This is a genomic window from Thioclava sp. F36-7 (genome assembly GCF_002020075.1).
Taxonomy (GTDB): Bacteria; Pseudomonadota; Alphaproteobacteria; order Rhodobacterales; family Rhodobacteraceae; genus Thioclava; species Thioclava sediminum.
Map to the genome: position 1 here is coordinate 115,344 of NZ_MPZR01000001.1, position 57,164 is coordinate 172,507.

A 57,164-nucleotide genomic window follows, 5' to 3' on the forward strand; every position below is an offset into this window, starting at 1 on the left:
AGGCCGTGGCGCTTCTGCAGGTCGCGCAGCAGGTCCACGATCTGCACCTGCACCGTCATGTCGAGCGCGGAGGTCGGCTCGTCCAGCACCACCACCTTGGGGCGCAGGATCATCGCGCGGGCGATGGCGATCCGCTGGCGCTGACCACCCGAGAATTCATGCGGGTAACGCTCCATCATCGACGGATCGAGCCCGGTTTCCTCCATGATCTCGGCGACCATCTCGCGGCGGTTGCGGCCCGGATCGACACCGTGGACGGTCAGGCCTTCACCGATGATCTGCTCCACCGTCATGCGCGGCGAGAGCGAGCCGAACGGGTCCTGGAACACGATCTGCATGTCGCGGCGCAGCGCGCGCAGCTTGTTCGCCTGCCAGCTGGAGATGTCCTGGTTCTCGTAGATGATCGGCCCTTCGGAGGCGATGAGCCGCATGATCGCGAGCGCGAGCGTGGTCTTGCCCGAGCCGGATTCGCCGACGATGCCCAGCGTCTCCCCTGCCCTCACCGACAGCGAGGCGTCGTTGACCGCCTTCACATGGCCGATGGTCTTGCGCAGCAGACCGCGCTGGATCGGGAACCAGATTTTCAGATGCTCGGTGCGCACCAGTTCGGGCGCATTCTCGGGCACCGGTTCGGCGCGGCCGGTGGGTTCGGCCTCGAGCAGTTTCTTCGTATAGGGGTGCTTGGGGTTGGCGAAGATGTCTTCGGTCTTCCCCTGCTCCACGATCTCGCCATGCTGCATGACGCAGACCCGGTCCGCGATGCGCCGCACCACGCCGAGGTCGTGGCTGATGAACAGCAGGCTCATCCCCATGTCGCGTTTCAGATCGGCCAGCAGCTCGAGAATCTGCGCCTGAATCGTCACGTCGAGCGCGGTCGTCGGTTCGTCCGCGATCAGCAGGTCCGGCCCGTTCGCGAGCGCCATCGCAATCATCACGCGCTGACGTTGCCCGCCCGAGAGCTGGTGCGGATAGTCCTGCAGCCGGTCCGCCGGGTTCTGGATGCCGACCTTGTCGAGCAGGTCGATGATACGTTTCTTGGCCTGCTCGCCGGTGACGCCCTGGTGCAGCGCGAGGCTTTCGCCGATCTGCTTTTCCAGCGTGTGCAGCGGGTTCAGCGAGGTCATCGGCTCCTGAAAGATGAAGCTGATATCGTTGCCGCGCACCTGCATCAGCTCGCGCTCGGTCGCGCCGACCATCTCGCGGCCCTCGTAGCGGATCGAGCCTTCGACTTTTGAATTGCCCCCGACCAGCGCCACGGTCGACAGCGCGGTCACCGATTTGCCCGAACCGGACTCGCCCACCAGCGCGACGGTCTCGCCTGCGTTCACGGTGAAGCTCACGCCCTTCACGGCCGGGGTAAATTTGCCCTCGGAGCTGAAGGCGACCTTCAGGTTTTCGACCTCAAGAACCGGTTTCATCGGAACACCTTTCTGGGATCGAACGCGTCACGGATACCCTCGAAGACGAAGACCAGAAGCGAGAGCATGATGGCGAAGGTGAAGAAGGCCGAGAAGGCCAGCCACGGTGCCTGCAGGTGTTGCTTGCCCTGCAGCGCAAGCTCCCCAAGCGAGGGCGCGGAAGACGGCAACCCGTAGCCCAGATAATCGAGCGAGGCGAGCGCGCCGATCGCGCCGGTGATCACGAAGGGCAGCATGGTCAGCGTGGCCACCATCGCATTGGGCAGGATGTGGCGGAACATGATCACCCGGTCCGACACACCAAGCGCACGGGCGGCGCGGACGTACTCGAAATTGCGCGCGCGCAGGAACTCGGCCCGGACGACGCCCACCAGCGCGGGCCAGCCGAAGAGGATCGAGACCATGACAAGCAGCCAGAAGCTTCGGCCCAGGATCGCGAAGAGGATAATGATGACATAGAGCGCGGGCGTGGAAGACCAGATCTCCAGAATGCGCTGGAAGAACAGGTCCACCTTGCCGCCGAAATAACCCTGTACGGCGCCTGCAGCGATCCCGATGATCGAGCCGATCCCGGTCACGATCAGCGCGAACAGCACCGAGGTGCGGAAGCCGTAGATCACCCGCGCCAGCACGTCGCGCGCGGTGTCATCCGTGCCCAGCCAGTGATCGGCATCGGGGGCCGAGGGCGCGGTGCCCACATCGTTGATCGTGTTGAAGCTGTAGGGGATCGGCGGCCAGAGAAGCCAGCCCTTCTCGATCTTCTCGCCATCGACCTCGCCCGCCTGCAGCGCCTCGTTCGCGAAGGCCTTCGGGTCGTCCGCGTCGAAGCAGCCCTCGGTGCCGCCGGTCTCGATCAGGCATTGCACGGTCGGGTCGCGATAGATCGCCTCGGTGCGGAAATCGCCGCCGAAGGCGGTCTCGGGGTAGAAGTTGTAGATCGGGAAATACAGCTCGCCGCGATAGCTCACCACGATGGGTTTGTCGTTCGCGATGAACTCCGCGAACATCGCGAGGACGAAGAGCACGGCGAAGATGATCGCGGACCAGAAGGCGCGGCGATTGGCCTTGAAGTTGCGCCAGCGGCGTTGGTTGAGAGGAGACAATGCCATCAGCCGGACCTCTTCTCGAAATCGATCCGCGGGTCAACGAAGACATACATCATGTCGGAGATGATGTTCACGACGAGCGAAATCAGCCCGAACATGTAGAGCGTGCCGAAGATCACCGGGTAGTCGCGCTCCACCGCCGCCTGGAAGCCCAGCAGGCCCAGACCGTCGAGCGAGAAGATCGTCTCCACGATGATCGACGCGCCGAAGAAGATACCGAGGAACTGCGCCGGGAAGCCCGCGATCACGATCAGCATCGCGTTGCGGAAGACGTGACCGTAGAGGACCTTCTTCTCGGACAGGCCCTTGGCGCGGGCGGTCATCACGTATTGCTTGTTGATCTCGTCGAGGAAGGAGTTCTTCGTCAGCAGCGTCATGGTGGCGAAGCTCGCGATGGTCGTCGCCGTCACCGGCAGCGCGATGTGCCACAGGTAATCGAGCGCCTTGCCGATCATCGTCAGCTGGTCGAAATTATCCGATGTCAGGCCGCGTAGCGGGAATATCTTGAAATAGCTACCGCCTGCGAACAGCACCATAAGCATCACCGCGAACAGGAAGCCCGGGATCGCGTAGCCCACGATGATCGCGCCGGAGGTCCAGGTGTCGAAGGGCGTGCCGTCGCGCACCGCTTTGCGGATGCCCAGCGGGATCGAGATGATATAGGCGAGGATCGTCGACCACAGGCCCAGCGTGATCGAGACCGGCATCTTGTCGATCACGAGGTTCACGACGCTCTCGTTGCGGAAGAAGCTGTTGCCGAAATCGAAGGTCAGATAGCCCTTCATCATGATCGCGAAGCGCTGCCAGGCGGGGATCTTCTCCTTGTGGCAGGCCGGGTCCGCGAGATCAGGCGTGCCGGTGAACCCGTCATCGCAGACGATCCGCGCGAAGCCCATCTGCACCTCGAGCTGATTGAGCAGCTCGGGAGAGATGCCGCGCGCGCCCTGATAGCCGCTATCCTCGACGCCGCCCTGGTTCTGCGTGCCCGCATCCCCGCCGCCCGAGATATTGCGCATCGAATCCGCCTCGCCCTGCACGCGGGCGATGACCTGTTCGATCGGCCCGCCGGGGACGAATTGCGTCAGCGTGAAGTTGATGATCATGATTCCCAACAAAGTGGGGATCACCATCAGCAATCGCCGCAGGATATAGGCGCCCATGTCCGGCCCTCTGCTCGTTTATCGGCGGTCGCTCAGAGTGCGCCGCTCGCTTTCAGTTTCTTGGCCTTGTCGGCGTCATACCACCAGAAATCCAACTCTCCCAGAGCGTAGGGCGGCAAGTTTTCCGGGTGATCGTACATATCGTAATAGGCGACCGTATAGGTGGGCTTGAACCATTGCGGCACCCAGAAGCGCAGGGCGCGCAGGCTGCGGTCCAGCGCATGGACGCGCGGCAGCAGTTCTTCTTCGGTATTCGCCTCTTCGACCATCCGGATCATCTTGTCGATCGCCGGGTTCTTCAGCCCCATCGCGTTGAACACGTCATCGGTCGAGCCCGAACCGAAATACTGCTGCAGGTTCGAGCCGGGGATTTCGTCCTGACCCAGATGGGTGGTGATCATGTCGAAGTCGTGGCTGCGACGGCGGTTCTCATATTCGCTGTCATCGACGCGATCCATTCTGGCGTCGATGCCGAGCGCGCGCAGGTTCTGGACGTAAGGGTTGATGACACGGTCGAAGGTCTGGCTGTCGTTGAGGATCGCCACGGTCAGCTTCTCGCCCTCGGCGTTGCGGCGCATGCCGTCATCGCCGACCACCCACCCCGCATCTTCAAGCAGCTTCGCCGCCTTGCGCATGTTCTTGCGGTCCAGCTGGCGCTTGCCCGAGACCGGCTGGATCACCGCGTCGTCGGTCAGGATGCCGTCGGGCAGGTCCTTGGCGAGCGGTTCGAGGATTTTCTTCTCCGCGTCCGAGGGCTTGCCCTGCGCCTGCAGCTTGGAATTTTCCCAGAAGCTCTCGACCCGGTCATAGAGCCCGTAGAACAGCGTGTCGTTCGACCACTCGAAATTGAAAGCCAGATCGAGCGCCTCGCGCACGCGGACGTCGTCGAATTTCGGCTCGCGCAGATTGATCGCGAAGCCCTGCCCCGAGGCGATATTGCCGTTGGGCAGCTCCGCCTTCACGACCTCGCCCGACTGCATCGCCGGGAAGTCGTAAGCGGTGGCCCAGATGATCGAACTGGCCTCGTTGCGGAAGGTGTAGGTGCCCGATTTGAAGCCCTCGAAAGCCGATTGGTAATCACCGAAATACTCGACGCGGATCTTGTCGAAATTCGAGCGACCCTTGTTGATCGGAAGGTCCTTGCCCCAATAGTCGGGATTGCGCTTCCAGGTGATCGCGCGATTGCTTTTGACGCTGTCGAACACGTACGGCCCCGAGCCGATGAAGGGCACCGGCGAGGTCTGCGACAGGTCGATGTTCTCCTTTTCGAACTGCACCTTGGAGAAGATCGGCAGCGACGCCACCGATTGGATGATATCGCGGCGCGGGTAATCGGGCTGGAACTCGAAACGGATGTGCGTGTCGTCGATCGCCTCGGCCGATTTGACCTGCTGGGCGATCACCGCGCGGAAGGAGCTCAGCCCTTTGTCGCGCAACTGTTCATAGGAGAAGACCACATCCTGCGCGGTCAGCGGCGTGCCGTCGGAGAATTTGATCCCGTCGCGCAGCGTGAAGACGACCCAATCCTTGCTCGGGGGATATTCGAGGCTCTTGCAGAGCAGGCAATACAGCTCCCCCACCGTGTCGGCGGTGCCCTCCATCAGCGATTCCAGCGGAACCGAGGACAGCGCGGCGGCCCGGCCCTGAATCGAATAGGGATTGTAGTTGTCGAACCCGCCCGGCGCCCATTCCGAGATTTCTCCGCCCTTCGGCGCGTCCGGATTGACGTAATCGAGATGGGTGTAATCGGCGGGATATTTCAGATGTCCGAGCGTCGCGATCCCGTAGGATGTGATCGTGTCGCCGCTTTGCGTGCTGTCTTGTGCATGTGCGCCGAAGGCCAGTCCCGCCCAGATCAGACCCGCTGCAACCAGCCCGCTCAGCGCGCGCGGCGCCACCTGCGTCCAATCCGTATCGATCGCTTTACTCGCCACTCGCGCTTTTGCCATGCACACCTGCTCCCTGCTCCAAAGCGTTTTCGCGTCTGCCTAGCTAAAAGCCTAAGTGCGCAGGGAGCAAGTTACGAATCTGTAAAGCAGGACGGGAAATGCAAAAGGCCGCCCAAAGAGGCGGCCTTGAGAAGATTCGAGAGAGGTTTGCCTCAGTTCGAATTCTCTTGCAGATAGGCGATCACGTCGTTGCGGTCTTCGGGTTTCTTCAGACCGGCAAAGGACATCTTGTTGCCCGGGATGTAGTCTTTCGGGTTCTCCAGCCACGAGTTGAGCGCTTCGAGCGTCCATTCGCCACCGTGGCTCTTGAGGGCGTCCGAATAGGAGAAGTCCCCGACCGAGGCGACCGCGCGACCGACCACACCATCGAGATGCGGGCCAACGCCGTTCTTGCCTTCCATCGAGTGGCAGGCCTTGCACTTGCCGAAGATCTTCTCGCCCTTGGCCGCGTCGCCGGTGCCAAGCTCGATCTGGGCGACTTCCTCTTCCTGAGCCGCGCCATCGCCTGCGTCCTCAGTCGCCAGCAGATCACCGGGGGCTGCGGACATCATGTCCTTCATTTCGTGCTCGCTGCCGCCCGAAGCGTCGTGGCTCTCGCCAACGGTGTAGAGCGCGCTCGAGGCCCAGGCCGTGAGCAGGAAGAACAGCAACGCGCCCAGAAACGCGCCCGCCGCCTTGGTAAAGGTCATGGTATTGAACATGTCTCGTCCCTGATATGCGTCGTCGTCCCGCGCATCTATCCGCACAGGGCCTTTCAGATCAAGGGAACTTTACCAGATGTGATCGGATTTTCAGAGGGTGGATAATGAATGACGCAGCGTGAGCCTCCCGCGCCCCGGCCCTTCCCTTCCGCGCGGGCACGGGCTAGGCAGGGCGCAAGACAAGATCAGTGCGGGGGATTGCACATGAGCCGCCAAGGACAATCGCCGAAAACCGGTCGGATCGCCTTTCAGGGCGAGCTGGGCGCCTATTCGCATCAGGCTTGCCGCGACGCGCGCCCGGACCTCGAGCCTGTCCCCTGCCGCACCTTCGAGGACGTGATCGCCGCCGTGAAGAAAGGCGATGCCGATCTCGCGATGCTGCCGGTGGAGAATTCGACCTACGGGCGGGTGGCCGACATTCACCGCCTGTTGCCGGAATCGGGGCTGCATATTCTCGATGAGGCCTTCGTGCGTGTGCATATCAGCCTGATGGCCCTGCCCGGCGTCGAGATCGAAGAGCTGGAAAAGGTCCGCGCGCATCTGGTGCTTCTGCCGCAGGCGGCGAGCTTCCTCGCGCGCTACGGCATTCGCGGCGAAGCCGCCGCCGACAGCGCGGGCGCCGCCGCCGAGCTCGTGCAGGCGCAGACCCGCAGCGTCGGCGTGCTGGCCTCCGACATGGCCGCCGAGACCTATGGCCTCAACATCCTCGCGCGCCATATCGAGGATCACGCGCATAACACCACGCGCTTCCTGATCATGGGCACCGAGCCCGACCGCCGCCCGCGCGGCGAGAAAATGATGACCACCTTCGTCTTCCGGGTGCGCAACATTCCGGCCGCGCTCTACAAGGCGATGGGTGGCTTCGCGACCAATGGCGTGAACATGACCAAGCTGGAAAGCTACATGGTCGGCGGGCATTTCACCGCGACCCAGTTCTATGCCGATGTCGAAGGTCACCCGGACGATCCGGCGCTGGCGCGTGCGCTCGAAGAACTCGACTACTTCACCAGCTATCTGGAAATTCTGGGCGTTTATCCGGCCGCCCCAGAACGCGACGGCTGAGGATCAGGGCGTCAGGCGCTTTTCTCGTGCTGACGCTCGATATCCTGCGCGAACTGGTCGATCCGCTCCTTGAAGCGGCGTTCCAGATTGCCTTTGCCAAGCTTGGCCGACTGGATCATCAGCCGCGCGCCGAGGCTGCGCGGCCGCAGGTCCAGCCCGACCTGCAGACGCGTGCGGGTCTTCGACAGATCGGTCAGATCGAAATCCATCACCGCCTCGAAACTGTTCGACACGCCCTCGTAGACGATCAGCTCCGGCACCTCGAAATGCTTCACATCGGTGATCATCTGGCGCTGCTTGCCGCGAAAGCGAAAGCCGATATCCCAGGACATGCCGGCGCCGGGTTCGCTCAGCGTGTCGAGCCGTTTCAGCGTGATCCCGCGCCGCATCGCCACCCGCTCGAAGCTGCCGAAATCCGCGAGCCGCTCGAAGACGAAACCGGCGGGGGCAGATATATCGGTGCGGGTCGACAATTTCATAAGGCCAGGTCCTCAGGGCAGATCGGAGGCCGGGGAGTGGCCTACCGTGCGGGGCAAACTGGCCTCATTCCAGCCGATCTGCAAGCCACTCGCGCATCAGCCAGCCGGCAATCGCGCCCTGACGTGGCGCAGATATCTCAGGATCGCGCCCCGCCACCACCTGCAGCAGCCGCTCACGGCTGATCCAGCGCGCATCGGCGATCTCGACCGGGTCGATGGTGATCTCTGTGGTGGTCGCCACCCCGCGACAGCCCAGCATCAGAGAAGCCGGAAACGGCCAGGGCTGCGAGGCCACGAGAGAGACCTCGCCCACCTCGACGCCGCTTTCCTCGAAGACTTCGCGGCGCACGGCGGCCTCCACCGTCTCACCCGGCTCCATGAAACCCGCGAGGCAGGAATACATCGTCTCGGGCCAATGCGGGCCGCGTCCCAGCAACAACCGGTTACCGTGGGTGATCAGCATGATGACCACCGGATCGGTGCGCGGGAAATGGTGCCGCTCGCAGACCGGGCAGCGCCGGTGCCAGCCCGCCTGTTCGGGCTCGCTCTCGGCGCCGCAGGTGGAGCAGAAGCGATGGGTCCGGTGCCATTCGACGAGCCCGCGCGCGGTGGCGGCGATCTCCGCCTCGACCGGGCTCAGAAACCCCATCCGACCGCGCAGCTCGGCGAAGACGATATCGTCGGGCAGATCGGGATGGCGCTGCTCGGAGGCGTCGAAGAACGCTGCCCCATCGGGTCGTTCGCCATCAGGCTCGAACGCCGACACATCGCGGGAAAACAGCTCAAGCCCGCCGTGACAGCCAAGGAAAATCTCCGATCCCGGCATCGCCTCTAGCGCCGCTTCGCCCGCGCGCAGAAGGTGCAGCCCTTCGGGCCCGAACAGCGGACGCCCACGCCAAAGCGCAACCACCCGCGCAGTCTCGCCTGCGCGTATCTCCGCGAGCCGCTCTGCATCCCCCCGCAGATGGGCCGTCCGCTCCAACGCGCCCGGCGCTTCGGCAAAGGCCAATCCCCGCGGGTCGAGCGCGCGCCCCTGAGACAGTCGGGCGGGCTGCGAAATCGGTTGCTGGGTCTCGGCGAGGGAATCGGGCGGCATGAAACTCTCCTGCGGAACGCCCTACCCATGCCACGAGCCGCCGACCGGAGACCAGTGCCGATCAGGTGACGCGCATCGGCCACATTCACCACTCGCCTTACCTCGCGACTACGTTACGTCAATTTAAAACTTGGCAAATGACCGACCTCTACTCTAGGTTGCGTATGGGGACACGCGACCGCCAAAAGGCGGCATTACAACGATAAAAGGTCAATTTCGGGCCAAGGGGATCATATGGGAAAACTGTCTGACCGGGATTGGCCCGGCCAGTTTTCGGATCAGCGCGTCACGCTCGCGCTGAGGGTTCTTGAGACGACCGATTTGCATGGTCAAGCTCGGGGCTACGATTACTTCAATGACCGCCCCGCCCCGCGCAGAGGCTTGGCAGCGCTGGCGTCGGAAATTGCGCAAGCGCGCAGCGAAGCCCCGAACTGCCTTCTGTTCGATTGCGGCGATTTCCTTCAGGGCACGCCGTTGACGCAGCTCTGGAGCGAGCCATGCAAGACCGCAGGCTGCCACGATGGCGAAAATCCGATGATCGCGGCGATGAACGCTTTGGGCTACGACGCGGCGGCGCTTGGCAATCATGAGTTCGATTTCGGGATCGGGCCGCTCGCTCAAGCGTTGGAAGCGGCGAAATTTCCCACGCTCTGCGCCAATCTGCGCGCCTCCATCGGCACACCGATCCGCCCCTGGGCGATGCTCGAACGCAGCCTGCTCGACAGTCACGGCATTGAGCGGACCCTGCGCATCGCGGTGATCGGCGTGCTGCCGCCCCCCAGCCTCGCTTGGCTCGAGACCCGACCCGGGGCCGAGCTTTCGACCTCTTCGCTCCTGGAGGCGACGGAGGCTCAGCTGCAACTGATCCGCGCCTCGGGCGCCGATCTTGTGATCGCCCTCGCCCATACCGGGATTTCGCCCCTGCCGCCGGGGGACGAGGCGTCGCAAGACCCCGAGCACTCTGCCGAACGGGCGGCGCTTGCGGTCGCGCGGCTCGACGGGATCGACGTCGTGCTGGCCGGGCATGACCATCATGGCTTTCCCGATGCCACACGGCCGGCCTTCGCAGGGATCGACCCCGTTCTCGGCACGCTTCACGGCAAGCCCGCACTCAATGCGGGCGCGCGCGGGACTCATCTGGGGGTGCTCGACCTCGTGCTGGAGCAGACGCAGGACGGCTGGAGACTCGCGGCGCATCGGGCGGAACTGCGCCCGGCGCAGCAGGAGACCGGGCCGGACAGCGCGGCGGTGCTTGCCGCCTCCGACCGTGCCCATCGCCGCACGCTCGATCACATCCGCCGTCCCATCGGCACCACTGCGGACCCGCTGCACAGCTATTTCACACAGATCGCACCGGACCGGACGCTTGCGCTGATCAGCGCGGCGAAACGGCGCTTCGCCCGCGAACGGCTCGCCGGTCGCCCCGAGGCGGATTTGCCCCTCCTCGGGGCCGCGTCGAGCTTCAAATCGGGCGGCGCGGCGGGCTCGGCCCATTTCATCGACATCCCCCCCGGCCCGCTGCGGATGAGCCATGTCGACGATATCTACCTGTTCAACAATACGGTCGGCGCGGTGGAGCTGAACGGCGCGGAGCTACGCGACTGGCTCGAACAGGCGGCCTCGATCTACAACCAACAGCATCCCGATGGGCAGTTGCGGATGCTCTGCGACCTCACCTTCGCGAGCTACCATTTCGACGTGATCTCGGGGATCACCTACGAGATCGACCTCTCTCAACCCCCGCGCTTCCGCCCCGATGGCAGCCTGCGCCCCGCCGCGCCCGGGCGCATCCGCGACCTGCGCCATGAGGGCGCTCGGATCAGCAACAGCGACCGCTTCATCGTCGTCAGCAATGATTTCCGCCTGTCGGGCGGCGGCGGCTTCAAGCGGCGGGGCCGCCCCGTTCCAATCGATCCGGAGCCGGTGCTGGTGCGCGACCTGCTGCTCGAAGAGATCGACGCGCAGGAGGGACCGCTCCATCTCGACGCCCCACCGATCTGGCGGTTCTCTCCCCTGCCCGGCGCGCGTGCGCTCTACCATACGGGTCCCGGTGCCGCGGCCTATCTCTCCGAACTGGAACAGGCGGGGCTGCGCGCGTCTTCCGGACCGGTCGACGCGAATGGGTTTCTGCCCCTGGAGATTTCGCTCTGAGCGCCCGCCGATGCCGCGCCTAATTTTCTTGCATTCTTACAGCACCCCGCCCAAAACTTAATCACGGAACCGTGAGCGCCCCGCCTGTTCGCATGGCGCGCGCGGTTTGAGTTTACCCCCGCGCGCCGCCGGTCAGGATCGGTGCGAAAACGGATTAACGAAGTGAGGGATATCATGCTGCACATCAAACCGGGGCTTTTCGCGGCGCTCGCGCTCGGCCTCTCGGCCACGCTGGCTCAGGCCGAAACCAAGATGCCTTTCGCGCTGGACTGGAAATTCGAAGGCCCCTCGGCGCCCTATTTCCTCGCCGTGGACGAAGGCTATTACGGCGAGGCCGGGCTCGACGTCGAGATCGCAGAGGGCAAGGGCTCGCTCGACGCGATTCCGAAAGTGGCGACCGGCGCCTACCCGGTGGGCTTCGCCGATATCAACTCGCTGATGAAATTCCTCGATCAGAACCCCGGCGCACCCGTCACCGCCGTGATGATGGTCTATGACAAGCCGCCCTTCGCCGTGGTCGGCCGCAAGTCGCAGGGCGTGAACGAGCCCAAAGACCTCGAAGGCAAGGTGCTGGGCGCGCCGCCGCCGGACGGCGCATGGGCGCAATTCCCGATCTTCGCCAAGGAGACCGGCCTCGACATGGACAAGATCAAGGTCGAACCCGTCGGCTTCCCCACGCGCGAGCCGATGCTGGCCGAGGGCAAGGTCGATGCGGTCACCGGCTTCTCCTTCTCCTCGACGCTCAACCTCAAGCGCCTCGGCGTCGGCATGGATGACCAGTCGATTCTGCTGATGGCCGATTACGGCGTGGCGCTTTACGGCAACGCGATCATCGTGAACACCGATTACGCGAAGGCGCATCCCGAAGAGATCACGGGCTTTATCAAAGCGACCGCCGAGGGCTGGAAAGCCGCCGTCGCCGATCCGGGCAAGGCCGTGGACGCGCTTCTCAAGCGCAACCCCGCCGCCGACAAGGATCTGGAGACCGAGCGCCTGCAGATGGCGATCGATGCCAACGTCCTGACCGATTACGTCAAGGAAAACGGCATGGGCGGCATCGACGCGGACCGTATGGCCACCGCGATCGAGCAGACGAAAACCGTCTACGAGTTCCAGAACACGCCTGACGCGGCGCTCTATTTCGACAGCGAATACCTGCCCGACGCGGCAGAGCTGAAGATCGACTGATCCGTCACCGTCTCGGGGGCGGGCGCCGCAGACGCGCCCGCCCCTTTTCTCTGCCTTCTCGCGCCGGACCCTCATGGAAAACCTCATCGACATTCGCGGCGTGACTCACGCCTATCAAACCAAGCATGGCCCCCTGCCCGTGCTCGACCATCTCGACATCCGCGTGCCGCAGGGCGAGTTCTGCGCCGTGGTCGGCCCGTCGGGCTGCGGGAAATCCACCCTCACCCGTCTGGTGGCGGGCTTGATGAAGCCCGATCAGGGCGAGGTCTGGCTGCATGGCGAGAAGGTCACCAGCCCGCGCAAGACCGTCGGCATGGCCTTCCAGAACCCGGTGATGCTGGAATGGCGCTCGATCATCGAGAACGTGATGCTGCCTCTGGAGATCGTGGCTCCGGGCATGGCGAAATCCGAGAAGGTCGCGCGCGCCGAGCATCTGCTGGAGATGGTGGGCCTGAAGGGGTTCGAGACCAAGCGCCCCTCCGAGCTGTCCGGCGGGATGCGCCAGCGCGCCTCGCTCTGCCGCGCCATCGTGCATAAGCCGGATGTCCTGATCATGGACGAACCCTTCGGCGCGCTCGACAATTTCACCCGCGAGGATCTGTGGCAGACGATGCGCGACCTGCGCGCCGCCGAGCCCTTCACCGCCGTTCTGATCACCCATGACCTGCGCGAGAGCGTCTTCCTCGGCGATCAGGTCATCGTGCTCTCGGGCCGCCCGGCACATACGCAATATGTGCTGGATGTCGACCTGCCGAAGGATCGCACGATCGACATTCTCTACGAGCCGAAAGCCGTCGACATGCTGCATTTGCTGCGCGACCAGATCCGTATCGCTCAGGGCCGCGACGAGGAGATGCACTGATGGACTTCAAGAAAATCCTCACCCCGATCCTGTCGATCATCGCCTTCCTCGCGATCTGGGAATTCATCGTCTGGGCGAATGGCTGGCCGAATTACGTCATGGCCTCGCCCTCTGACCTGCCCGCCGCCTATATGCGCTACTGGAACCTGTTCCTGATCGATAGCTGGCAGACGCTGTGGCGCACCGTGGCGGGGCTTGCGATTTCGATCGTGTTCGGGACGTTCCTCGGGATGGTGATGGGCTTTTCGCGCACCGCCCGCGATGCGCTCTATCCGCTGCTAGTGGGCTTCAACGCGGTGCCGAAAGCGACCGTGGTGCCAGTGCTGGCGCTGCTGTTCATCGGCGCGCATGATTTCAACACCGTGCTGATGGCCTTCATGATCTCCTTCTTCCCGATCGCGGTGTCGGTGGGGATCGGCCTGTCGACGCTCGAGCCCGAATATCGCGATATCCTCGGGGCACTCGGGGCCTCGAAATTCACCATCTTCCGCAAGATCGCCCTGCCGAAAACGCTGCCCGAATTCTTCGGCGCGCTGAAAGTCTCGGTCACGCTGGCCTTCATCGGCACCAACCTCGTCGAGATCATCTCGCCGCACGGCAAGGGCCTCGGCGCGCTGTTCCTGTCGGGTCAGACCAACGGGGATTACCCGCTGATGTTCGCGGTGCTCATCGCCCTGGCCTTCCTGGGTATCCTTCTTTATTACGCCGTCGTCGCGCTGGAGAAGATCTTCGCAGGCTGGGCTGAGCGGCAACCGGGCTGAGGGGGCTCTGCCCCCGTCGCCGGAGGGCGACAAAACTTAACAGGGAGGGGGCTCTGCCCCCTCGGGCTTCGCCCTCACCCCCGGGATATTTTCGCCAAGGCGAAGGGGGGGCCGCTCCGCGATCCGATAAAGAAAAACCGCCCGCACGAGAGAGACGTGCGGGCGGTTTTCCGTTGCAGGTCGGTGACCGGATCAGGTCTTGAAGATCCGGTAGATCGCCGGGATCACGAGCACCGTCAGCAGGGTCGAGCTGAGCAGACCGAACAGCAGCGAGATCGCGAGACCCTGGAAGATCGGGTCGGCCAGGATCACCACCGCACCGATCATCGCTGCGATCGCGGTCAGCAGGATCGGCTTGAAGCGGATGGCCCCTGCCTCGATCAGCACCTCGGTCGGCGATTTGCCCTCGTGGCTGCCGTGGCGGATGAAGTCCACCAGCAGGATCGAGTTGCGCACGATGATCCCCGCCAGCGCGATGAAACCGATCATCGACGTGGCCGAGAACGGCGCGTGGAAGATCCAGTGGCCGAGCATGATCCCGAGGAAGGTCAGCGGCACCGGGGTCAGGATCACCAGCGGCAGGCGGAACGAGCCGAACTGCGCGACGACGAGGATGTAAATCCCCAGAAGCGCCACGGCGAAGGCCGCGCCCATGTCGCGGAAGGTCACCCAGGTCACCTCCCATTCGCCGTCCCACAGAAGCGTCACATGGCTCTCGTCCTGCGGCTGGCCATGCAGCGACACGACCGGTTTCTCGCCCTTGGGCCAGTCCATGTTGTTGATCGCATCGTCGACGGCGAGCATCCCGTAAAGCGGCGCCTCGAACTTGCCGGCGAGCTCTGCGGTGACCATCTCGGCCTCGCGCCCGTTATGGCGGAAGATCGGATAGGACGCCTTCTCCTTGTCGACGCTGACCACGTCGCCAAGTTCCACCACGCCGCGCGCGCCGGGCAGGACATTGGCCGGGATCGGCGTCGAAAGCGTTTCCTCGTTCATCACCTTGTTCGACTTCGAGCGCTCCATCACGATCGGGATCGGCTGGCGCTCCTGCCCGCGATGGGAATAGCCCACCGTGGTCGAACCGTTCAGCATCCCGAGCGTATCCCAGACATCGCCTTCGGAGACCGAGTAGAACTCCAGATCGTCGGAATTGACCGTGGCGCGCAGCTTGTCGGGCTGGATGCCGAAGCTGTTATCCACGTCGACGATATAGGGCACCTGCTTGAAGGCGTCCTCGATCCGGCGGGCCGCGTCGCGGCGCATCTCGGGCGTCGGGCCATAGACCTCGGCCAGAAGCGTCGCGATCACCGGCGGACCCGGCGGCGGTTCGACCGTCTTCAGGCTCGCGCCTTCGGGCAGCTTGATCGCCTTGATCTTGTCGCGGATCTCCAGCGCAATCTCGTGGCTGGTGCGATCCCGTTCCCCTTTCGGCGCAAGCTGAAGCTCAACATCGCCCTGATTGGGCTGCGCGCGCAGGTAGTAGTGGCGCACGAGCCCGTTGAAGTTGAACGGCGCGGAGGTGCCCGCATGGGTCTGCACCGAGAGCACCTCGGGCAGCTTAGTCACGATCTCGGCCACCTGCTGAGCGACCGCATCCGTGCCCTCGACCGAGGTGCCCGCAGGCATATCGACCACGACCGAGAGTTCGGATTTGTTGTCGAAGGGCAGCAGCTTCACGGTGACATGCTTGGTATAAAGCAGCCCCAGCGAGCCGAAGGACAGCACCGACACGACCAGCAGGAACAGACCCGAGCGGCCCTTGGTCTTCAGGATCGGACGCGCCACAGCGCTGTACATCCGCCCGAGCTTGCCGCCCGCATGTTCGCCGCCATAGGCGTCGTCATCGCCGTGATGGCCATGCAGTTGCGCCTTGCCCGCGACCTTCACCATCAGCCACGGGGTGATGATCACCGCCACGAAGAAGGAGAAGATCATAGCCGCCGAGGCCACCGCCGGAATGGGCGACATGTAAGGCCCCATCAGCCCCGACACGAAGAGCATCGGCAGCAGCGCGGCGACCACGGTCAGGGTGGCCACGATGGTGGGGTTGCCCACTTCGGCCACGGCTTCGATCGCCTTGGTCACACGACTTCCGGGCGTCTTCATCGCCCAGTGTCGCGCGATATTCTCGATCACCACGATGGCGTCATCGACGAGAATACCGATCGCGAAGATCAGCGCGAAAAGTGACACGCGGTTCAGCGTGAAGCCCATGATATAGGCCGCAAACAGCGTCAGCAGGATCGTCACTGGAATGACGACTGCGACCACGATGGATTCGCGCCAGCCGATCGCGACCAGCACGAGGCCCACGATCGAGACCGTCGCGAGGCCAAGGTGGAACAGCAGCTCGTTGGCCTTCTCGTTCGCGGTCTCGCCATAGTCGCGGGTGACCTTCACCTCGACATTGTCGGGGATCAGCTGGCCGTGCAGTTCGTGCACGCGGTCTAGGATATGCTCGGCCACGACCACGGCGTTGGAGCCTGCGCGCTTGGCGATGGCGAGGGTCACGGCAGGTGAGCGCTCGATCTTGCCATTGGCGTCGCGCTGCACGTTGGAGACGATATGGTCCGAGGCGTCCGGCACATAGGAGACCTTCGCGACATCGGCCACATAGACGGGGCGGTTGTCGCGCGTGGTCAGCAGCAGGCCCGCGATCTCGGAAGGCGCGGTCAGCGTCTCCCCTGCCGAGAGGCTGATCTGCTTGCCCTCATGGCGGATATTGCCGGTGTTGAAGGCGCGGTTCGCCTGCGTGACCTTGTTCGAGAGTTGCTGCAGCGTCACGCCGTAGAGCGCGAGCTTGTCGGGCTCGGGCTCGATGCGAATTTCGCTCGTGGCGTCGCCCACCAGATAGGTCAGGCCAACGTTCTGGATCTTCGTGACCTCGGTCTGCAGTTCGCGCGCGACACGGGTCAGCTCGTCGCTGTCCACCTGCGCGCCGTCCTTGCCGGTCAGCGTCAGCGAGACGATCGCCACATCGTCGATCCCGCGGCCCACGATCACCGGATCGGGGATGCCTTTCGGAATCTTGTCCATATTCGCGCGAACTTTTTCGTGCACGCGCAGGATCGCGGCATCCGAAGAGGTACCGACCTTGAAGCGCGCCATCACCAGCGAATAATCGTCCTGCGTGTGCGAATAGACGTGCTCGACCTCGTTGATGCCCTGCACGATGGTTTCCATCGGCTCGGTCACCAGCTTCATCGCGTCCTGCGCCTTCAGACCCGGCGCCTGCAGGTGGATATCCACCATCGGCACGGAAATCTGCGGCTCTTCTTCGCGCGGCAGCGAGATCAGCGCGACCAGACCCACCGCGATCGCGGCGAGGATCATCAGCGGCGTCAGCGCAGAGCGGATGAAGGACTTCGTGAGTCCCCCCGCGATCCCCAGTTTGACGTGGATTTCGTCGTCTTCGGGCGTCTCGGGCCCGGTGCCTTGGTTATTGCTCATCGTTCGGCACCACCGTGTCGCCGGCGTTCAGGCCGGTGAGAACTTCGACCATGTCCTGGCCGTCGATATTGACCTTAACGCCCGGCACGACCGTGCGCAGATAGGTTCCGTCCGTTTCCTTCACGCGGACGAAATCGAGCCCGGTGCGGTTGAAGACATAGTCCTGCGGGATGACAATCGCGTCACGCTCGCCCATCGGCAGCTTCACCAGAAGCCGCGCGCCGACAAAGCGCGAATCCAGATCGGGCACTTCGACATCGGCCTGCACGCGGCCGCCCTCGATCTCGGGGTAGATCTTGGCGAGCTTGCCGTCGATCTCCTTGCCGTCGGGATCGGTGATCATGATCGTGTCGCCCATGTGCAGCGTGTCGGCGTGACGCTCGGGGATCGACAGACGCAGGAAGAACCCGCCGCCGCCAATCGTCGCGATGGTCTCACCGCCCATGATGACGGCATCCTTGGTGACCGGAACCGTCACGACCTTGCCGTCGATCGGCGCGGTCACGGTGCCGAATTCCTGCTGCTGTTCATAGACCTTGCGCTGCGCTTTCTGCGCCGCGATCTGGCCCTCGTAGACATTCACCTGCGTCTGAAGCTGATCGACATTCTGCGAGGTCGAGACGCCGCGCGCCTGCAATTCCTGCCCGCGCTTGAGCTCGGTATTCGCGTTTTCCAGCTGCGCTTCGAGCGCGTTGATCTGCGCATCGACCGCGCCGATCTGATAATCGAGCGTCTGGTCGGTGATCTTGCCGATCTCCTGACCGGCTTTGACCTCGTCGCCCTCGGTCACGTCAAGCGCGGTGATCGTGCCGGAAATCCGTGCACGCGCCGCAATCGTGTTCTTTGCCTCGACCTGCCCGTAGACAGACTTCCAATCGGTCACGACCTGCGGTTCGACCGTAATCGCCCCGTCCTGCGCCAACGCGATTCCCGGCAGGATCAACGCGGCGAATGCCAACGGCAGAAGCTTCAACGTCATCTCGGGTTCCCTTCCCTTACCGGCGCGCCCCTGCGCCTGCAATTTATATTCCGGTTATTGAATATGTATTCGCCCGAGAGAATACAACCACTCCAGAGGCCCGAATTCATTGACCTGTGTCATGGCCGCATCGCCGGGGGTTTTCGCTTTCACTTTCATGCGCTAAAGCCTTTCCCGCAACAGTCTTGGAGATGGTGAGATGCACGATATCCGCGCAATCCGCGAAAACCCCGAAGAATTCGACGCGCAGCTGGCGCGGCGGGGGCTCTCGCCGCTCTCGCCCGAGATTCTCGCGATGGACGAGGCGCGCCGCACGGCAATCCACGCCGCCGAGACCGCGAAAGCCGATCAGAACGCTGCGTCGAAGCAAGTCGGCGCCGCGAAGGCGAAAGGCGACGAGGCCGAATTCGAGCGCCTGCGCGCGCTGGTGACCGAGAAGAAAGCCGAGGTCGCACAGATGCAGACCGAGGCGGGCGAACTCGACGGCAAGCTGCGCGATCTGCTGATGACGATCCCGAACCTGCCGCTGGCCGATGTGCCCGACGGCGCGGATGAGGACGAGAATGTCGAAGTGAGCCGCTGGGGCACGCCGCGCGAGTTCGCCTTTGATCCGAAAGAGCATTTCGAGCTGTCCGCCGTGGGTGGCGAGATGGATTTCGAGACGGCGGCAAAGCTGTCGGGCTCGCGTTTCGTGGTGCTCAAGGGCGGGGTCGCCCGCGTCCACCGGGCGCTCGCGCAATTCATGCTCGACCTGCATGTCGACAAACACGATCTGTCCGAGAACATCACCCCCGTGCTGGTGCGCGACGAGGCGATGATGGGCACCGGGCAACTGCCGAAATTCGCCGAGGACAGCTATCAGACCACCAATGGCTGGTGGCTGATCCCCACCGCCGAGGTGACGCTGACCAACTACGCCAATGGCGAGGTCATGGACGCCGCCGCCCTGCCCCAGCGCATGTGCGCCCATACCAACTGCTTCCGCTCGGAAGCGGGCTCGGCGGGCAAGGACACGTCGGGGATGCTGCGTCAGCACCAGTTCGAGAAGGTCGAGATGGTGACGCTCTGCACGCCCGAGACCGCCAACGACGAGCATGAGCGCATGACCAAATGCGCCGAGGCCGTGCTGGAAGCGCTGGAGCTGCCCTATCGTCGCATCGTGCTCTGCACCGGCGACATGGGCTTCGGCGCGCAGAAGACCTACGATCTCGAGGTCTGGCTGCCCGGCCAGAACACCTATCGCGAGATTTCCTCGGTCTCCACCTGCGGCACCTTCCAGGCGCGACGGATGAACGGGCGCTACAAGCCCGAAAGCGGCGGCAAGCCCGAATTCATCGCGACGCTCAACGGCTCGGGCCTCGCGGTCGGGCGCTGCCTGATCGCGGTGCTGGAGAACGGTCAGGAAGAGGACGGCTCGGTCACCCTGCCCGCCTGCCTGCACCCCTATCTCGGCGGCAAGACCCGGCTGGTCGACGGCAAACTGACCTGACACTGCGACCCGGCGACGCAAGACTCCGGCCGGGAACGTTGTTAACGTTTCTGTGTTCTAAGTGAGTCGCCGGGAGAGCTGCACATGTCCGTAACAGTCACGCACAAGCGGGATAGCGTCTTGATGAGGCGCATTCTCGAGATCGGTGAGGACCAGATCCCCGCGCAGATCATCGCGATGCGCCGGGAAAAGACGCTGTCGAAACTGATGGCGGAGATCAATGCGAGCGTGCTTTCGGACTCGACCGAAGAGCGCGCACGCGCCCAAGCGGCACTCGATCGGCTAGGCTTTCTGTAAAGCGCGCCGACATCGCCGAAACGAAAAACGCCCGCCGGAGATTTCGACATCCTCCGGCGGGCGTTTTCTTTTAGGATTAGAGCCTTACTCGCCCTTCTTCGCCTCGCGCGCTTTACGCGCCGATTCCTTGTGGGCCGAGCGCTTCTTCGCATCGACGTGCTTTTTCAGGCGCGACGGGATCGACTTCTTGCGATCCTTATAGGGGTTCGTCTTGCCCTGATCGCGCATGTAAAGACGGATCGGCGTGCCCGGCATGTCGAAGCTCTCGCGCAGACCGTTAACCAGATAGCGCTCGTAGCTTTCGGGGATCTTGTCGGTGTGAGTCGATTTCACCACGAAGCCCGGCGGACGGGTCTTCGCCTGCGTGATGTAGCGCAGCTTGATCCGGCGGCCGCCGGGCGCAGGCGGCGGGTGCGCCTCGGTCATCGCGGTCAGCCAGTTGTTCAGCTTCGCGGTCGGCACGCGGCGATTCCAGACCTCATGGGCCTTCAGGATCGCATTGTGCAGCCGATCGAGCCCCTTCCCGGTCTTGGCCGAGACGGTCACCAGCGGCGCGCCTTTCAGCTGCGGCAGCAGGCGCTCGAACGCCTCGCGCAGCTCTTTCAGCTTCTCGGGCTTGTCTTCTTCGAGATCCCATTTATTCGCGGCAACCACGACTGCGCGCCCCTCGGTCTCGGCGAAATCGGCGATCCGCAAGTCCTGGGTCTCGAAGGGAATATTCACGTCGAGCAGCACCACGACCACTTCGGCGAAGCGCACAGCGCGCAGACCGTCGGCCACACTCAGCTTCTCGACCTTGTCGGTGACGCGGGCCTTTTTACGCATCCCCGCCGTGTCCCAGATCCGCATCGGCGTGCCCATGAAATCGGCAGTGACCGAGATCGCATCGCGGGTGATGCCGGCCTCGGGGCCGGTCAGCAGGCGGTCTTCGTTGAGGATCTTGTTGATCAGCGTCGACTTGCCCGCATTCGGGCGCCCGATCACGGCAAGCTGCAGCGGCTTCGTGGCGGAGGGCGGCTGGTAGGCGGGGATGTCGCCTTCCTCGAGCTCGTCCTCGATCACGATATCGGTGACGGGGGCGTTCGCGGCGTTGCGCTCGGCGAATTCATCGGCCAGCGGCACCAGCGCGGTGTAGAGATCGTCGAGACCTTCGCCATGCTCGGCCGAGATCCGCAGCGGCTCGCCCAGACCAAGGCTCCAGGCCTCCATCGCGCCCGCATCGCCTGCCGCTCCTTCGGCCTTGTTGGCCGCGAGGATCACGTTGGCGTTCTTCTTGCGCAGGATATCGGCGAAAATCTCGTCGGCGGGCGTCACGCCCACGCGCGCGTCGATCATGAAGAGGCAGATATCGGCCTCTTCCACGGCGCGCTCGGTCAGGCGGCGCATCCGGCCCTGAAGGCTGTCGTCTTCGGCCAGTTCCAGACCGGCCGAGTCGATCACGATGAAACGTAGATCGCCCAGACGCGCATCGCCCTCGCGCAGGTCGCGCGTGACGCCGGGCATGTTATCGACAAGCGCGAGTCGCTTGCCGACAAGCCGGTTGAACAGCGTCGATTTTCCGACATTCGGGCGGCCCACGATGGCCAGGGTAAAGCTCATGATGCCCTCCTTGGGCGGTCGTAAGCGGCCCCCTTACACCCTAAAGGGCTCACTGAAAAGCGTGCAGTTTCCCATCGCCGCCGACGACGTAGAGGGTGCGCCCCGCCACGACCGGATCGGTCGCAGCCCCGCCCGGGATCTTCGCCTGGCCGATCAGGCTGCCGTCGATCGGGCTGAACACGCGCAGCACGCCGTCGGAAGACGCGACGAACAGCTTGTTGCCAGCGAGAACCGGGCCGTAGCTCGCGACGATATCGCGCTGACGCTTCGGCTTGTCCTTGGTGTAATAGGGCAGATCCTTGGACCAGATCTGATCGCCGGTCGTGGCATCGAGACGCACGATCTTGCCCTGATCCGAGACCAGGAAGATCGAGCCGCCCGCAACCTGCACAGGGCTGTTGGCCCCTTCAGTCGCGGTCCAGACCCGCTCGCCGGAATTCACATCGAACGCTGCCAGCTTACCCGCCGAGGAGCCCGCATAGACGGTATCGCCCACCACGACAGGATCGCCGGTCAGGTCAACGATATTGGCGTAGCCCACGCCCGGACGTGCGCCCGGCACTTTGGAGTTCCACATCTGCATCCCGCTTTGCGGCAGGACGCCGCTCAGGAAGCCAGAGGAGAACGGGAAGATCACCATGCGATCGGTGACGGCAGGCGAGGATACGCCGGTCATGCCCGAAGCCGACGGCGCACCCGGCACTTGCCAGATTTCCTTGCCGTCGCTGGCGCGGATCGCCCAGGCCGAGGAATCGCGTGCGACCACATAGACCACACCGTTCTTCACGGTCGGCGCACCGCCGATGCCAGCGTCGAAATACTGCCGCCACTTGATGCCGCCGGTGGTCGCGTCGATCGCGACGAGCTCGGCGAAATCGGAAGTTACGTAGACGGTGCCGTTGGCATAGGCCACGCCGCCACCCGAAGCATCGCCCTCGCGGTCGCCCGGAGGCGTGATGTCGGTCTGCCAGACGCGCCCGCCATTCGTCGCGGTCGCGGTCACGCGGGCCTGACTGTCAAGAGTGTAAATCTTGCCGCCACCCACGATCGGATCGGCGGTGATGCGATAGCGGCGCGCATTGCCCGAACCGATATCGGCGGACCAGACCGGCGTCGTGCCGTTGCCGAGCGCCGCATTGAACAGACTATGGGTCGCCGAGCCCGCACGCTGCGGCCATTCGGCATTGCCCACCTGACGCGGCAGCGAGATCGGCAGCGACTGCTGGGCGGGCGCATCGGCCAGCGGCAGCCCCTCTTCGGCGCGCAGCGCGTCGCGGGGCGAGAGACGCTCGCCGGGAAGGATCGTTTCCTTGGTACAGCCTGCCACGAAAGCCGCCACACTCAGCACGCAGATCGTCTTGCTCAGCTTCACGCCCGTTCCCCCTGCCTGTCTCGGCTCTCTTGCAGTGCCCGCACGCCCGATAAAGGCGCGCCGGTTCAACCCTTTACTCTTGCGGTGCCGGAGCGGACTGCCCCGGCTGGGTCGGCACTTCGCCACCCAGCGCCACAATCAACTCTGTCGCGCGTTGTTGCAAGCCCGGCGTGAGGCCGGCGTCCTGAAGAATTTGCTGGGCGATCGAGATCGCGCCGTCCGTGTCGCCGGACGCGACGGCTGCGGCCGCCTGCTGCTCCATCGCCAGAAGGCGGTAGGGCGCGCCGGGGGTGGCCAGCTCCTGCAGCGTCGCGTCGCGCTTGGCTGCGTCCATCTTGTCGCCCGCCGCGATTACCGCCTTGAGCTTCGCGAGATCGCTGATCGAGCGCGGCAGGCCCTGCTCGGCGCTCACCGCATCGAAGAACTTGATCGCCTCGTCGGGCTTGCCCGCCTCGATCGCGGCGTCGCCCTGCATGATCTTGAGAACTGCGGTGCGGCCGGGACCGTCGGGCGTGATCTTGGCGAGATCGGCGCTGGTGGCGTCACCGTTTACAGCCGCCATCACCTGATCGCCAAAGGCGCGCGCATCGGCCTCGGTCTTTTCCTTCTGCCACGCATTCCAAGCGGTGCCGCCGACGATCGCGAGGATGATAACCGCGCCGATCCAGCCCCATTTCTTGAACGCCGCCCAGAGCTTGTCCTGACGCACGGCATCGGTGACTTCGTCGATGAAACTGTCGGTATCACTCACGCGCGGGTCTCCTCGTAGCTTTGGCGCCCCTCTTACACGGCTCCCCCGGCGCTGCCAAGGGCCGCACGGACTGCGCTGTTCATGCCGGTCCCTGAGGAATGCAAGCCTTGAGATCACGCGCCGCTCTCGGTAAGTTGAACGCTGCGGTTCAGTCCCCATTTTGGCGAGACGCCGTGCCCACATACAGGAGCCCGCCGATGCGTCCGGTCCCGATCCTTAACGCGATCCTCGTTCTTGTCGCGCTCTACCTTCTGGTGTTCGAGCGCGACCGCCTGATGGGCTATCTCGGAGATGCCGCGACGCCTGCCGAGCAAGCGCAACAAGTCGAGGAAACCGGCACCCCCGCCGTACCGGTGCAGGCTATGGTCTCGACCGCGCAGCCGCTCGATCAGGGCGTTCTGACGCGCGGACAGACCGAGGCCGCGCGCCGCGTGGAGGTGCGCTCCGAGACGACGGGCAAGGTGATTTCCGAACCCCTTGGAAAGGGCGCGCAGGTCGAAAAAGGTCAACTGCTGTGCAAGCTCGATCCCGGCACGCGGCCCGCAGCGCTGGCCGAGGCGCAGGCCCGGCTGGCCGAGGCGCGGCTCAACGCCACCGCCGCCGAGAAGCTGAAAGAGGGCGGCTACCGGTCGGAGACCTCCACCGCCTCCGCGCAATCGGCGCTCGAAGCGGCCAGCGCCGCCGTCGGGGCCGCGCAGACGGAACTGGCGCGGCTCGAGATCACCGCGCCCTTTGCCGGGATGATCGAGGAAGACACCGCCGAACTCGGCGCGCTGCTCTCGGCGGGCGGGCTTTGCGCCACCGTGATCCAGCTCGATCCGATCAAACTGGTGGGATACGTCCCTGAGACAGAGATTGACCGGGTCAAGACCGGCGCGATGGTCGGCGCACGGCTTGCGACCGGGCGCGAGGTGATGGGCAAGGTCACCTTCGTCTCGCAATCGGCGGATGCCGCCACGCGCACCTTCCGTATCGAAGCCGAAGCGCCCAATGGCGACCATTCGATCCGCGAAGGGCAGACGGTCGAGATGATCATCGCCGCCGATGGGACCAAGGCACATTTCCTGCCCGCCTCCGCGATGACGCTGAACGATCAAGGCAAGCTGGGCGTGCGGCTCGCGGTGGACGGCGTGGCCCGCTTCGCCCCGGTCGACTTCCTGCGTGACACGCCCGAGGGCGTCTGGCTGGCGGGCCTGCCGGAAAGCGCCACGGTGATCGTGGTCGGGCAGGACTATGTGACCGAAGGCTCGCCCGTCGCCGTGACCCTCGTCGATCACGCGCCGGGCGATGCGGCGCAAGACACGCCTGCCCCCATGACGCCCGCCCCGCAAACCGATGGCGACGCCGCCGACGGGGCTGCGCAATGACCGGCATCGTCGATTGGGCGGCAGCACGCGCGCGGATGGTGATCGCCTTCGTGGCGATCTCGATCCTCGCGGGGCTGACCGCCTATCTGAGCCTGCCCAAGGAAGGCGAGCCGGATATCGAGATTCCGATGCTGTTCATCTCGGTCCCCTTCCCCGGCATCTCGGCCACCGATTCCGAGAAGCTGCTGGTCAAGCCGATGGAGACCGAACTGGCCGGGCTCGACGGGCTCGACAAGATGACCGGCATCGCGAAGGAGAATTACGCGGGGCTGATGCTCGAATTCGACTTCGGCTGGGACAAAACGAAGATCATCGCCGATGTGCGCGATGCGATGAACACCGCCGAGGGCAAGTTCCCCGACGGGGCCGAGAAATATTCGATCAACGAGATCAACTTCTCCGAGTTTCCGATCGTCGTGGTGACGCTGTCGGGCAACGCGCCCGAGCGCACGCTGCAAAAGCTTGCCCGCGAATTGCAGGACGAGGTCGAGGGGCTGGAGCCGGTGCTGGAAGCCCAGATCGCAGGCCAACGCGACGAGATGCTGGAAGTGGTGATCGATCCGCTCAAGCTCGAGGCCTATAACGTCACCGCCCCCGAGCTGATCAATGTCGTGCAGGCCAATAACCAGCTGATCGCGGCAGGCGAAGTCGAGACCGATGGCGGCGCCTTCTCGGTGAAGATCCCCGCCACCTTCGAGACCGCGCAGGATGTCTATGCGCTGCCGGTGAAGAAGAACGGCGAGAGCGTCGTGACGCTGGGCGATCTGGCCGATATCCGCCTGACCTTCGAGGACCGCACCGGCACCGCGCGCTTCAACGGCGAGCCGACGGTGGCGCTGCAGATCGTCAAGCGCAAAGGCTACAACGTCATCGACACGGTGGACCTGCTGCGCAAGACCGTGGCCGAGACCGAGAGCCGCTGGCCCGAGCCGCTGCAGCGCGCCGTCGATGTGGGGATTTCGCTCGATCAGTCGAAGACGGTGGGCGCGATGGTCAGCCAGCTCGAAGGCTCGGTGCTGACCGCGATCGCGCTGGTGATGATCGTTGTGCTGGCGACGCTGGGCACGCGCTCGGCGCTGCTGGTGGGCTTCGCGATCCCGACCTCCTTCCTGCTGACCTTCCTGCTGCTGGGCGCAATGGGCGTGCCGATCTCGAATATCGTGATGTTCGGCCTGATCCTCGCAGTGGGGATGCTGGTCGATGGCGCGATCGTCGTGGTGGAATATGCCGATAAGCGGATTTCCGAAGGCTCCGGCCCGATGGCCGCCTACACCGAAGCCGCGAAGCGCATGTTCTGGCCGGTCGTGTCGTCTACGGCGACGACGCTCTGCGCCTTCCTGCCGATGCTGTTCTGGCCGGGCGTGCCGGGCGAGTTCATGGGGATGCTGCCGGTCACGATCATCTTCGTGCTCTCGGCCTCGCTGGTCGTGGCGCTGATCTACTTGCCCGTGGTGGGTGGCGTCGCGGGCCGGATGAGCCGCCGTCTGGACATGGGCGCGCGCGTCATCAAAGGCTGGCCTTACGCGCTGCGCCTGCTGCTGGCCGTAGTCTCGGCCGGACTCGTCTTCCTCGGCGCGCTCCTGACGCTCAACCCGGCCTTCTTGACGGGCACGCATACCGCCTCGGGGAATCTGCTGGCCTCGCTGCCCGGCGTGATCCTGTTCGTGATCGCGACGCTGCTCAGCTCGATCACCTTCACCGCGGCCAAGCCCCAAGGCAAACCGAAGCCCATCGAGGCAGGCTATCGCCGCCGCCCCTTTGGCCATTTCACCGCTGCCATCGCGGGCAATCCGATCATGCCGCTGATCGTGGTCGCGGTCATCGTGACCGGCGTCGTCATGACCTTCGGTTATTACGGCAAGAACAATAACGGCACCCAGTTCTTCACCGATAGCGAAGTCGAACAGGCGATCGTCTATATCCGGGGCCGCGGCAACCTCTCGCTGACCGAGAAGGACGCGCTGCTGCAGGAAGCCGAAAACATGGTGATCGGCACGCCCGGCGTGGGCGCGGTCTTCTCCTTCGCGGGCGAAGGCGGGCTGAACCAGAACAATGGCGGGGCCAGCGCGCCGCGCGACACGATCGGTCAGATTCAGGTCGAGATGATCCCCTGGGCCGAGCGCAAGGACGATCCGGCGCTCGATGGCGATGTGGTGATGGAGAAGATCATGGCGAAGATCGCCACGATCCCCGGCATCCAGTCCGAATATCTCGCCCAGGATCGCGGGCCGTCCTCCGGCAAGCCGATCCAGCTCCGCCTCGAGGGCGACGATTTCGCAGCGCTCGACAAGGCCGTGCGGCAGGTCGAGGCGCATATGGCGGATATGAAGGGCGTCACCGCGATCGAGGACACCCGCCCCCTGCCCGGCATCGACTGGGTGATCGACGTGGACGTGACCCGCGCAGGCCGTTTCGGCGCGGATGTGGCGACCGTGGGTGGCATGGTGCAGCTGGTGACGCGCGGTATCCTGCTCGACACGATGCGCGTGCCCTCATCTGACGAGGAGATCGAGATTCGCGTGCGCCTGCCCGAGGAAGACCGGGTGCTGTCGACCCTCGACACGCTGAAGCTGCGCACCTCCGAGGGGCTTGTGCCGCTCGCGAATTTCATCACCCGAACGCCCGCCCCCAAGCTGGGCCAGATCGACCGGATCGACCAGACCCGCTATTACGACATCAAGGCCGGGGTCGAAGAGGGCCTCACCAATGACGACGGCCAGCCGATCACCGGCAACGAGCGGATCGCGGCACTGGGGGAGTGGCTTGATACCGAGGCAACCCTGCCCCCCGGCGTCAGCTACGAATGGTCCGGCGATCTGGTCGAGCAGAACGAGAGCCAGGACTTCCTGATGACCGCTTTCGGCGGCGCGCTGGCGCTGATGTTCGTGATCCTGCTCGCGCAGTTCAACAGCTTCTATAATTCGGTTCTGGTGCTGCTGGCGGTCGTGCTATCCACCGCGGGCGTGCTGATCGGGATGCTGGTGATGGGCCAGCAATTCTCGATCATCATGACCGGCGTCGGCATCGTCGCACTCGCCGGGATCGTGGTGAACAACAACATCATCCTGATCGACACCTATCAGGAATTCTCGCGCTACATGCCCGAGCTCGAAGCGATCATCCGCACCGCCGAGGCCCGCCTGCGCCCCGTGTTGCTGACCACGATCACCACGATGGCGGGGCTCGCGCCGATGATGTTCGGCCTGTCGCTCGATTTCTTCAACGGCGGCTATTCGATCAACAGCCCGACGGCGCTTTGGTGGAAGCAACTGGCGACGGCGGTGGTGTTCGGCCTTGGCACCGCGACCGTGCTGACGCTGGTGCTGACGCCCGCGCTGCTGGCGATCCGGGTTTGGTTCAACACCGGCGCCTATCGCGGGACCAAGGCGCTTTCGGCGCTGATGCAGGGCATCGACAGCCGGGCCGCGCGCGACCTCGCGCTGGAACGTGCGATGCGCAAAATGCGAGGGCGCGAGATCATCTGGGAGGACGGCGAAACCGAAGGCGGCGTGAAGCCGCATCTGGTGACACGGCCCGACGCGGCGGAGTGAAGCTGCGAAAATGCCCGGGCGGCTAGCCCGGGCCGCGCCCGACCCTCCCCCCGGGAGGGCGCAATGGCGATTTCGGCGCAGGCACGACCGACCTGCGGGCTTTCGAGATAAAGCGCCAAGCCTCGCAGGGATCGACGCGCCCACCCAAGGGTCGGGCGCCGCCCTTCACGCGTTACGCCGCGCCCTGCTCCGCCTCGTCTTCCTCTTCCGCCGATTGCCGCGCCCACATCGAGGCATAGCGCCCGCGCTGTGCCAGCAACTCCTCGTGGCGGCCGCGCTCGATGATCTCGCCCTTGTCGAGCACGAGGATCTGATCGGCATCCGCGATGGTCGACAGACGGTGCGCGATGGTGATCACGGACCGCCCCTCGCCCATCGCCTTCAGGCTCATCTGGATGTCGCGTTCGGTCTGCGTATCGAGCGCCGAGGTCGCCTCGTCCAGAAGCAGGATCGGCGGGTTCTTCAGGATCGTGCGTGCGATACCCACCCGCTGCTTCTCGCCGCCCGAGAGCTTCAGCCCCCGCTCGCCCACGGCCGTGTCATAGCCTTCGGGCAGGCTGAGCACGAAGTCATGGATGCGTGCCGCCTTCGCGGCCGCGACGATCTCCTCGTCCGTGGCATCGGCGCGCCCGTAAGCGATGTTGTAGCGGATCGTGTCATTGAAGAGCACGGTATCCTGCGGCACCACGCCGATCGACTTCTGCAGGCTCTCCTGCGTCACGTCGCGCAGGTCCTGATCGTCGATGCGGATCGCGCCGCCGGTCACATCGTAGAAACGGAACAGCAGGCGCCCGATCGTCGACTTGCCCGAGCCCGAGGGTCCGACCAGCGCAACCGTCTGTCCGGCCGGCACGTCGAAGGAAATCCCCTTCAGGATCGGCCGCGTCGGGTCATAGGCGAATTCGACATGGTCGAAGCTGATATGCCCGCCTTTCACTTTCAGAACATCTGCATCCTCTTTGTCCTGAATTTCGGCCGGTTGCTGCAACAAATCGAACATTTCGCCCATATCGACCAGCGCCTGCCGGATCTCGCGATAGACCGTGCCGAGGAAGCCCAGCGGCATGGTGATCTGGATCATGTAGGCCTGCACCATGACGAAATCGCCGACCGTCAGCGTGCCCGCCTGCACCTGCATCGCGGCCATGACCATCACCGTCACGAGCCCGATCGTGATGATCAGCGTCTGGCCCGCATTGAGCGCTGCGAGCGACTGGCCGGTCTTCACCGCCATCGACTCGTAGCCCTTCATCGACTCGTCGTAGCGTTCCGCCTCGCGCTTGGCCGCGCCAAAATATTTCACCGTCTCGAAGTTCAGCAGGCTGTCGATCGCCTTCTGGTTCGCCGCCGTATCGGCCTTGTTCATCTCGCGCCGGATGTTCACGCGCCACTCGGTGACCTTGAAGGTGAACTTGATATAGGCCGCGATGGTGACCAGCACGACCGCCGCGTAGCGCCAGTCGAAGACCACCGCGAAGATGATCGCCACCAGCGTCAGCTCGACGATCAGCGGGCCGACCGAGAACAGCATGAAGCGCAGCAGGAACTCGACGCCTTTCACCCCGCGTTCGATGATCCGGCTGAGGCCGCCGGTCTTGCGGGTAATGTGATAGCGCAGGCTCAGCTGGTGCATATGGGTGAAGGTCTGCAGCGCCAGATGGCGCAGCGCGCGTTGCGCCACCTTCACGAAGATCGCATCGCGCAGCTCGCCGAAGGCCACCGTCATCAGGCGCGCGACGCCATAAGCCACGGTGATCGCCACCGCCCCCATGCCCAGCGCCCAGGCCGCCGAGGTCCCCTCGCCCGACAGCGCGTTGACCGCCTCGCGATAGACGAAAGGCGTCGAGACCGAGATGATCTTGGCGATCACCAGCATCACCATCGCGAAGACAACGCGGCGCTTCACCCACGGGGCTTCATGCGCCCAGAGATAGGGCAGCACCGCGCGGATCGTGCGCCAGCCGCGGGCGCGTTCCTCGGCATTCATCTTGCCCTTGGTCGTGATCTGTGCCGGAGGCATCGCGCCCTCCTCTTCCTCTTGGCGAAAATATCCCGGGGGCTCCCGTCAGGGAGCGGGGCAGCGCCCCTCACCGGTCAAACCTGCGCGCAACCTACTCGGCGGCGCGCAGGAGTCCAGCCATGCAAGCGGTCTGTGCGCTACTGCGCAGCCTCGGCAGGTTGTGCATCGGGGGCGGGAATGTTGAAGACCTGCCCCGGATAGATCAGGTCGGGGTCGCGGATCTGGTCGCGATTGGCGTCGAAGACCCGCACATAGAGAAACCCGTCGCCATAGACCTCGCGCGCGATCGCCCAGAGCGTATTGCCCTTCACGATCTGCACCACCTTCACCGCGTCGCCCACCTCGCCGGTCGCGCGCACCGAAGCCGCCTGCGCACCGGTCGGATCGGCGGAGCTCGCCACGAGAATCTCGTCGGGCTGGTCGAAACCGGTCTCGGCCCGCGCGACCACCTTGCCGGACGCATCCTGCGCGTCGATCCGCAGCTTATGCTCGCCCGTGCCCAAGCCAGGCAGGCTGAGCGACCAGCGCCCATCCGCGCCCGGCTGCGCCTCGGCGACGAGCGTGTCGTCGAGATAGGCCGACAGCGTCGTGCCCTCGGGCGCGCCGCGCCCTTCACTGCGCGCAACCTCGCCCGAGCCGAAGGAGATCGTGTCGATCACCAGATCGTCGCTTTTCGGAGCAAGCAGCCGCGCGCCATCGGCATCCGCGATGAGCGGGGCTGCCGGCGGCGTGGGTGTGGAGGGGGCCGCGTCGCTCGCGGTTGCGGCGGACGCGCCCGCATCAGTGCCGGTCATCGCCGCACCATCGGTCGCCGAAGCCGTCGCCCCGCCGCTACCATCTGTCGCACCATCCGCAGCCGTTCCGGAGGTCGCGCTCTCCCCTGCCGAAGCAAGGCGCTCCTGTTTCGGCTGGCCGCGCAGCACGAGCGTCTCGGCACTGTCGCGCGCGGTGCCATCCGCGCCGGTCACGCGCAGCGAGAGCGCGCGCGGGCCATCGGAAGGCGGCAGATCGAAGAGCGAGGCGAAGCTGCCACCGCCATCGGCCTGCGTGCTCGCCACGACCTTGCCGTCGACAAGAACATCGAGCTTGGCCCCCGGCTCGGCCCGACCGGCGAGCGTCACCGATCCATCGGGCGCGGCGCGCAGCGCATCGAATTGCACTTGAGCGAGCGGCTTGCCGTCCGGCGCCGCCTTCGCAGTGACACCGTCGGCCGCGGTGGCAGCACCAGTGTCACCCCCGGTGGCGGTTGCCGTCGCGGATGTCTTCGCACCAGTCTCACCAGTCGTTTCAACCAGCTTATCGGTGGGCTCCTCTGCCAGCGGAGCCACGGCACTCGCCGCTTCTTCCGCTTCCTGAGCCACGGTTTCCACGCTTTGCTTTTGCGGTGCGGCGGTGCCGGAGGCCGTCTCCGCGCCCCCCTCTTGTGTCGCTTGCGGCGCCCCTGCGGAACCGGTCGCGGCAGTCGTATCTGTCCCCGATGGCTGCGTCCCTTCGCGTTCCACCGGGCGCAGCACGCCCCAAAGCACCAGCCCCAAGACCACGAGGAGCAGCGCGACCGCCCCGCCTTTCACCGCCCCGAGCCCGGTGCTCTCGACTGGTTGATCCGTCACGTTTTCATTCATTTAAGTCCCGCCTTCACGTCATCCCTCGGGGCCTGCCGCCTGTTCTTATGTGCGGCTAGGTCACCCGGTCCCTTGAGGGAACTTAGCAACCCCGGTATCACCGCTCAATAACAATGCATTTTCGGAGACACCGTCATGACCCTTCCCCGTTCCGTCTGTGTCTATTGCGGCTCTCGTTCGGGCGCGAAGCCCGCTTATGCGGCAGCAGCGCAGGAAACCGGAGAGATGCTCGCCGCGCGCGACTGGCAGCTGGTCTACGGCGCGGGCGATGTCGGGCTGATGGGAGAGGTCGCGCGCGCGGCGCAAACCGCGGGCGGGCGCACCTTTGGCGTGATCCCCGAGCATCTCTTCCCGCGCGAGGTCGGCAAGCGCGACCTGACCACCTTCGTCGTCACCGAGACGATGCACGAGCGCAAGAAGGTGATGTTCATGAATGCCGATGCGGTGGTGGTGCTGCCGGGCGGCGCGGGCTCGCTCGACGAGCTGTTCGAAGTGCTGACATGGCGCCAGATCGGCCTGCATGAGAAGCCGATCTATCTGCTCAATATCGAGGGCTACTGGGCTCCGCTCGAGGCGCTGATCGACCATATCATCGGCGAGGGTTTCGCGGATGCGTCGCTGCGCGATCTCGTCGTGACGGTCGATAGCGTGGCGGAGCTGGAAAGCGCGCTCGTCTCAGCTTTCGCCTAACCCGCGCTGCGTGGCGGGCTGTGCCGCAGGCTGCGGGCGGCGCATCCGCAGGTTGGCGCTGGAATAGAGCGCGAGCGCCGTCCAGATCAGCCCCAGCGCGATCGCGTGCCAGATCGTGACCGTCTCGCCGAAGGCCAGCGTCGCGACCGCGAATTGCAGGGTCGGGTTGAGATATTGCACCAGCCCCACGGTCGCCATCCGCACGCGCTGCGCCGCATAGGCGAAGAGCAGCAAAGGCGTGCCGGTGAGCGGGCCGGAGAAGATCAGAAGCAGCGTCGTCTTCCAGTCGCCGCCGAAATGACCCGTGCCGGGCGCGCTGCCCCACCAGCCCGCGTGATAGCCCCAGAGCACGATCAGTGCGACTGGCGAGAGCAGCAGCACCTCGGCGCAGACCGAGACCATCGGACCCGCACGCAGCCCCTTCTTGATCAGCCCGTAAGTGCCGAAAGTCGCGGCAAGGATCAGCGAGACCCAGGGCGCCACGCCCAGCCCGATCGTCAGGACGATGACCGCCGTGGCCGCCAGCGCGACCGCCATCCACTGCCGCGTGCTCAGCGCCTCGCGATAGACGATCAGCCCGAGGACGACGGCGACGAGCGGGAAGATGTAATAGCCGAGCGACGCCTGCACCGCATGGCCGAAATGGACCGACCAGATGAAGGTGAACCAATTGGCCGAGATCATAAACGCCGCCGTCGCGATCACCAGCGTTCCGCGCCCGCGACGTTCCGCCAGCGCGACCCAAAGCTCGCCAAGGCGGCCTTTCAGCCCGAGGATCACGGCGAAGAACAGGAAGGACCAGAGCGTGCGATGGGCAAGCACCTCGATCGGCGGCATCCCGTCGAGCATTTTGTAGTAGAGGCCCGACAGCCCCCAGATGACGCAGGCCGTCACCATCGCCCAGAAGCCCTTGACCGCCTCGTTCATCGAAATTCCCTTCTCTCAACCGCGTGACCCTGACCGATTGGCGGGCGAAAGGAAAGGCCGCGCCTCACGGGAACCTGTGCGCTTGTCCACGCATTGGGTCTGCGTCAATTCACAGTACCGAGAGAGACCGCCAATGTCCGCTACAGACAGCCACGACCCCGACGATTTCGCTTGGGCAGTGCCCGTGATGCGCACGGGATACGGGGGGCGCGGGCTGGTCTATCTCGTCGTCGCCGGCGTCTCGCTCTGGTCGCTTTTTCATGGCGGCAGTGCCGAGGGCACCAAGCAGGTGCTGGAGAAGCTGTCGAGCGGCTGGGGGGCCGTGGTTCTAGTCGCCATCGCGCTCGGCATGGCGGCCTACGCGATCTGGCGCGTGGTCGATGCGGTCTGGGACCTCGAAGCCTATGGCTCCGAGATGAAGGGCTGGGTCGCACGGATCGGCCTCGTCGTGAGCGGCCTCGTCCATCTGGGTATCGGCGGTATCGCGGTGACAGCACTGGTCGCGCGCGCCAGCGGCGACAACGGGACGAGCAAACTGGTCTCCACGATCCTGAGCGCACCGATGGGACGCATCGCGCTTGGCGTCATCGGGCTGATCGTGATCGGCGCGGGTGGCTACTACCTCTATAAGGGGATCACCAAGGCCTACCTGAGACATCTGCAAGCAAACGAGGTTACCCGGCGTGCCAATATCGTGCTGCAGGCGGGGCTTGTGGCGCAGGGCGTGGTGATCGCGATCATGGGCGCGCTGATCGTCTATGCCGCCTATAGCTACGATCCCTCAAGCGCAGGCGGCCTCGGCAAGGTGTTCGACTGGCTGCGCGGACACCCGTTCGGGCAGTTCCTGACCGGGGCGATCTGCGTGGGCCTTCTCGGGTTCGCCGTGTTCTGCATCGTCAACGCCGTCTATCGGATCGTGCCGCGCGCCAGCGACCCCGATATCGAGACGCTCAAGCAGAGCCTCGAGAGCGACGACTGAGCCGCCTCGATCCTCCCCATCCAACCAACGCCGCGCGGGTCTCGCGCGGCGTTTTGCGTTTCTCGACAGACATCCAGAGAAGCATCGCGCTTTGAATGATCGGTGGCGCTCGGACCATCAGCATCCCCCACTCCCCTTTCAGCCCAAATGAAAAAGCGCCGCGCGAGACCCGCACGGCGCTTTTCCTGTCATCTTGGCGAGGCGCGGCTCAGGCGGTCGCGAGCTCTTCCTTCACAAGCTTCTCGATCTCGTCGCGCGGGTGATTGGTCAGCGTCTTGTCGATCTCGGCCACCACCACGTCGGAGACCTCCTTGTGCAGTGCAGAGCGGATCTCGCCCAGCACACGCGGCGCCGCAACGATCACCAGCCGCTCGATCCGGCCCTTATGGACCATCTTGTAGAGCCGCTCGGCCAGATCGTCGGCGAAGCGCATCTTCGCCAGCTCGTGCCAGTCGGTCTCCTGGAAGGCCGAGCGGTGACCGGGGCCGTCATCGGCCATACGACCGGGGCTGTCGGTGCCCTGCTCGTGATCCGGCGGGTTCTCCTGCTCGTCGATGCGGCGCACGACGAGGTTGGGATCCTGCTCGTCCATCATGTTTTCGAGAAACAGCGCTTTCTCGCCATCCGCGATCACAACCCAGGTGCCTTTGGAAAGCTTGGTCATCACATCTTCTCCTTTTCACCGCCGTCGCGCTCGTCACCGCCCAACGGACGGGTCGCGCCTGCCGAAGTCTCATCCAGGCGTTTCTTCTCGTCGCGGGTGCCGACCTTGCGATTGAGGTTCCCGCCCGAGCTGCCTTGCCCTTCCGGCGTCTCGATATTCTCGGGCTTCTCGCCGAGGACCTCTTCGGTTTCGCGCTTGCCGTCCTTGGAACGAATACGCTCTGCCATCACATCCTCCTCTTGGTTTCTGGTAGCTGTCAAGAAAACCGATTTGGCAGGGTCGCGGTTCCTGCTTTGCAGGCTTTCCGTTCCGGCAATCATCACGGGTACAAAAACGAAAAAGGGCGCCCCGCAGGACGCCCTTCCAATTCATTCGTTTCGCGGAAATTACATGCGCGAAGCGACGTTTTCCCAGTTCACCAGCTTGTCGAGGAAGTTCGACAGGTAGGCGGGGCGCTTGTTGCGGAAGTCGATGTAGTAGGAGTGCTCCCACACGTCGCAGCCCAGAAGCGCGGTCTGGCCGAAGCACAGCGGGTTCACGCCGTTCTCGGTCTTGGTCACTTTCAGCGACCCGTCGGTGTCCTTCACGAGCCATGCCCAGCCCGAGCCGAACTGGCCCGCGCCTGCGGCGGCGAAGTCTTCCTTGAACTTGTCGACCGAGCCGAAGCTTTCGGTCAGCGCCTTTTCCACCTCGCTCGGCATGGCCGAGGCGCCCGGACCCATCATTTCCCAGAACTGGGTGTGGTTCCAATGCTGCGAGGCGTTGTTGAAGACGCCGCTCTGCGCAACCGCGTTCGGCTGGTAGGTGCCCTTCACGATCTCTTCGACCGACTTGCCTTCCCATTCGGTACCGGCAATCGCCTTGTTGCCGTTATCGACATAGGCCTTGTGGTGAATGTCGTGGTGGTATTCGAGGGTTTCCTTCGACATGCCGAGATCCGCGAGTGCGTCGTGGGCATAGGGAAGATCGGGAAGTTCAAAAGCCATGATGTCCTCTCATTAGTTCGAAGGTACGTGTGTCAAACACTAAAGAAGCGCTGGAGGTTCCGAGGTCAAGCCGTTTCCGGCCCCAAAATCCGAGAGATGCGCTCAGGTTTTTCGCCTCAGCGAGAGGGCGATCCCGCCGATCACCAGCGCCGCGGCCAGCCAGAAGCGTGCCGAAGGCGTCTCCGCGAGCAAAACCGCCCCGCCCAGCGCCGCGATCAAGGGCACGGAGAGTTGAGAGATGGCGGCGAGGCTCGCGGGGATTTGCGGTATCACGCGATACCACAGCGCATAGCCCAGTCCCGAGGTAACCGCGCCCGAGAGGATCGCAGGCGTCCAGCCCCAGCTTTCCCCCTGCCCCCAATCGCCCGCGCCCAGCATCCAGATCAGCGCAAGCGGCGTGGCGAGTGCGAAATTGAGTGCGGTCGCGACCAGCGGATCGCCCGCGCGTCGTCCGTTGAGCGAATAGAGCCCCCAGCCAACGCCAGCTAGAGCCATCATTGCGAAGCCCCTCGGGTCGATATGGGCGGCGCCCGAGGCGGGCAGCAGCAGAACAGCCAGCCCCGCAAAGGCCAGCCCCGCGCCGATCCAGCGCCAGAGCGAGATCGCCTCGCGCAGCCACAGGGCGCCCGCGAACATGGTGATCTGCACCATCCCGAACAGCGTCAGCGCGCCGACGCCCGCGTCGATCAGCCCGCTCGCGATGGAGAACCCGAAGATATAAAGCGCGAGCGTCGCAACCCCGGCCCCCAGCACCGCGCCCGGCAGCCGCAGCCCGCGCGCGCCTTTGGCCCGGATTGCAAGGATCAGCAGCACCAGCGCCCCCGAGGCGAGCCGCACGAAGCCCGTCGCGGCCGGCCCCCAGCCCGCATCATGCACCGCCATCCGGTTGAGCACCGAATTGGCCGCGAAGGCGACCATGACGAGGGCGGAGAGGGCGAAAAGGCGCATCCCCAAGTCATCGCCGCGCCACGCAGCGCTGTCCAGCCCGACCTTTGGCCGACGCGAAAACAATGGCTTCGACGCCCGGCCCTATACATCGCGGGACCGTTGCCGCACGATGCTATTGCTAGGGATTGACATAGAGGAGCCGGATCATGGCGAAGAAAGCGAAGCTCAAGGAGCTGAAACAGGAAGTGAAGACGCGCAAGGCCAAGGTCGAGCGTCAGGAAAAGAAGCTGAAAGAGGCGAAGAAGGCGCTCAAGAAAGCTTCGTAACCCCGCGCTCGGGATCGGGCGCAATGAAAAAAGGCCCGGATCGCTCTGATCCGGGCCTTTTTCCTGTCTCGGGCAAGCCGCGGATCAGTCGCGGGTATACATGCCCTCGTAGATCGGGACGAGCGTGTCGGTTTCGAAGAGCGACGACACGGATGTGCCGGACCAGGTGTTGAGTATCGCCTGCGCGAACATCGGTGCGGTCGGCACGATGCGGATGTTCGGGCACGCTTTCACGGCGTCGGTCGGCTCGATCGAGTCGGTGATGACCAGCGATTTCAGCGCCGAATTGGTCACGCGCTCGACCGCCGGGCCCGACAGGACGCCGTGGGAGATATAGGCGTGAACCTCGGTCGCGCCGTGCTCCATCAGCAGATCTGCGGCCTTGCACAGCGTGCCTGCCGTGTCGACCATATCGTCGACGATGATGCATTTCTGGCCCTTCACGTCACCGATCACGGTCATGCCGGCCACTTCGCCCGCCTTCTCGCGGCGCTTGTCGACGATGGAGAGCGGCGCGTCGATCCGCTTGGCCAGCTCACGCGCGCGGGCCACGCCGCCGACGTCGGGCGAGACGACCATGATATCGTCGGTCTGGCCTTTGAAGTTGTGCAGGATATCGAGCGCGAAGACCGGCGAGGCGTAGAGGTTGTCCACCGGAATGTCGAAGAAGCCCTGGATCTGGGCGGCGTGCAGGTCGAGCGTCAGGATGCGGTCGACGCCGGCTTCGGTCAGCAGGTTCGCGACCAGCTTGGCCGAAATCGGCGTGCGGGCCTTGGTGCGGCGATCCTGACGGGCATAGCCGAAATAGGGGATCACGGCGGTGATGCGATCGGCCGAAGAGCGTTTGAGCGCGTCGGTGATGATCAGCAGCTCCATCAGGTTGTCATTGGCCGGGTTCGAGGTCGGCTGGATGATGAACATATCCTCGCCGCGGACGTTCTCGAAAACCTCGACGAAGATCTCGCCATCGTTGAAACGCTCGACCCGCGCATCCACCAAACCGACGGACATGCCGCGATGCATCGACATGCGCCGCGCGATGGATTGCGCGAGCGGTTTGTTGGAATTTCCGGAGATGAGCTTCGGTTCAGTGACGACGGACATGGGCCAGTTCCTTCGTGACGCCGGTCAGTGCCGGCGGGATTCGCTTGATTGCGCCTGCCTTAGCACCGGGGTAGCGTGGCGGCAATTTCGACTGTCAAGAAAGTGTTATGAATGGCACGCATCGACTACTATTTCGGCACGTTCAGCCCCTGGGCCTACCTTGGCGGCCCGCGATTCGAAGAGATCGCGGCGCGTCATGGCGCTGACGTGACTTACAAACCGCTCGACCTTCTGGGCCTGTTCGACCGCACCGGCGGGGTGCGTCCGGCGCAGCGTCACCAGAGCCGGATGGAATACCGGATGCAGGAGCTCAAGCGCTGGTCGAAGCGGCTCGGGATGGAGATGAATACCACTCCGCCCGGCTATCCGCCGAACCCCGCGCCCTCCTCCTACGCGATCATCGCAGCGCAAAAAGCGGGCGGCGGCGATGTCGGCGGGCTGGTCAACGCAATCCTGCGCGCCTGCTGGGCCGAGGATAAAGATATCGCCTCGGACGAGGTGATCCGCGAGGCGCTGGAAGCCAATGGCTTTGACGGCAGTCTGGCGACCACGGGCCTCTTCGATGGCGCGGTCACCTATGAGAAGAACCTCGAAGACGCGGTCGAGGCCGGGGTCTTCGGCTCGCCCTTCTATATCGTGACCGATACCGACGAGCGGTTCTGGGGGCAGGATCATCTGGAGCTGCTCGACGACTACCTGGGGACGCTCTGAATGCCGAGAGACCAACGACAAGGGGCCGAGGTTTTCTGGCAGAGCTTCGGTCAGGGCGAGCGTCCGGCGATCGCGATCCATTGCACGTTGGGCAGCTCGAACCTCTGGGCGAAGGCGCTGACGCCGCTGGGCCAGCAGATCCACGCCGTCGCCTTCGATCAGCCGAGCCACGGGCAATCCGCCCCTTGGCGCGGCGACACGAGCGAGCCGGGCAGCTTCCAGACGCTGGTGACGCGGATCGCGGCCAGCTTCATCGAGCGCCCCATGGACCTGATCGGACATAGCTTCGGCGCCTCGGTCGCGCTGCGCATCGCGGTGGGCGCCCCCGAGGCCGTCCGCTCGCTGACCTTGATCGAGCCGGTGCTGTTCGCTGCCCTCCCCGAGAACGACCCGGACTGGCAGGACCTGCGCGCCAAGCAGGATCACTTCGAGCAATTGATGGAAGCGGGCGATTACGAGCCTGCCGCACGCGGCTTCATGCGCGACTGGGGCACCGGTCAGCCGTGGGACAGCTATTCCGAGACGCAGCGCGAGCGCTTCACCGCCTGCATGCCGATGGTCGAGAATATCTCCCGCGCCAATTTCGAGGATCCGGCGCAGATCGTGCGACCGGATGGGATCGAGCAGATCGACGCGCCCGCGATGATCATCCATGGCGACCGCTCGCCCGCGACGATGCCGAAAGTGGCCGAGGCGATCGCTGCGCGTCTTCCGGACGTGGGCGTGGCCTGCGTCGAGGGCGCGGGTCATATGCTGCCCGCCACCCATCCCGAGCAATGCGCGAGCCTGATCGCCGCCAATCTGGAACGTAGCTGACCTTATGGCCAAGCAATCCGCGATCTTCCGCTGTGCCGAATGCGGCGCGACGCATGCCAAATGGTCCGGGCGCTGCGATGCCTGCGGCGCGTGGAACTCAATCCACGAGGAAGCGCCGATCTCGACCACGCCCGGCTCTGGCATGAAGGGCGCGAAGGGCAAGGTGATCCCGCTCACCGCGCTCGACACGAAGGAAACCCCGCCGGCCCGCGTGAAATCGGGCATGGAGGAGTTGGACCGGGTCTTGGGCGGCGGTCTCGTGGCGGCCTCTGCGGTTCTGGTCGGCGGCGATCCGGGCATCGGAAAATCGACGCTTTTGCTGCAAGCGACGGCCAGCTTCGCCCGCAAAGGCGTGAAGGCGCTCTATATCTCGGGCGAGGAAGCGGCGAGCCAGGTGCGGATGCGCGCGCAACGTCTTGGGCTGGCCGATGCTCCGGTCGGTCTGGGCGCAGAAACATCCCTGCGCGACATCCTGACGACGCTGGAAACCGAGCGCCCCGACCTCGTCATCATCGATTCGATTCAGACCATGTGGTCGGACAATGTCGACAGCGCGCCGGGATCGGTGAGCCAGTTGCGCGCCGCCGCACACGAATTGGTGAGCTTCGCCAAAAAGCGCGGCACCGCCGTGATCCTCGTGGGGCATGTGACCAAGGAAGGCCAGATCGCCGGCCCGCGCGTGATCGAGCATATGGTCGACACGGTGCTCTATTTCGAAGGCGAGCGCGGTCACCAGTTCCGCATCCTGCGCGCGGTGAAGAACCGCTTCGGCCCGGCCTCCGAGATCGGCGTCTTCGAGATGACCGGCGCGGGTCTGGCCGAGGTCGCCAACCCTTCCGCGCTGTTCCTGTCCGAGCGCGGCCAACCCGCACCGGGCTCGGCGGTTTTCGCAGGAATCGAAGGCACGCGGCCTGTGCTGACAGAGATTCAGGCGCTGGTTGCGCCGTCCACGCTCGCCTCGCCGAGACGAACCGTGGTCGGGCTCGACAGCGGACGGATTTCGACCATTCTCGCGGTGCTGGAATCGCGTTGTGGCATCCCGTTTGCGGGGCTCGACGTGTTCCTGAATGTCGCGGGCGGCATGAAAGTGGTGGAGCCCGCAGCCGACCTCGCCGCGGCCGCCGCGCTTCTCAGCGCGCGCGAAGATGTGGCACTGCCTGCCGATATGGTCATTTTCGGCGAAATCAGCCTGTCGGGCGCGCTGCGTCCCGTGGGTCAGGCGGAAAACAGGTTGAAAGAAGCGGCGAAACTTGGTTTTTCACAGGCGATCGCACCCTCGGGAACGAAAGCCGAAGGTTCGAGCGGGATGGCATTGCGCAAGCTGGGCGATCTCGTGACATTTACCGGGGAGATGTTCGGCGCCGGTTAACGCCGAGAACATAGGAGCGCAAATGGACGGGTTCACCATTGTCGATGCCATCGTGGCGGTCGTCATCATTCTTTCGGCGATCCTCGCCTATTCGCGGGGTTTCGTGCGCGAGGCGCTGGCCATCGTCGGCTGGATCGCAGCGGCGATCGTCGCCTATATCTTCGCCAACGAGGCACGCCCTCTCGTTCAGCAGATCCCCGGCCTCGACAAGTTCATCGGCCAAAGCTGCGAGCTGGGCATGATCGGCGGCTTCGCGGTGGTCTTCGCCGTGGCGCTGGTCGTGTTCTCGATCCTCACGCCGCTCTTCGCCTCGGCCGTGCAACGCTCGGCGCTTGGCGGGATCGACCAGGGTCTGGGCTTCCTGTTCGGCGTGCTGCGCGGGGTGGTCCTCGTGGCGGTGGCCTTCGTGGTCTATGACCGCGTGATGAGTAACGATCCCGTGCCGGTGGTCGACGACTCGCGTTCGGCCAAAGTGTTCTCGCGCGCCTCGGGCCAACTCGACGAATCGATGCCCGCCGATGCACCCGGCTGGATCGTTCAGCGTTACGAACAACTTGTGGCCGCCTGCCCCGCCCCTCCGGGCGCGGATGCCCCGGCCCGGACGGATGAACTGCCTCCGGCGACCGAGAATTGATGTCAGTCACATGACGGTTTTACAGGCGCGAGGGGTTAACACCTCTCGCGTTTGTCTATAAATGGGCCAAAGCGCCCTCCCCTTGCGTCATTCGGAGCTGATTGCCATGTCCTGCCCCGCCGCCCAGAAGACCCACTACGCCCACCCTTTCGACGACGACAAGCTCAAGGAAGAATGCGGCGTCTTCGGTGTTGTCGGCATTTCCGACGCCGCGAATTTCGTGGCCCTCGGTCTTCACGCCCTCCAACACCGCGGTCAGGAAGCGGGCGGCATCGTCGCCCATGACGCCGCCACCGGTTTCAACTCGGCCCACCGTTTCGGCTATGTCCGCGACAACTTCACCAAGTCGAGCCTGATGGAAACGCTGCCGGGCGATGTCGCCATCGGCCATGTGCGCTACTCCACCGCAGGCTCCAAAGGTGCGGTGATCCGCGACATCCAGCCCTTCTTCGGCGAGTTCTCGATGGGCGGCTGCGCGGTCGCCCATAACGGCAACCTGACCAATGCCGACGCGCTGCGCCGTGAGCTGATCGAACGCGGCGCGATCTTCCAGTCCAGCTCGGACAGCGAATGCATCATCCACCTGATGGCGCGCTCGATCCAGCGCAAGCATGCGGACCGGATCGCTGACGCGCTGCGCCGCGTGGAAGGCGCCTTCTCCATCGTCGCGATGACGCGGACCAAGCTGATCGGGGTGCGCGACCCGCTGGGCGTGCGCCCGTTGGTGCTGGGCAAGCTGGGCGAGCATGGCTATGTGCTGAGCTCGGAAACCTGCGCGCTCGACATCATCGGTGCGGATTTCGTCCGTGAGATCGATCCGGGCGAGATGGTCGTCATCCAGGACGGCCATATCGAGAGCTCGCGCCCCTTCGGCCCCTCCACCGGCCGCTTCTGCATCTTCGAACATGTTTATTTCTCGCGCCCCGACAGCATGATCGGCGGCCGCTCGGTCTATGAGACCCGCCGCGCGATCGGCGTCGAGCTGGCCCGCGAGGCCCCGGTCGAGGCCGATCTGGTCTGCCCGGTGCCCGACAGCGGCACCCCGGCGGCGATCGGTTACAGTCAGGAAAGCGGCATCCCCTTCGCACTCGGCATCACACGCAACCAGTATATGGGCCGCACCTTCATCGAACCGACCGAGCAGATCCGCAACATGGGCGTGCGCCTCAAGCTCAACGTCAACAAGTCGCTCATTCGGGGCAAGCGGGTGGTCCTTGTCGACGACTCCGTCGTCCGCGGCACCACCTCGCGCAAGATCAAGGACATGATCCTCGATGCGGGCGCGAAATCGGTGCATTTCCGGATCGCCTCGCCGCCGACCGCATGGCCGTGCTTCTACGGCGTCGACACGCCCAACCGCGACAAGCTGCTGGCAGCGCAGATGACCGAAGAAGAGATGCGCGACTGGGTTGGCGTGGACAGCCTGAAATTCATCTCGCTCGACGGACTGTATCGCGCCGTGGGCGAGGCCGAGGGCCGCGACAATTCCTGCCCGCAATATTGCGACGCCTGCTTCTCGGGCGAGTATCCGATCACACCGTCGGATCAGCTTGAAAAGGGCTTCGAGATGAAGGCCGCCGAGTAAGCGCGCGGCGCTTCAGGTTTCCCGAACGAACGAACGAGGGCCGCCGCGCTGATCCGCGTTGCGGCCCTTATTCTTGGCGGCAGGCCCTGAGAAGCGGTTGCACCTCGCCATCTTCGGCGATCCAGTCGAGCATCGCCTGCGCGCCGCGCGTCCACCACACATAGCCGGCTTCGCCCTCGCCATCCTCGGCATATTTCGCACCATCGGCAGAGCGGATATGGCTCATCACAACCTGCCGCCCCTGTAGAAACACGACGACTCGCTGGGGATCGGTGTCGTTGAGATAGGCCGCGTGCACTTCCGCGCCGCGCTCGCAATGATAGGTGGCGTTCACCACCGCCGAGGGGCCGTCGCCGACAATCGGATTGAGAGGCTCCAACCGCTCGACCGATCCGTCATCCGGGGCTGTGCCCTGCACCGCGTCCTGCGCCGCGACCGGTCCCGCCAGCGCGACACCTACGAGCGCCGCGCCAAAGAGCCCCCGCCTCACGCGTCGTCCTCGACCCGGTCGGCAAGCGACTCCGCGCGCGCGGCGATCTCGGCCAGCGTTTCGGTCACTTCGGGCGGCACGATCGGCACTTCGACATGCGCCGGGTTCGACTGCAACTCGTCGATCTTCGCCTGCAATTCGCCCAGACGGTTCATTGCGTCGCGCAGCTGATCCTCGATGCCCGCCGCCTTGTCGGCCAGCATCAGCCCCGACATCAGCAGCATCCGGTTCTCGGGCACCCGCCCGATCTGGCCCAGAAGCACCTGCGCCTCGCTGTCGAGCATCCCGGCAGCCGAGCGCAGGAAATGTTCTTCACCTTCTTGGCAGGCGACCTGAAAATCGCGACCACCGATGGAAATCGTCACCTCAGGCATCGGTCTCCTCCTCACGGTTCGCCGCTTCGATGATCGGGTCGAGACCCGCGATGATCTGCTCCAGTTCGGCGCTCTCGCCGTCGCGCGCGGCGCGCAGGCTTTGCAGCTCGGCCATCAGCGCCTCCTCGGAGAAGGCCACGCCCTCGTCCATCAGCTTGCGATTGGCCGCGACCAGCGCCGCATTGGCTTGCTTGAGAGCTGCGACCTCTTTGAAGGCGGCTTCCTGTGCGCGGACGGCAGCGCCGTATTTGCGCTCCATCGCCCCCAGTGTGGTGTCCTGTTTCTCGCGGATCGCGCGGACGCGTTCGGAGAGTTGCGCGTTGGCTTCCTGCTCGGCGGCGAGCGCGGCTTTCAGCTCGGCCACTTCCGCCGGATCGGCAACAACTTCGGGCGGTGCCTCCGGCACGTGGGGCAGCTCCGCCTCGGCGGGCGGCGCGGTCTCCGGCTCGGGCTGGTGCGTGGCTTCCTGCGTCGCTTGCGCCTGCAATGCCTCGCGCTGCTTGAGCGCTTCGACCCCGCGCCCGATCCGTTCGAGCGCGAAAGCGATGCGGCGTTCGTATTCGGCTATGTCACTCATACGCGCCTCCTCGTCCTCATGTTTTTCGCTTGCCATGACCGAATCGCGGCCGACTGCGAGTTTCGTTAAGTCTAACCTTTTGCGACAGGGCAAGCCCACCCTTTTGCCCCAAGCACTTGTGGGCCGCGCTTGATCTTGGGCCGATCCCTGCTATCAGGGGCGCGGACCCATCCAACAGCTGCCCCGCGAAAGGACGTTTCATGGAAATCGAAGAGCTGCGCGCCGCCCATCCTGAGCATTGGAAACTTGCCTCCGCGATCCGCGCACTGGCGATGGATGCGGTGCAGGCCGCCAATTCCGGTCACCCCGGCATGCCGATGGGTATGGCCGATGTGGCGACCGTTCTGTTCCAGAACCACCTGAAATTCGACGTGAAGAACCCGAAATGGGCTGACCGCGACCGGTTCATCCTGTCGGCGGGTCACGGCTCGATGCTGATCTACTCGCTGCTCTATCTTTGCGGCGACGAGCAGGTGACGCTCGACCAGATCAAGAACTTCCGCCAGTCGGGCGCGCTGACCGCCGGCCACCCGGAGAACTTCCTGCTCGACGCGGTGGAGACCACGACCGGCCCGCTCGGCCAGGGCCTCGCGACTTCGGTCGGCATGGCCATCGCCGAAGAGGCGCTGCGCGCCCAATGGGGCAAGAAGCTCGTCGATCACCGCACCTGGGTCATCGCAGGCGACGGCTGCCTGATGGAAGGCATCTCCCAGGAGGCCATCGGCCTTGCCGGGATGCAGGAACTGTCGAACCTGATCGTGCTGTGGGACAATAACGACATCACCATCGACGGCCGCGTGTCGATGTCCGACAAGACCGACCAGCGCAAGCGCTTCGAAGCGTCGGGCTGGACGGTCTTTGCCTGCGACGGTCACGATCCGGCCTCCATCGACGAGGCGCTGACCAAGGCCAAGAAAGCCAAGGGTCCGGTTCTGGTCGACTGCAAGACCATCATCGGCTTCGGCGCACCGACCAAGGCCGACAGCTACTCGGCCCACGGCTCGCCGCTGGGCGACGAGGAAATCGCGCGCACCAAGGCGATCTACGGCTGGGATCACGGCCCGTTCGAAATCCCCGCCGACGTGAAGTCGCAATGGGAAGCGATCGGCACCCGCGGCGCGGCTGAGCGCGCCGAGTGGGAAGAGCGCTTCGGCAAGCTCTCGGCAGCCAAACAGGCCGAGTTCACCCGCATCATGGAAGGCGGCGTCTCGAAGAAGCTCACCGGCGCGATCCGCAAGTTCAAGAAAGAGCAGGCCGAAGCCGCGCCGAAAGTCGCGACTCGCAAGGCCTCCGAGATGGTGCTGGGCGCGATCAACGCCGCCTGCCCCGAGACCATCGGCGGCTCGGCCGACCTCACCGGCTCGAACCTGACCAAGTCGAAGGACATGACGGTCTTCAACCCGGAGAACCGCAAGGGCCGCTACATCCATTACGGTATCCGCGAGCACGGCATGGCGGCTGCGATGAATGGCCAGTGGCTGCATGGCGGCGTGCGTCCCTATGGCGGCACGTTCTTCTGCTTCACCGACTACGCGCGCGGCGCGATGCGTCTGTCGGCGCTGATGAAAGTGCCGACCGTCTACGTCATGACCCATGACTCCATCGGTCTGGGCGAAGACGGCCCGACCCACCAGCCGGTCGAGCATCTCGCGATCTGCCGCGCGACGCCGAACACGCTGACCTTCCGCCCCGCCGATGTCATCGAGACCGCCGAGGCGTGGGAAATCGCGATGAACCAGGAGGGCACGCCCTCGGTTCTGGCGCTGTCGCGTCAGGGTCTGCCGACGCTGCGCACCGAGTACAAGCCGCAGAACCTCACCGCGCGCGGCGCCTATGTTCTGGCCGAGGCCGATGGCAAGCGTCAGGTGATCCTGATGGCGACCGGCTCGGAAGTGGAAATCGCGCTGAAAGCCCGCGAGATGCTGCAGAAGGAAGCGATCGGCACCCGTGTCGTGTCGATGCCCTGCATGGAGCTGTTCGCCGAGCAGGACGAGGCCTACCGCAAGCGCGTGCTGCCGCCGAACTCGGTCCGTGTGGCCGTCGAGGCCGCCGTGCGCCAGCCGTGGGACCGTTGGCTACTGGGCGAGCGTGGCCGCGAGGCGAAAGCCGGCTTCGTGGGCATGGAGGGCTTCGGCGCTTCCGCCCCCGCAGGCGAGCTTTACGAGAAATTCGGGATCACCCCCGAGGCCGTGGCCGAGAAGGTCAAGAGCCTCCTCTGATGGCTCTGCCCGGCTTGAAAGCGACTGCGAGGGGGCCCGGCGTGGCCCCCTCTTCACATCCCGAGGGCGATCGCCCCGGGATGGGGATCGCGCTGATGCTCGGCGCGTTCTCGATGCTGACGCTGATGGACGCCTTCGCCAAGCTTCTCGGACAAGGCTATCACCCGCTTCTGATCGTCTGGGCGCGCTTCGCGGTGAATGCCGCCGTGCTCGCCTTCATCTATCGCGGCACCCTGCCCCGCCGCATCCGCAGCGCACAGCCGAAGTTCCAGCTGGGCCGGGCGCTGTTCCAGATGGGCGCGATCGTGTCGTTCTTCTACGCGCTGAAACACGTGCCGCTGGCCACTGCCACCGCGCTTGGCGATCTCAACCCGGTGATCGTGACGCTCGGCGCGGCGCTGTTTCTGGGCGAGCGGCTAGGCCCGCACCGCATCTTCGGCATTCTGGCGGCCTTCATGGGCGCGATGATCATCCTGCGCCCGGGCTTTGGCGGGCTGCATCCGGCGGCGTTTCTGGCGTTGCTGGCCGCGTTCAGCTTCGCGGGCGCGGTGCTGCTGACGCGCTACCTGCGCGGCGATAGCGCGGCCACCTCGCAGCTTTGGTCGGCCTTTACCGGGCTTGCGCTTTCCTCGCTCGCCCTGCCCTTCATCTGGCAGCCGATCGCGCTGGCCGATCTGTGGATCTTCCTCGGTCTCGGGCTGGCGGGCAGCCTGTCGCAATTCCTGCTGATCCGCGCCTTCGCACTGGCCGAAGCCTCGACGCTCGCACCCTTCGGTTACTCGGGTCTGCTGTTCGCATCCTTCTGGGGATGGCTGATGTTCGGCCAGTTTCCCGACGGGTTCACCATTGCCGGGGCGCTTGTGATCGTGGGGGCTGGCCTCTATGTCTGGTCGCGTGAGCGCCGTGCCGCGCGCCAAGCCAGAGCCTGACACCCGACACGATGAAGAACCGCGAACCCACCCTGTCCGACCGCGCCTCGAATGCCCTTTTCGTGGCAGTGATGCGGCTGGTCCAGCGCCTGCCCTACGAGCGGCGCATCCCCGCGGCGGGACGGATGGTCGCGCGGCTGGCCCCGATCCTCGGCTTCACCCGCAAGATCCGCGAGAACCTGCGTATCGCCTGCCCGGACCTGTCCGAAGACGAGATCAAGCGGTTGCAGCGCGAGATGCCCGACAATCTGGGCCGGATGCTGGCGGAGATTTACTCGGGCGAGGAATTCGTGGCGCGCGTGCGCGATCTGCCGATCGAAGGCCCCGGTGCAGAGACGCTGGAGGCCGCCCATCGCGAGGGTCGCCCCGTCGTTCTGGCTGCAGGCCATTTCGGCAATTACGATGCGTGGCGCGCAGCGCTTGCAGGCCACGGCTACCGGGTCGGCGCGATCTACCGCCCGATGAACAACCCGCTTTTCAACGAGCAATATGTCTCGACCATCTCCGCCATCGCCGAGCCGCTGTTCTCGCGCTCGCGCCGGGGCTTGGGCGACATGATGAAATTCCTGCGCGACGGCGGGATGGTCGCCTTCGGCTTCGACCAGCATTTCAACAAGGGCGCGGAGCTGAGCTTCTTCGGCCTGCCCGCCTTCACGCCGCTGTCGGCGGCGGAAATGGCGCTGAAGATGAAAGCCGATCTGGTACCGATCTATGCAATCCGGCAGCCCGACGGGCTCAGTTTCAAGATCTATGCCGACAAGCCCGTCCCGCACAGCGCCCCCGAGGCGATGACGCAGACGCTCAATGACGGGCTAGAGGAGATGATCCTCAAGCATATGGAGCAATGGCTCTGGATCCATCGCCGCTGGAAGGTGAAGCGCGCATAAGAAAGGCGCGCGAGTTTCCCCGCGCGCCCTTTTGTCATTTCGCAAAGGCTCAGTTGCCGCGCTGGATACGCTCCATCAGCGCGCCGGTCTCCTCGGCGGGCAGAGCCGCGCGCAGCGCGAACCAGATTACCACCAGCGACCACACCGCGACGAGGCCCATCCCGCTCCAGAAGTTCAGCACATTGAGCGCGTGATCCGAGGTGCCGAGTCCGGTGATCACCCAAAGCCCGCCGAACCACAGCGCCAGCCAGCCGATATGCCCCCAGCCGAACTCGGAGGCGGATTTCTTCTGCACGACGTGGAAGACGACCGCATAGACCGCGAAGCCCCCGAGCAGCATCCCGAACAGGATCGAGTCGGTGTAGAAACCCGTCCAGTAGATCACGAGGTTCGACGCGATGAAGGCCAGCGGCGCAAGGAACTCCGCCCCTTTCAGGCGGAAGGCGCGCTCGGCATCGGGTTGGCTGCGGCGCAGCACCATCAGGACGATCGGACCGAGGCCGTAGGTCAGAACCGTGATCGAGCTGATATAGCCCACCAGCAGCTGCCATGCCGGGAAGGGCAGCAGGAAGAACACGCCCACGGCCCACATCACCGCGACCGCCAGCCACGGCACGCCGTGGCGGGTCGTATGGGTCAGTGCGCTCGGCCCGCTCTCGGTGTCACCCACCGCATAGAGGATACGCGAGCCGCCGGTGACGTAGATCAGCCCCGTCCCGCCGGGAGAGACATAAGCGTCGACGTAAAGGAGCAGCGCCAGCCATCCCATGCCCAGCGTCGCCGCGAGACCGGCGAAGGGACCAGCGGAGCCTTTGAAGCTCAACGACGCCCAGCCATTCGCCAGATCGCCCTGCGAGAGCGCCATGATGAAGGCCACCTGCAGCAGGATATAAACGATCGCGGCGAGAATGACCGACCCGATCACCGCCATCGGGATATTGCGGCCCGGATTGGCGCTCTCGCCGCCCAGGTCGATCGCGGTGCGGAAGCCAAGGAAGGAGAACACGATCCCTGCGGCGGGAATGGCGGTGAACATGCCCTGCGCCTTGTAAGTGCCCGGTGCCGCATGCCAGACGCCCCAATGGGACGAGGCCGCGATCAGGCCGACCACGGTGATCAGCGGCACGGCGATCTTCCACCACGTGACGGTGTTGTTCACCTTCAGCAGCGCCTTGATCGCGAGCAGGTTCAGCAGTGCCAGCACGCTCAGGAGCAGCGCGGAGGTGATGAAGCCCACCAGCGTCAGCGTGCCCGACCCGTCCCCGCGCAGGAAATAGGGCAGGTAGTTATTGGCATAGGTGACGATCCCCTCGGCCTCGACCGCAGGCACCGGCGCATAGCTGAGAAACAACATCCAGCCCCAGAGCCGTCCCAGCGTCGCGCCGTGGCTCGCATGGCTCATATGCACGAGCGCGCCGGATTTGGAGAACATCGTGGAGAGCTCGGCGAAGCACAGCGCGATCAGCATGATGATCGCCGCCCCGATCACCCAGGACCAGACCGAGAGCGGTCCTGCGATTTTCGACGCGTGATAGGCGCCGAACAACCAGCCCGAGCCGATCATGGAGGTGGTGGAGGCAAAGAGCAGCCCGATGACCCCGGCGTCACGCCGCAGTTTGCCTCCTCCGGCCATCGTTTCTGTTGATGCCATTGGTTAATCCCCTGTTTCTTATTAATCACAAGGGTTCAACTAGGGCGCGATTTCGCCAACCGGAGCGATTACACGGGCTTGTGGCGGAACGCGATCACGCGTGAAATCTGCTGTCGGAACTAGCGCAGGAATTTCTGGGCGAGCTTCGCCATGCGTCCGCTGCGATAGGGCGGCATCAGCATCGCAAGCGGCGCGAACCGGTTCTCGAGCACAGGCTTGAGATGGGTGAAGGCCTCGAAGCCCCAATGGCCATGCGCGGCCCCGACACCCGAATTCCCGATCCCGCCGAAGGGCAGGTTCTGGTGCAGATAATGGACCAGCGCGACATTGACGCCCACCGCGCCGGAACTGGTCGCGCGGCGCAGCCGGTCGATCAGACCACGGTCGCGCTCGAAGATATAAAGGGCGAGCGGCTTCGGTCCGGCCTCGATCCGCGCCACCACATCCGCCGCATCGTCGAAGGGGATGACCGGCAGAACGGGGCCGAAAATCTCCTCCTGCTCGACGCGCATCGACGGGTCGGTGCCCATCAGGACGGTCGGCGCGATATAGCGGCTCTCGGCCTCGCTGGTGGCTCCGGTCAGCGCCTTTGCGCCAGCGGATTGCGCGCTCTCGATCATGCCCATCAGGCGGGCGAAATGATCCGCGTTGATGATCCGCGCGAGGTCTCGCGAAGCCGCCTGCGCCTCTTCCGTCTTGCCATACATCCGCGCGATCGCGGCTTTCAGCTCGGCCAGAAACGGCGCCTCGATCTGCTTGGCGACATAGACGTGATCGGGGGCGATGCAGGTTTGACCGGCATTCGCGAACTTGCCCCAGGCGATCATCCGCGCGGCCTTTTTCAGATCCGCGCCAGGGCCGACGATGACCGGGGATTTGCCCCCGAGTTCCAGCGTCACCGACGTCAGATGCTTCGCCGCCGCCGACATCACGATCTTGCCCACCCGCGGCGAGCCGGTGAAGAAGATATGATCGAAGGGCTGGTCGAGCAGTTCCTGACTGACCTCAACCCCGCCCTGTACAACGCGCACGAGATCGGCAGGCAGCGCCTCCTCCACGATCTGCGCGATCACGGCGGCGCTGGCCGGGGCCAGCTCGGACGGTTTGACGATCGCGGCACAGCCCGCCGCGATGGCCGAAACCAACGGCCCCAGAGACAGCGCCAGCGGGTAGTTCCACGGCGCGATGATCAGCGCGGTGCCCTTCGGCTCGGGCACGATCCGCGCGCGGGTGCCCAGCATCGCGCGGGTCGGGCGGACCCGGCGGACCTTCGTCCACGTCTTCAGGTGGCGCAGCGCGTGCGAAATCTCGGCCTGAACGGGCAGGATCTCGCTCAGGCGAATTTCGGCCTCGGGCTTGGAGAAATCCTCCGCCAGCGCCGCGAGGATCTCCGCTTCGTAGTCATGGATCGCGCGCGAGAGCGCCTGCAGCGCCGCGCGCCGCTGCGCGGGATCGAAAGCCATGCGACGCTGCGGATTGCCCGCCGCGAGGTCGACGAATATCTGCGCCGGGGTCTTGAAACTGCGGTGATCCATCGGGGCTCCTTTGCCGCGCATCTCACCGCGCGGGAGGGGAAATGGCAAGCGGCAGCGCGGCTTAGCGCGCGCGACGCAGCGGCAAGGACAGTACGAAGAGCACGGTCGAGGCCGCCACGATCGACGGACCGGCGGGGGTGTCGAACTGCAACGACCCCCAGAGCCCCAGCAGCACCGAGGCGATCCCCACCCCGGTCGCACCCGCCGCCATCGCCTCCGGCCCGCGCGCGAATTGCCGCGCCGTCGCCGCCGGGATGATGAGCAGCGCCGCGATCAGCAGCGCGCCGACGATCTTGATCGCCACGGCCACGGTCAGCGCCAGCGCGATGGTCAGCGCCATCTGTTCGCGCCGCGGGTCGAGCCCCGAAGACATCGCCAGCTCGTCATTGATCGTCGCGGTCAGCAGCCCCTGCCAGCGCCATGCCAGCAGCGCCACGACCACAGCCGAGCCGCCCCAGACCACGGCCAGATCGCTGCGCGACACGGCGAGAATATCGCCGAACAACCATGCCGACAGATCGACCCGCAGCCCCGATTGCAGCGACGCCGCGACGAGGCCGAAAGCCAGCGCGGAATGGGCGAGAACCCCCAAGAGCGTGTCCATCGCATGACCGCGCCCCGACAGCCGTGCGACGGTGAGCGCCATCGCCAGCGCCACGCCAAGCGTGCCCAGATAGACCGAGATACCGAAGGCGAAGCTCAGCGCGACGCCGAGGATCGCCGCATGCGCCGTCGCATCGCCGAAATAGGCCATCCGCCGCCACACCACGAAAGAGCCCAAGGGGCCGGTCGCGAAGGTCAAGCCGATCCCGGCCAGCGCCGCGCGGAAAAGAAAATCGTCAAACATGCGCCTGCCCGTGGGTTTGAGTGCCGTCTTGTGCCTCGTCATGGGCGTGGTCGTGATCGTGGCTGCAGGTCGCGTGATCCGCGTGCTCGCCATGATCGTGGCTATGCTGGTAGAGCGCGAAGGCCCCTTGCGTGCCCATCCCGAACAGCGCGCGATATTCCGGTGCCTCGGCCACCACCTTCGGCGTGCCCTGACAGCAGACATGGCCGTTGAGGCAGATCACCCGATCCGAGGCCGACATCACGACGTGCAGATCGTGACTGACCATCAGCACCGCGCAGCCGGTTTCCTGACGGACCTCCTCGATCAGCTTGTAGAACCCCGCCGTGCCGGGCTGGTCGAGCCCCTGCGTCGGCTCGTCGAGGATCAGGATCTGCGGCTCCGACAGCAAGGCGCGCGCCAGAAGCACACGTTGGAACTGCCCGCCCGAGAGGCGCGAAATCTGCCGCGCGCCCAGATGCGGCACGCCGGTGCGCTCCAGGGCGGCCTCGGCCCGCGCGTTGGAAACGCGCTTGGGCAGCGACAGGAAGCGGCGCACCGTCAACGGCAGGCTCGCATCGACATGCAGCTTTTGCGGGACGTAACCGATCCGCAGCCCCGCCTGACGGTTCACCTTGCCGCGGGCGGCGCGCTCCAGCCCGATCAGGGCGCGGATCAACGTCGATTTGCCCGACCCGTTGGGCCCGACGACGGTAACGATCTCGCCCGGGGAAATCGTGAAGTCGACGCCGTGAAGCACTTCGACCTCGCCATGGCGCACGCTCAGGCCCTGCGCCGTGATCAACTCGCTCATTGCGCCTCCTCGGCGGCGCAGTTCGGGCAGAGCCCCAGCGCCTCGACGGTCGCCCGCTCGACATGGAAATTCAACCGCTCGGCGGCGCCCTGCAGCGCGCGGCGCACTTCTTCGGCCCCCTCTTCGGGCCCGGCCTCGGCGACCTCGCCACAGTTGCGGCAGATAAGGAAGACCGGCGCGTGTTCCTCGCCCGGGCTCATGCAGGCGGCGAAGGCATTCAGGCGGCGCACGCGATGCGCCAGACCATGCTCGACAAGGAATTCCAGCGCGCGGTAGGCCACGGGCGGCTGCTTGCCGAACCCATCCTCTGCGAGCCGATCGAGCACCTCGTAGGCGCCCATAGCCCGATGTTCTTCCAGCAGAATTTCCAGCGCGCGCTTGCGCACCGGGGTCAGACGCGCGCCCTTTTCGGCGGCGACAGCCTCGGCGCGCGCCAGCGTCGTGCCGGCGCATCGGCTGTGGTCATGCGGCGTGAAAGCCTTGGCGGAAGAGGTCGAAGATCCCACGAGAGCGTTACCTTATCACATTTCTTCTTGACGAGTGATTTTATAACATACATGTTCCGCTCCTCAGATCAAGTTGGACAGGAGACATCCGATGCGCCCCACCCTTCCCGTTCTCGTGAGCGCCCTCGTCGCGCTGCCCGCACTCGCCCAAGCCGAAGTGCCCAGCGTCGTCACCGATGTGCCGCCGGTGCAGTCTCTCGTCGCGCAGGTGATGGGCGATCTGGGCAAGCCCGAAGTGCTGCTCGGTCAGAATTCGGACGCGCATCACTATCAGCTCAAGCCAAGCCAAGCGCGCGATCTGCAGGATGCCGATCTCGTCTTCTGGGTCGGCCCGCGCCTGACGCCGTGGCTCGAACGCGCGATCGAGGGCGTCGGAGTGAAGGGCCAATCGGTCGAACTGCTTCACGCCCCCGGAACGACGCTGCGCAGCTTCTCTGCGCAGGACCCGCATGATCACAGTTCCGATCTCGACGAGGACGAGGATCACGCCGAGGCGGGGCACGACGACCACGCCGAGGTCGATCAGATGACCGATCCCCATGCGTGGCTCGACCCCGACAATGCGAAGCTCTGGCTCGGCCTGATCGCCGAAGATCTTTCCAAGGCCGACCCCGACCATGCCGACACCTACGCAGCCAATGCCAAATCGGCGCAGGCGCGGATCGAGACGCTCGACGCCAAGCTCAAGGCTGAGTTTGCGCCGGTCGCGGACAAGCCCTTCCTCGTCTATCACGCGGCCTATGGCTATCTGGCCGATCATTACGGGCTGACCATCATGGGCGCGCTCTCGCCCAGCGACGCCTCGACCCCCGGCGCGGCCCATCTGGTGAGCCTGCGCGAAGAGGCCTCGGCGAAGGATGCCGTCTGCGCCTTCCCGGAGGCGAACCACGACCCGAAAATGGTCGAAATCCTCGTAGATGGCACGCCGGTGACGCTCGGCAAGCCGCTCGATCCGTCCGGCACCGCGCTGACCTATGGCCCCGGCCTCTATGAGGACCTGATGCAGGGAATGGCGGACACGATCACCGCCTGCCTGTCGCAGGGTTGATCCCGCACCACCTCCGTGCGATCTGATGCGCCATGGCTGATTGGATCGCACTTACGGAAGAATTCGGGCGCTGGCGCGCTGCACATGTCTCGGACGGGGCGGTGAGCGACCGCAAATCCGGGCCCGCCGCCCGCCCGCTTTTGCCCGACGGGGCCGCTGCGATCGTGGCGGCCTCCGCTGCAGGCCCTGCCCCGCGCGCCCTGCCCTGCACCCCTCGCCCCGAAGGCGCGCTGCCGCTGACCGAAATCGGCGGGCAAAGCTATCCGGCCCTGCCCGGCCTGATCCAAGACAGCGACGGCACCGAGATCACCGCCCCCGAGGCGGCCCGGATCGCCGGCATCCTCGCCGGCCTCCCGCAATTCGATGGCGTGATCTGGATCTGCGGCGCAAGCGCGATCTGGGCGCATATCTCGGCGGGCGAAGTGGTCAGCGCGATGCGCGCAGGCTCCGCCGCGATGCTGGCCGCTCTTGGCGCACCGCTGGAGGCAGGCGACGGGTTCGACGCAGCCCTCGCCGATACGCTTTCGCGCCCCGAGCGCCTCGCCCGCGAATTGGCGCCCCTCAGCCTCGGACGTCCCGCCCCGCGCGCCACTGGCGCCGTGCTCGGCGCGGAACTCGCCGCAGCGAAACCGTGGTGGCTCGGGCAAACCGTGCTCGCGCTGTCCTCCGCCTCCGCCCCCGGCTGGTCGGAAATTTGCGCCCGCGGCTTGCAAGCGCAGGGCGCGCAGGTCACTTTGGGCGACGGGGAGGCCGCGCTGATCGCGGGGCTGTCCGCGGCGCGCCGACCCGGCGCGTAACCGAGCGGCGAAAATAGGCGGCAGAGGATGGATGCATGAGTGAAACCGAACTGCCCGAAGCCTTCGCCGAACTCGCCCCCCGTTTCGGATTTTCCCGCCCCGCAGGCCGCTGCCTCGGCGCGATCTGGCGCGCGGCGCAAGCCCCCTCGGCCGACGATCTGGTGACGCAGCTTGGCTTATCTCGCTCCAATGTCTCGACCGCGCTGAAGGAGTTGCGCGATGCGGGTCTGGTGCAGGCCGCGCGCTCGCCGGGCTCGCGCAAGGATTTCTTCGTGGCGCCCACCGAGCCGTGGGAACTGGCACGTCTGATGCTGGCCGAGCGCGAGCGTCGCGTCATCGGCCCCGCGCGTGACAACCTTTCCGCACTTGAAGCCCGCAGCGCTGATCCGCGCGCGGCGGCCC

Annotated in this window: 50 protein-coding genes (2 of these 50 cut by a window edge); 22 read left to right on the forward strand and 28 right to left on the reverse strand. The window is 65.1% G+C overall.

Going from position 1 to position 57,164, the window contains the following annotated elements; genetic code table 11:
- From BMI89_RS00350 to BMI89_RS00370, 5 genes are all read right to left on the reverse strand, one after another.
- Nucleotides 1-1,418 carry the 5' portion of an ABC transporter ATP-binding protein gene (locus BMI89_RS00350; RefSeq protein ID WP_078569391.1) on the reverse strand. Its footprint begins 193 nt before the window's first position, so only the first 1,418 of its 1,611 coding nucleotides appear in the window; its start codon is at nt 1,416-1,418; its stop codon lies beyond the left edge, outside the window.
- On the reverse strand, nt 1,415-2,527 hold the full coding sequence (locus tag BMI89_RS00355; protein WP_078569392.1) for an ABC transporter permease: 1,113 nt from the start codon (nt 2,525-2,527) through the stop codon (nt 1,415-1,417). The genes BMI89_RS00350 and BMI89_RS00355 overlap by 4 nt, the downstream gene beginning before the upstream one ends.
- Complete coding sequence (locus tag BMI89_RS00360; RefSeq protein ID WP_078539650.1) at nt 2,527-3,684, reverse strand: ABC transporter permease subunit; 1,158 nt, start codon at nt 3,682-3,684, stop codon at nt 2,527-2,529. The genes BMI89_RS00355 and BMI89_RS00360 overlap by 1 nt, the downstream gene beginning before the upstream one ends.
- A 32-nt stretch (nt 3,685-3,716) precedes the next feature.
- Nucleotides 3,717-5,633, reverse strand: a complete 1,917-nt coding sequence (locus tag BMI89_RS00365; RefSeq protein ID WP_078569393.1) for an extracellular solute-binding protein — start codon at nt 5,631-5,633, stop codon at nt 3,717-3,719.
- 152 nt (nt 5,634-5,785) lie between these two features.
- Entirely contained in the window at nt 5,786-6,334 is a 549-nt protein-coding gene (locus BMI89_RS00370) for a cytochrome c family protein (protein ID WP_078519577.1), read from the reverse strand.
- 204 nt (nt 6,335-6,538) lie between these two features.
- On the opposite strand from BMI89_RS00370, the gene BMI89_RS00375 reads away from it, so the two are divergent.
- A complete protein-coding gene (locus BMI89_RS00375) occupies nt 6,539-7,396 on the forward strand; it encodes a prephenate dehydratase (protein WP_078569394.1) in 858 nt (285 codons plus the stop codon).
- Nucleotides 7,397-7,407: 11 nt separating this feature from the next.
- Here BMI89_RS00375 and BMI89_RS00380 read toward each other — a convergent pair whose 3' ends face one another.
- On the reverse strand, nt 7,408-7,875 hold the full coding sequence (locus tag BMI89_RS00380) for an SRPBCC family protein (RefSeq protein WP_078569395.1): 468 nt from the start codon (nt 7,873-7,875) through the stop codon (nt 7,408-7,410).
- Between the two features lie 64 nt (nt 7,876-7,939).
- Nucleotides 7,940-8,971, reverse strand: coding sequence for an NAD(+) diphosphatase (gene nudC / locus BMI89_RS00385; RefSeq protein ID WP_078569396.1), 1,032 nt, complete (start codon nt 8,969-8,971; stop codon nt 7,940-7,942).
- A 234-nt stretch (nt 8,972-9,205) separates the two neighbouring features.
- On the opposite strand from nudC, the gene BMI89_RS00390 reads away from it, so the two are divergent.
- The 4 genes from BMI89_RS00390 to BMI89_RS00405 all read left to right on the forward strand — a co-directional run bounded on the left by BMI89_RS00390 (nt 9,206) and on the right by BMI89_RS00405 (nt 13,933).
- Nucleotides 9,206-11,122, forward strand: coding sequence for a 5'-nucleotidase C-terminal domain-containing protein (locus tag BMI89_RS00390; protein WP_078569397.1), 1,917 nt, complete (start codon nt 9,206-9,208; stop codon nt 11,120-11,122).
- 174 nt (nt 11,123-11,296) lie between these two features.
- Nucleotides 11,297-12,310, forward strand: coding sequence for an ABC transporter substrate-binding protein (locus BMI89_RS00395; RefSeq protein ID WP_078519582.1), 1,014 nt, complete (start codon nt 11,297-11,299; stop codon nt 12,308-12,310).
- 73 nt (nt 12,311-12,383) lie between these two features.
- On the forward strand, nt 12,384-13,172 hold the full coding sequence (locus BMI89_RS00400; RefSeq protein ID WP_078546376.1) for an ABC transporter ATP-binding protein: 789 nt from the start codon (nt 12,384-12,386) through the stop codon (nt 13,170-13,172).
- Nucleotides 13,172-13,933, forward strand: coding sequence for an ABC transporter permease (locus BMI89_RS00405; RefSeq protein ID WP_078519584.1), 762 nt, complete (start codon nt 13,172-13,174; stop codon nt 13,931-13,933). Before BMI89_RS00400 ends, BMI89_RS00405 begins: the two co-directional genes overlap by 1 nt.
- 192 nt (nt 13,934-14,125) lie before the next feature.
- On the opposite strand, the gene BMI89_RS00410 is transcribed toward BMI89_RS00405, so the two are convergent.
- Together BMI89_RS00410 and BMI89_RS00415 are read right to left on the reverse strand one after the other, a co-directional pair.
- Entirely contained in the window at nt 14,126-17,383 is a 3,258-nt protein-coding gene (locus BMI89_RS00410) for an efflux RND transporter permease subunit (RefSeq protein WP_078569398.1), read from the reverse strand.
- Nucleotides 17,373-18,362 (reverse strand): efflux RND transporter periplasmic adaptor subunit, encoded by a 990-nt coding sequence (locus BMI89_RS00415; protein WP_078569399.1) that lies wholly within the window; start codon nt 18,360-18,362, stop codon nt 17,373-17,375. Before BMI89_RS00415 ends, BMI89_RS00410 begins: the two co-directional genes overlap by 11 nt.
- 199 nt (nt 18,363-18,561) lie before the next feature.
- On the opposite strand from BMI89_RS00415, the gene serS reads away from it, so the two are divergent.
- Together serS and BMI89_RS20770 are read left to right on the forward strand one after the other, a co-directional pair.
- Nucleotides 18,562-19,851, forward strand: a complete 1,290-nt coding sequence (serS, locus tag BMI89_RS00420; protein WP_078569400.1) for a serine--tRNA ligase — start codon at nt 18,562-18,564, stop codon at nt 19,849-19,851.
- 123 nt (nt 19,852-19,974) lie between these two features.
- The gene (locus BMI89_RS20770; protein ID WP_158522071.1) at nt 19,975-20,148 is read left to right on the forward strand and encodes a hypothetical protein; all 174 of its coding nucleotides are present in this window, start codon (nt 19,975-19,977) and stop codon (nt 20,146-20,148) included.
- A gap of 84 nt (nt 20,149-20,232) precedes the next feature.
- Here BMI89_RS20770 and der read toward each other — a convergent pair whose 3' ends face one another.
- The 3 genes from der to BMI89_RS00435 all read right to left on the reverse strand — a co-directional run bounded on the left by der (nt 20,233) and on the right by BMI89_RS00435 (nt 23,870).
- Nucleotides 20,233-21,747 (reverse strand): ribosome biogenesis GTPase Der, encoded by a 1,515-nt coding sequence (gene der / locus BMI89_RS00425; RefSeq protein WP_078519589.1) that lies wholly within the window; start codon nt 21,745-21,747, stop codon nt 20,233-20,235.
- Between the two features lie 49 nt (nt 21,748-21,796).
- Complete coding sequence (locus BMI89_RS00430) at nt 21,797-23,119, reverse strand: PQQ-binding-like beta-propeller repeat protein (RefSeq protein ID WP_078569401.1); 1,323 nt, start codon at nt 23,117-23,119, stop codon at nt 21,797-21,799.
- 73 nt (nt 23,120-23,192) lie between these two features.
- Nucleotides 23,193-23,870, reverse strand: coding sequence for a hypothetical protein (locus BMI89_RS00435; RefSeq protein ID WP_078569402.1), 678 nt, complete (start codon nt 23,868-23,870; stop codon nt 23,193-23,195).
- 197 nt (nt 23,871-24,067) lie between these two features.
- Between BMI89_RS00435 and BMI89_RS00440 the strand changes: the two genes are divergently transcribed.
- Together BMI89_RS00440 and BMI89_RS00445 are read left to right on the forward strand one after the other, a co-directional pair.
- Entirely contained in the window at nt 24,068-25,237 is a 1,170-nt protein-coding gene (locus BMI89_RS00440; protein ID WP_078569403.1) for an efflux RND transporter periplasmic adaptor subunit, read from the forward strand.
- Entirely contained in the window at nt 25,234-28,788 is a 3,555-nt protein-coding gene (locus BMI89_RS00445; RefSeq protein WP_078569404.1) for an efflux RND transporter permease subunit, read from the forward strand. The genes BMI89_RS00440 and BMI89_RS00445 overlap by 4 nt, the downstream gene beginning before the upstream one ends.
- Nucleotides 28,789-28,960: 172 nt before the next feature.
- Here BMI89_RS00445 and BMI89_RS00450 read toward each other — a convergent pair whose 3' ends face one another.
- Together BMI89_RS00450 and BMI89_RS00455 are read right to left on the reverse strand one after the other, a co-directional pair.
- On the reverse strand, nt 28,961-30,808 hold the full coding sequence (locus tag BMI89_RS00450) for an ABC transporter ATP-binding protein/permease (RefSeq protein ID WP_078569405.1): 1,848 nt from the start codon (nt 30,806-30,808) through the stop codon (nt 28,961-28,963).
- 137 nt (nt 30,809-30,945) lie between these two features.
- Nucleotides 30,946-32,430: a LysM peptidoglycan-binding domain-containing protein gene (locus BMI89_RS00455; RefSeq protein ID WP_078569406.1), complete on the reverse strand. Its 1,485-nt coding sequence runs from the start codon at nt 32,428-32,430 to the stop codon at nt 30,946-30,948.
- Between the two features lie 135 nt (nt 32,431-32,565).
- On the opposite strand from BMI89_RS00455, the gene BMI89_RS00460 reads away from it, so the two are divergent.
- Entirely contained in the window at nt 32,566-33,120 is a 555-nt protein-coding gene (locus BMI89_RS00460) for a TIGR00730 family Rossman fold protein (protein WP_078569407.1), read from the forward strand.
- Here the strand turns inward: BMI89_RS00460 and rarD are convergent.
- Nucleotides 33,106-34,047, reverse strand: coding sequence for an EamA family transporter RarD (gene rarD, locus BMI89_RS00465; protein WP_078569408.1), 942 nt, complete (start codon nt 34,045-34,047; stop codon nt 33,106-33,108). The genes BMI89_RS00460 and rarD overlap by 15 nt on opposite strands.
- Nucleotides 34,048-34,180: 133 nt before the next feature.
- Between rarD and BMI89_RS00470 the strand changes: the two genes are divergently transcribed.
- Nucleotides 34,181-35,026: a DUF1206 domain-containing protein gene (locus BMI89_RS00470; RefSeq protein WP_078569409.1), complete on the forward strand. Its 846-nt coding sequence runs from the start codon at nt 34,181-34,183 to the stop codon at nt 35,024-35,026.
- 208 nt (nt 35,027-35,234) lie between these two features.
- Here BMI89_RS00470 and BMI89_RS00475 read toward each other — a convergent pair whose 3' ends face one another.
- The 5 genes from BMI89_RS00475 to BMI89_RS00495 form a co-directional block, all read right to left on the reverse strand.
- Complete coding sequence (locus BMI89_RS00475) at nt 35,235-35,690, reverse strand: host attachment family protein (RefSeq protein WP_078519599.1); 456 nt, start codon at nt 35,688-35,690, stop codon at nt 35,235-35,237.
- Complete coding sequence (locus BMI89_RS00480; protein ID WP_078569410.1) at nt 35,690-35,917, reverse strand: hypothetical protein; 228 nt, start codon at nt 35,915-35,917, stop codon at nt 35,690-35,692. The genes BMI89_RS00475 and BMI89_RS00480 overlap by 1 nt, the downstream gene beginning before the upstream one ends.
- A 159-nt stretch (nt 35,918-36,076) precedes the next feature.
- A complete protein-coding gene (locus BMI89_RS00485; protein ID WP_078569411.1) occupies nt 36,077-36,676 on the reverse strand; it encodes a superoxide dismutase in 600 nt (199 codons plus the stop codon).
- A 102-nt stretch (nt 36,677-36,778) separates the two neighbouring features.
- Nucleotides 36,779-37,624 carry a DMT family transporter gene (locus tag BMI89_RS00490; RefSeq protein ID WP_078569412.1) on the reverse strand — a complete coding sequence of 282 codons (846 nt, stop codon included), beginning with the start codon at nt 37,622-37,624 and terminating at the stop codon, nt 36,779-36,781.
- 350 nt (nt 37,625-37,974) lie between these two features.
- Nucleotides 37,975-38,994, reverse strand: a complete 1,020-nt coding sequence (locus tag BMI89_RS00495; protein ID WP_078519603.1) for a ribose-phosphate pyrophosphokinase — start codon at nt 38,992-38,994, stop codon at nt 37,975-37,977.
- A gap of 111 nt (nt 38,995-39,105) precedes the next feature.
- On the opposite strand from BMI89_RS00495, the gene BMI89_RS00500 reads away from it, so the two are divergent.
- The 5 genes from BMI89_RS00500 to purF all read left to right on the forward strand — a co-directional run bounded on the left by BMI89_RS00500 (nt 39,106) and on the right by purF (nt 44,109).
- Nucleotides 39,106-39,705, forward strand: a complete 600-nt coding sequence (locus tag BMI89_RS00500; protein WP_078569413.1) for a 2-hydroxychromene-2-carboxylate isomerase — start codon at nt 39,106-39,108, stop codon at nt 39,703-39,705.
- A complete protein-coding gene (locus BMI89_RS00505) occupies nt 39,706-40,521 on the forward strand; it encodes an alpha/beta hydrolase (RefSeq protein WP_078569414.1) in 816 nt (271 codons plus the stop codon).
- Between the two features lie 4 nt (nt 40,522-40,525).
- Entirely contained in the window at nt 40,526-41,890 is a 1,365-nt protein-coding gene (gene radA, locus BMI89_RS00510) for a DNA repair protein RadA (RefSeq protein ID WP_078539678.1), read from the forward strand.
- A 22-nt stretch (nt 41,891-41,912) separates the two neighbouring features.
- Entirely contained in the window at nt 41,913-42,524 is a 612-nt protein-coding gene (locus tag BMI89_RS00515) for a CvpA family protein (RefSeq protein WP_078569415.1), read from the forward strand.
- Between the two features lie 106 nt (nt 42,525-42,630).
- A complete protein-coding gene (purF, locus tag BMI89_RS00520; RefSeq protein WP_078539679.1) occupies nt 42,631-44,109 on the forward strand; it encodes an amidophosphoribosyltransferase in 1,479 nt (492 codons plus the stop codon).
- 67 nt (nt 44,110-44,176) lie between these two features.
- Here the strand turns inward: purF and BMI89_RS00525 are convergent, their stop codons facing one another.
- Genes BMI89_RS00525 through BMI89_RS00535 form a run of 3 tightly spaced genes read right to left on the reverse strand, consistent with a single transcriptional unit; the run spans nt 44,177 to nt 45,550 of the window.
- Nucleotides 44,177-44,599, reverse strand: a complete 423-nt coding sequence (locus tag BMI89_RS00525; RefSeq protein WP_078539680.1) for an MliC family protein — start codon at nt 44,597-44,599, stop codon at nt 44,177-44,179.
- On the reverse strand, nt 44,596-44,973 hold the full coding sequence (locus BMI89_RS00530) for a cell division protein ZapA (protein WP_078569416.1): 378 nt from the start codon (nt 44,971-44,973) through the stop codon (nt 44,596-44,598). The genes BMI89_RS00525 and BMI89_RS00530 overlap by 4 nt, the downstream gene beginning before the upstream one ends.
- A complete protein-coding gene (locus tag BMI89_RS00535) occupies nt 44,966-45,550 on the reverse strand; it encodes a hypothetical protein (RefSeq protein WP_143593780.1) in 585 nt (194 codons plus the stop codon). The genes BMI89_RS00530 and BMI89_RS00535 overlap by 8 nt, the downstream gene beginning before the upstream one ends.
- A 200-nt stretch (nt 45,551-45,750) precedes the next feature.
- Here BMI89_RS00535 and tkt point away from each other — a divergent pair, with 200 nt between their 5' ends.
- The 3 genes from tkt to BMI89_RS00550 are packed head-to-tail and all read left to right on the forward strand — an operon-like array spanning nt 45,751 to nt 49,585.
- Complete coding sequence (tkt, locus tag BMI89_RS00540; RefSeq protein WP_078569418.1) at nt 45,751-47,769, forward strand: transketolase; 2,019 nt, start codon at nt 45,751-45,753, stop codon at nt 47,767-47,769.
- Between the two features lie 41 nt (nt 47,770-47,810).
- Nucleotides 47,811-48,698 carry a DMT family transporter gene (locus tag BMI89_RS00545; RefSeq protein WP_168176748.1) on the forward strand — a complete coding sequence of 296 codons (888 nt, stop codon included), beginning with the start codon at nt 47,811-47,813 and terminating at the stop codon, nt 48,696-48,698.
- A gap of 11 nt (nt 48,699-48,709) precedes the next feature.
- Nucleotides 48,710-49,585 (forward strand): lauroyl acyltransferase, encoded by an 876-nt coding sequence (locus BMI89_RS00550; RefSeq protein ID WP_078569420.1) that lies wholly within the window; start codon nt 48,710-48,712, stop codon nt 49,583-49,585.
- 49 nt (nt 49,586-49,634) lie between these two features.
- On the opposite strand, the gene BMI89_RS00555 is transcribed toward BMI89_RS00550, so the two are convergent.
- The 5 genes from BMI89_RS00555 to BMI89_RS00575 form a co-directional block, all read right to left on the reverse strand.
- Entirely contained in the window at nt 49,635-51,236 is a 1,602-nt protein-coding gene (locus tag BMI89_RS00555) for an APC family permease (protein WP_078569421.1), read from the reverse strand.
- Between the two features lie 119 nt (nt 51,237-51,355).
- Nucleotides 51,356-52,771 (reverse strand): aldehyde dehydrogenase family protein, encoded by a 1,416-nt coding sequence (locus BMI89_RS00560; RefSeq protein ID WP_078569422.1) that lies wholly within the window; start codon nt 52,769-52,771, stop codon nt 51,356-51,358.
- 61 nt (nt 52,772-52,832) lie between these two features.
- Complete coding sequence (locus BMI89_RS00565) at nt 52,833-53,618, reverse strand: metal ABC transporter permease (protein ID WP_078519617.1); 786 nt, start codon at nt 53,616-53,618, stop codon at nt 52,833-52,835.
- A complete protein-coding gene (locus BMI89_RS00570) occupies nt 53,611-54,411 on the reverse strand; it encodes a metal ABC transporter ATP-binding protein (protein ID WP_078569423.1) in 801 nt (266 codons plus the stop codon). The genes BMI89_RS00565 and BMI89_RS00570 overlap by 8 nt, the downstream gene beginning before the upstream one ends.
- A complete protein-coding gene (locus BMI89_RS00575) occupies nt 54,408-54,917 on the reverse strand; it encodes a Fur family transcriptional regulator (RefSeq protein ID WP_078569424.1) in 510 nt (169 codons plus the stop codon). Before BMI89_RS00575 ends, BMI89_RS00570 begins: the two co-directional genes overlap by 4 nt.
- A 91-nt stretch (nt 54,918-55,008) precedes the next feature.
- Here BMI89_RS00575 and BMI89_RS00580 point away from each other — a divergent pair, with 91 nt between their 5' ends.
- The 3 genes in view from BMI89_RS00580 to BMI89_RS00590 are tightly spaced (at most 35 nt apart) and all read left to right on the forward strand, a layout consistent with a single transcriptional unit that may run on beyond the window.
- The gene (locus BMI89_RS00580; protein WP_078569425.1) at nt 55,009-55,965 is read left to right on the forward strand and encodes a zinc ABC transporter substrate-binding protein; all 957 of its coding nucleotides are present in this window, start codon (nt 55,009-55,011) and stop codon (nt 55,963-55,965) included.
- A gap of 32 nt (nt 55,966-55,997) precedes the next feature.
- Nucleotides 55,998-56,762: a 2-dehydro-3-deoxygalactonokinase gene (locus BMI89_RS00585; protein WP_078539691.1), complete on the forward strand. Its 765-nt coding sequence runs from the start codon at nt 55,998-56,000 to the stop codon at nt 56,760-56,762.
- A gap of 35 nt (nt 56,763-56,797) precedes the next feature.
- Nucleotides 56,798-57,164 carry the 5' portion of a MarR family transcriptional regulator gene (locus BMI89_RS00590; RefSeq protein ID WP_078569426.1) on the forward strand. 164 nt of this gene lie beyond the right edge of the window, so 367 of the gene's 531 nt are visible here — the first part of the coding sequence; its start codon is at nt 56,798-56,800; its stop codon lies beyond the right edge, outside the window.

Coding starts and splice junctions, on each gene's coding strand:
- BMI89_RS00355 (WP_078569392.1), bottom strand. CDS start 2,527: ATGGCATTGTCTCCTCTCAACCAACGCCGCTGGCGCAACTTCAAGGCC.
- BMI89_RS00360 (WP_078539650.1), bottom strand. CDS start 3,684: ATGGGCGCCTATATCCTGCGGCGATTGCTGATGGTGATCCCCACTTTG.
- BMI89_RS00365 (WP_078569393.1), bottom strand. CDS start 5,633: ATGGCAAAAGCGCGAGTGGCGAGTAAAGCGATCGATACGGATTGGACG.
- BMI89_RS00370 (WP_078519577.1), bottom strand. CDS start 6,334: ATGTTCAATACCATGACCTTTACCAAGGCGGCGGGCGCGTTTCTGGGC.
- BMI89_RS00375 (WP_078569394.1), top strand. CDS start 6,539: ATGAGCCGCCAAGGACAATCGCCGAAAACCGGTCGGATCGCCTTTCAG.
- BMI89_RS00380 (WP_078569395.1), bottom strand. CDS start 7,875: ATGAAATTGTCGACCCGCACCGATATATCTGCCCCCGCCGGTTTCGTC.
- nudC (WP_078569396.1), bottom strand. CDS start 8,971: ATGCCGCCCGATTCCCTCGCCGAGACCCAGCAACCGATTTCGCAGCCC.
- BMI89_RS00390 (WP_078569397.1), top strand. CDS start 9,206: ATGGGAAAACTGTCTGACCGGGATTGGCCCGGCCAGTTTTCGGATCAG.
- BMI89_RS00395 (WP_078519582.1), top strand. CDS start 11,297: ATGCTGCACATCAAACCGGGGCTTTTCGCGGCGCTCGCGCTCGGCCTC.
- BMI89_RS00400 (WP_078546376.1), top strand. CDS start 12,384: ATGGAAAACCTCATCGACATTCGCGGCGTGACTCACGCCTATCAAACC.
- BMI89_RS00405 (WP_078519584.1), top strand. CDS start 13,172: ATGGACTTCAAGAAAATCCTCACCCCGATCCTGTCGATCATCGCCTTC.
- BMI89_RS00410 (WP_078569398.1), bottom strand. CDS start 17,383: ATGAGCAATAACCAAGGCACCGGGCCCGAGACGCCCGAAGACGACGAA.
- BMI89_RS00415 (WP_078569399.1), bottom strand. CDS start 18,362: ATGACGTTGAAGCTTCTGCCGTTGGCATTCGCCGCGTTGATCCTGCCG.
- serS (WP_078569400.1), top strand. CDS start 18,562: ATGCACGATATCCGCGCAATCCGCGAAAACCCCGAAGAATTCGACGCG.
- BMI89_RS20770 (WP_158522071.1), top strand. CDS start 19,975: ATGAGGCGCATTCTCGAGATCGGTGAGGACCAGATCCCCGCGCAGATC.
- der (WP_078519589.1), bottom strand. CDS start 21,747: ATGAGCTTTACCCTGGCCATCGTGGGCCGCCCGAATGTCGGAAAATCG.
- BMI89_RS00440 (WP_078569403.1), top strand. CDS start 24,068: ATGCGTCCGGTCCCGATCCTTAACGCGATCCTCGTTCTTGTCGCGCTC.
- BMI89_RS00445 (WP_078569404.1), top strand. CDS start 25,234: ATGACCGGCATCGTCGATTGGGCGGCAGCACGCGCGCGGATGGTGATC.
- BMI89_RS00450 (WP_078569405.1), bottom strand. CDS start 30,808: ATGCCTCCGGCACAGATCACGACCAAGGGCAAGATGAATGCCGAGGAA.
- BMI89_RS00455 (WP_078569406.1), bottom strand. CDS start 32,430: ATGAATGAAAACGTGACGGATCAACCAGTCGAGAGCACCGGGCTCGGG.
- BMI89_RS00460 (WP_078569407.1), top strand. CDS start 32,566: ATGACCCTTCCCCGTTCCGTCTGTGTCTATTGCGGCTCTCGTTCGGGC.
- rarD (WP_078569408.1), bottom strand. CDS start 34,047: ATGAACGAGGCGGTCAAGGGCTTCTGGGCGATGGTGACGGCCTGCGTC.
- BMI89_RS00470 (WP_078569409.1), top strand. CDS start 34,181: ATGTCCGCTACAGACAGCCACGACCCCGACGATTTCGCTTGGGCAGTG.
- BMI89_RS00475 (WP_078519599.1), bottom strand. CDS start 35,690: ATGACCAAGCTTTCCAAAGGCACCTGGGTTGTGATCGCGGATGGCGAG.
- BMI89_RS00480 (WP_078569410.1), bottom strand. CDS start 35,917: ATGGCAGAGCGTATTCGTTCCAAGGACGGCAAGCGCGAAACCGAAGAG.
- BMI89_RS00485 (WP_078569411.1), bottom strand. CDS start 36,676: ATGGCTTTTGAACTTCCCGATCTTCCCTATGCCCACGACGCACTCGCG.
- BMI89_RS00490 (WP_078569412.1), bottom strand. CDS start 37,624: ATGCGCCTTTTCGCCCTCTCCGCCCTCGTCATGGTCGCCTTCGCGGCC.
- BMI89_RS00495 (WP_078519603.1), bottom strand. CDS start 38,994: ATGTCCGTCGTCACTGAACCGAAGCTCATCTCCGGAAATTCCAACAAA.
- BMI89_RS00500 (WP_078569413.1), top strand. CDS start 39,106: ATGGCACGCATCGACTACTATTTCGGCACGTTCAGCCCCTGGGCCTAC.
- BMI89_RS00505 (WP_078569414.1), top strand. CDS start 39,706: ATGCCGAGAGACCAACGACAAGGGGCCGAGGTTTTCTGGCAGAGCTTC.
- radA (WP_078539678.1), top strand. CDS start 40,526: ATGGCCAAGCAATCCGCGATCTTCCGCTGTGCCGAATGCGGCGCGACG.
- BMI89_RS00515 (WP_078569415.1), top strand. CDS start 41,913: ATGGACGGGTTCACCATTGTCGATGCCATCGTGGCGGTCGTCATCATT.
- purF (WP_078539679.1), top strand. CDS start 42,631: ATGTCCTGCCCCGCCGCCCAGAAGACCCACTACGCCCACCCTTTCGAC.
- BMI89_RS00530 (WP_078569416.1), bottom strand. CDS start 44,973: ATGCCTGAGGTGACGATTTCCATCGGTGGTCGCGATTTTCAGGTCGCC.
- BMI89_RS00535 (WP_143593780.1), bottom strand. CDS start 45,550: ATGAGTGACATAGCCGAATACGAACGCCGCATCGCTTTCGCGCTCGAA.
- tkt (WP_078569418.1), top strand. CDS start 45,751: ATGGAAATCGAAGAGCTGCGCGCCGCCCATCCTGAGCATTGGAAACTT.
- BMI89_RS00550 (WP_078569420.1), top strand. CDS start 48,710: ATGAAGAACCGCGAACCCACCCTGTCCGACCGCGCCTCGAATGCCCTT.
- BMI89_RS00555 (WP_078569421.1), bottom strand. CDS start 51,236: ATGGCATCAACAGAAACGATGGCCGGAGGAGGCAAACTGCGGCGTGAC.
- BMI89_RS00560 (WP_078569422.1), bottom strand. CDS start 52,771: ATGGATCACCGCAGTTTCAAGACCCCGGCGCAGATATTCGTCGACCTC.
- BMI89_RS00565 (WP_078519617.1), bottom strand. CDS start 53,618: ATGTTTGACGATTTTCTTTTCCGCGCGGCGCTGGCCGGGATCGGCTTG.
- BMI89_RS00570 (WP_078569423.1), bottom strand. CDS start 54,411: ATGAGCGAGTTGATCACGGCGCAGGGCCTGAGCGTGCGCCATGGCGAG.
- BMI89_RS00580 (WP_078569425.1), top strand. CDS start 55,009: ATGCGCCCCACCCTTCCCGTTCTCGTGAGCGCCCTCGTCGCGCTGCCC.
- BMI89_RS00585 (WP_078539691.1), top strand. CDS start 55,998: ATGGCTGATTGGATCGCACTTACGGAAGAATTCGGGCGCTGGCGCGCT.